General features: G+C 72.4%; 50 protein-coding genes, 1 tRNA gene and 1 pseudogene (1 of these 52 running past the window's edge). 13 read left to right on the top strand and 39 right to left on the bottom strand.

What is annotated here, in order from left to right; all coding sequences use genetic code 11:
- Positions 1 to 2,996 carry the 3' portion of an SCO7613 C-terminal domain-containing membrane protein gene (locus LADH09A_RS07855; RefSeq protein ID WP_238644208.1) on the top strand. It extends 1,906 nt beyond the left edge of the window, so only the last 2,996 of its 4,902 coding nucleotides appear in the window; its start codon lies off the left edge, out of view; the stop codon is at positions 2,994 to 2,996.
- A gap of 73 nt (positions 2,997 to 3,069) precedes the next feature.
- Here LADH09A_RS07855 and purE read toward each other — a convergent pair whose 3' ends face one another.
- From purE to mca, 7 genes are all read right to left on the bottom strand, one after another.
- Entirely contained in the window at positions 3,070 to 3,561 is a 492-nt protein-coding gene (gene purE / locus LADH09A_RS07850; protein ID WP_238644207.1) for a 5-(carboxyamino)imidazole ribonucleotide mutase, read from the bottom strand.
- 26 nt (positions 3,562 to 3,587) lie between these two features.
- Positions 3,588 to 4,763, bottom strand: coding sequence for a 5-(carboxyamino)imidazole ribonucleotide synthase (locus tag LADH09A_RS07845; RefSeq protein ID WP_238644206.1), 1,176 nt, complete (start codon positions 4,761 to 4,763; stop codon positions 3,588 to 3,590).
- 122 nt (positions 4,764 to 4,885) lie between these two features.
- Positions 4,886 to 6,922, bottom strand: a complete 2,037-nt coding sequence (locus LADH09A_RS07840; protein ID WP_238644205.1) for a thioredoxin domain-containing protein — start codon at positions 6,920 to 6,922, stop codon at positions 4,886 to 4,888.
- 106 nt (positions 6,923 to 7,028) lie between these two features.
- Entirely contained in the window at positions 7,029 to 7,916 is an 888-nt protein-coding gene (locus tag LADH09A_RS07835) for a hypothetical protein (RefSeq protein ID WP_238644204.1), read from the bottom strand.
- 99 nt (positions 7,917 to 8,015) lie between these two features.
- Complete coding sequence (locus tag LADH09A_RS07830; protein ID WP_238644203.1) at positions 8,016 to 10,547, bottom strand: putative bifunctional diguanylate cyclase/phosphodiesterase; 2,532 nt, start codon at positions 10,545 to 10,547, stop codon at positions 8,016 to 8,018.
- Between the two features lie 179 nt (positions 10,548 to 10,726).
- Complete coding sequence (locus tag LADH09A_RS07825) at positions 10,727 to 11,020, bottom strand: hypothetical protein (RefSeq protein WP_238644202.1); 294 nt, start codon at positions 11,018 to 11,020, stop codon at positions 10,727 to 10,729.
- A gap of 48 nt (positions 11,021 to 11,068) precedes the next feature.
- On the bottom strand, positions 11,069 to 11,950 hold the full coding sequence (gene mca / locus LADH09A_RS07820) for a mycothiol conjugate amidase Mca (protein WP_238644201.1): 882 nt from the start codon (positions 11,948 to 11,950) through the stop codon (positions 11,069 to 11,071).
- Positions 11,951 to 12,153: 203 nt separating this feature from the next.
- Here mca and LADH09A_RS07815 point away from each other — a divergent pair, with 203 nt between their 5' ends.
- Together LADH09A_RS07815 and greA are read left to right on the top strand one after the other, a co-directional pair.
- Positions 12,154 to 12,594, top strand: coding sequence for a DUF4307 domain-containing protein (locus tag LADH09A_RS07815; RefSeq protein ID WP_238644200.1), 441 nt, complete (start codon positions 12,154 to 12,156; stop codon positions 12,592 to 12,594).
- Between the two features lie 156 nt (positions 12,595 to 12,750).
- Positions 12,751 to 13,248 (top strand): transcription elongation factor GreA, encoded by a 498-nt coding sequence (greA, locus tag LADH09A_RS07810; protein WP_238644199.1) that lies wholly within the window; start codon positions 12,751 to 12,753, stop codon positions 13,246 to 13,248.
- A gap of 61 nt (positions 13,249 to 13,309) precedes the next feature.
- On the opposite strand, the gene ilvA is transcribed toward greA, so the two are convergent.
- The 5 genes from ilvA to LADH09A_RS07785 form a co-directional block, all read right to left on the bottom strand.
- Positions 13,310 to 14,530 carry a threonine ammonia-lyase gene (ilvA, locus tag LADH09A_RS07805; protein WP_238644198.1) on the bottom strand — a complete coding sequence of 407 codons (1,221 nt, stop codon included), beginning with the start codon at positions 14,528 to 14,530 and terminating at the stop codon, positions 13,310 to 13,312.
- A 133-nt stretch (positions 14,531 to 14,663) separates the two neighbouring features.
- A complete protein-coding gene (locus LADH09A_RS07800; RefSeq protein WP_238644197.1) occupies positions 14,664 to 15,794 on the bottom strand; it encodes a DUF4328 domain-containing protein in 1,131 nt (376 codons plus the stop codon).
- 45 nt (positions 15,795 to 15,839) lie between these two features.
- On the bottom strand, positions 15,840 to 17,249 hold the full coding sequence (locus LADH09A_RS07795) for an amidase (protein WP_238644196.1): 1,410 nt from the start codon (positions 17,247 to 17,249) through the stop codon (positions 15,840 to 15,842).
- A gap of 12 nt (positions 17,250 to 17,261) precedes the next feature.
- Positions 17,262 to 18,404: a cystathionine gamma-synthase gene (locus LADH09A_RS07790; protein ID WP_099850618.1), complete on the bottom strand. Its 1,143-nt coding sequence runs from the start codon at positions 18,402 to 18,404 to the stop codon at positions 17,262 to 17,264.
- A gap of 98 nt (positions 18,405 to 18,502) precedes the next feature.
- On the bottom strand, positions 18,503 to 19,540 hold the full coding sequence (locus tag LADH09A_RS07785; protein ID WP_238644195.1) for a YncE family protein: 1,038 nt from the start codon (positions 19,538 to 19,540) through the stop codon (positions 18,503 to 18,505).
- A gap of 120 nt (positions 19,541 to 19,660) precedes the next feature.
- Between LADH09A_RS07785 and LADH09A_RS07780 the strand changes: the two genes are divergently transcribed.
- The 4 genes from LADH09A_RS07780 (at position 19,661) to LADH09A_RS07765 (ending at position 22,623) form a co-directional block, all read left to right on the top strand.
- Complete coding sequence (locus LADH09A_RS07780; RefSeq protein ID WP_238644194.1) at positions 19,661 to 20,083, top strand: HIT family protein; 423 nt, start codon at positions 19,661 to 19,663, stop codon at positions 20,081 to 20,083.
- Between the two features lie 75 nt (positions 20,084 to 20,158).
- Positions 20,159 to 20,821, top strand: coding sequence for a peptide-methionine (S)-S-oxide reductase MsrA (gene msrA / locus LADH09A_RS07775; RefSeq protein WP_238644193.1), 663 nt, complete (start codon positions 20,159 to 20,161; stop codon positions 20,819 to 20,821).
- Between the two features lie 366 nt (positions 20,822 to 21,187).
- Entirely contained in the window at positions 21,188 to 22,117 is a 930-nt protein-coding gene (locus LADH09A_RS07770; RefSeq protein ID WP_238644192.1) for a ribonuclease Z, read from the top strand.
- Positions 22,114 to 22,623, top strand: coding sequence for a GNAT family N-acetyltransferase (locus tag LADH09A_RS07765; protein ID WP_238644191.1), 510 nt, complete (start codon positions 22,114 to 22,116; stop codon positions 22,621 to 22,623). Before LADH09A_RS07770 ends, LADH09A_RS07765 begins: the two co-directional genes overlap by 4 nt.
- A 149-nt stretch (positions 22,624 to 22,772) precedes the next feature.
- Here the strand turns inward: LADH09A_RS07765 and LADH09A_RS07760 are convergent, their stop codons facing one another.
- The gene (locus LADH09A_RS07760; protein WP_238644190.1) at positions 22,773 to 24,143 is read right to left on the bottom strand and encodes a cystathionine beta-synthase; all 1,371 of its coding nucleotides are present in this window, start codon (positions 24,141 to 24,143) and stop codon (positions 22,773 to 22,775) included.
- A 71-nt stretch (positions 24,144 to 24,214) separates the two neighbouring features.
- Positions 24,215 to 24,571, bottom strand: a complete 357-nt coding sequence (locus LADH09A_RS07755) for a YkvA family protein (protein ID WP_088946255.1) — start codon at positions 24,569 to 24,571, stop codon at positions 24,215 to 24,217.
- 150 nt (positions 24,572 to 24,721) lie between these two features.
- On the opposite strand from LADH09A_RS07755, the pseudogene LADH09A_RS07750 reads away from it, so the two are divergent.
- The 3 genes and pseudogenes from LADH09A_RS07750 to LADH09A_RS07740 all read left to right on the top strand — a co-directional run.
- Positions 24,722 to 25,803: pseudogene (locus LADH09A_RS07750) on the top strand (SGNH/GDSL hydrolase family protein); the annotation flags it as partial.
- Entirely contained in the window at positions 25,795 to 26,583 is a 789-nt protein-coding gene (locus LADH09A_RS07745; protein WP_238644324.1) for an SGNH/GDSL hydrolase family protein, read from the top strand. The pseudogene LADH09A_RS07750 and the gene LADH09A_RS07745, both read left to right, overlap by 9 nt.
- Positions 26,584 to 26,661: 78 nt before the next feature.
- Positions 26,662 to 27,924: an acetyl-CoA C-acetyltransferase gene (locus tag LADH09A_RS07740; protein ID WP_238644189.1), complete on the top strand. Its 1,263-nt coding sequence runs from the start codon at positions 26,662 to 26,664 to the stop codon at positions 27,922 to 27,924.
- Between the two features lie 2 nt (positions 27,925 to 27,926).
- On the opposite strand, the gene LADH09A_RS07735 is transcribed toward LADH09A_RS07740, so the two are convergent.
- The 4 genes from LADH09A_RS07735 to LADH09A_RS07720 form a co-directional block, all read right to left on the bottom strand.
- The gene (locus tag LADH09A_RS07735) at positions 27,927 to 28,247 is read right to left on the bottom strand and encodes a hypothetical protein (RefSeq protein ID WP_238644188.1); all 321 of its coding nucleotides are present in this window, start codon (positions 28,245 to 28,247) and stop codon (positions 27,927 to 27,929) included.
- 36 nt (positions 28,248 to 28,283) lie between these two features.
- Positions 28,284 to 29,042, bottom strand: a complete 759-nt coding sequence (locus LADH09A_RS07730) for a Bax inhibitor-1/YccA family protein (protein ID WP_238644187.1) — start codon at positions 29,040 to 29,042, stop codon at positions 28,284 to 28,286.
- Positions 29,043 to 29,201: 159 nt separating this feature from the next.
- On the bottom strand, positions 29,202 to 30,017 hold the full coding sequence (locus LADH09A_RS07725; protein ID WP_238644186.1) for a Bax inhibitor-1/YccA family protein: 816 nt from the start codon (positions 30,015 to 30,017) through the stop codon (positions 29,202 to 29,204).
- Between the two features lie 108 nt (positions 30,018 to 30,125).
- Positions 30,126 to 30,206 (bottom strand) — tRNA-Leu (locus tag LADH09A_RS07720).
- Between the two features lie 101 nt (positions 30,207 to 30,307).
- Here LADH09A_RS07720 and LADH09A_RS07715 point away from each other — a divergent pair.
- On the top strand, positions 30,308 to 32,167 hold the full coding sequence (locus tag LADH09A_RS07715; protein ID WP_238644185.1) for a hypothetical protein: 1,860 nt from the start codon (positions 30,308 to 30,310) through the stop codon (positions 32,165 to 32,167).
- A 163-nt stretch (positions 32,168 to 32,330) separates the two neighbouring features.
- Here LADH09A_RS07715 and LADH09A_RS07710 read toward each other — a convergent pair whose 3' ends face one another.
- The 13 genes from LADH09A_RS07710 to LADH09A_RS07650 all read right to left on the bottom strand — a co-directional run bounded on the left by LADH09A_RS07710 (position 32,331) and on the right by LADH09A_RS07650 (position 44,306).
- Positions 32,331 to 33,662 (bottom strand): NAD(P)/FAD-dependent oxidoreductase, encoded by a 1,332-nt coding sequence (locus tag LADH09A_RS07710; protein WP_238644184.1) that lies wholly within the window; start codon positions 33,660 to 33,662, stop codon positions 32,331 to 32,333.
- Positions 33,663 to 33,764: 102 nt separating this feature from the next.
- Positions 33,765 to 34,325 (bottom strand): hypothetical protein, encoded by a 561-nt coding sequence (locus tag LADH09A_RS07705; protein ID WP_372492248.1) that lies wholly within the window; start codon positions 34,323 to 34,325, stop codon positions 33,765 to 33,767.
- A gap of 111 nt (positions 34,326 to 34,436) precedes the next feature.
- Complete coding sequence (locus LADH09A_RS07700; protein ID WP_238644182.1) at positions 34,437 to 35,879, bottom strand: DUF58 domain-containing protein; 1,443 nt, start codon at positions 35,877 to 35,879, stop codon at positions 34,437 to 34,439.
- Positions 35,879 to 36,886: an AAA family ATPase gene (locus LADH09A_RS07695; RefSeq protein WP_238644181.1), complete on the bottom strand. Its 1,008-nt coding sequence runs from the start codon at positions 36,884 to 36,886 to the stop codon at positions 35,879 to 35,881. The genes LADH09A_RS07700 and LADH09A_RS07695 overlap by 1 nt, the downstream gene beginning before the upstream one ends.
- Positions 36,886 to 37,470, bottom strand: coding sequence for a hypothetical protein (locus LADH09A_RS07690; protein WP_238644180.1), 585 nt, complete (start codon positions 37,468 to 37,470; stop codon positions 36,886 to 36,888). The genes LADH09A_RS07695 and LADH09A_RS07690 overlap by 1 nt, the downstream gene beginning before the upstream one ends.
- A gap of 57 nt (positions 37,471 to 37,527) precedes the next feature.
- Complete coding sequence (locus LADH09A_RS07685) at positions 37,528 to 38,313, bottom strand: DUF4129 domain-containing protein (RefSeq protein WP_238644179.1); 786 nt, start codon at positions 38,311 to 38,313, stop codon at positions 37,528 to 37,530.
- Positions 38,314 to 38,334: 21 nt separating this feature from the next.
- Positions 38,335 to 39,075 (bottom strand): uracil-DNA glycosylase, encoded by a 741-nt coding sequence (locus tag LADH09A_RS07680; protein ID WP_274529166.1) that lies wholly within the window; start codon positions 39,073 to 39,075, stop codon positions 38,335 to 38,337.
- The gene (locus LADH09A_RS07675) at positions 39,068 to 39,754 is read right to left on the bottom strand and encodes a dienelactone hydrolase family protein (RefSeq protein WP_238644178.1); all 687 of its coding nucleotides are present in this window, start codon (positions 39,752 to 39,754) and stop codon (positions 39,068 to 39,070) included. The genes LADH09A_RS07680 and LADH09A_RS07675 overlap by 8 nt, the downstream gene beginning before the upstream one ends.
- A 199-nt stretch (positions 39,755 to 39,953) precedes the next feature.
- Positions 39,954 to 40,622, bottom strand: coding sequence for an LppU/SCO3897 family protein (locus LADH09A_RS07670; RefSeq protein WP_238644177.1), 669 nt, complete (start codon positions 40,620 to 40,622; stop codon positions 39,954 to 39,956).
- 130 nt (positions 40,623 to 40,752) lie between these two features.
- A complete protein-coding gene (locus LADH09A_RS07665) occupies positions 40,753 to 41,781 on the bottom strand; it encodes an HAAS signaling domain-containing protein (RefSeq protein ID WP_238644176.1) in 1,029 nt (342 codons plus the stop codon).
- Positions 41,778 to 42,110: a PadR family transcriptional regulator gene (locus LADH09A_RS07660; protein ID WP_109820301.1), complete on the bottom strand. Its 333-nt coding sequence runs from the start codon at positions 42,108 to 42,110 to the stop codon at positions 41,778 to 41,780. Before LADH09A_RS07660 ends, LADH09A_RS07665 begins: the two co-directional genes overlap by 4 nt.
- A 191-nt stretch (positions 42,111 to 42,301) precedes the next feature.
- Positions 42,302 to 43,243, bottom strand: a complete 942-nt coding sequence (locus LADH09A_RS07655) for a Ppx/GppA phosphatase family protein (RefSeq protein ID WP_238644322.1) — start codon at positions 43,241 to 43,243, stop codon at positions 42,302 to 42,304.
- 22 nt (positions 43,244 to 43,265) lie between these two features.
- A complete protein-coding gene (locus LADH09A_RS07650; RefSeq protein WP_238644175.1) occupies positions 43,266 to 44,306 on the bottom strand; it encodes an ArsR/SmtB family transcription factor in 1,041 nt (346 codons plus the stop codon).
- 109 nt (positions 44,307 to 44,415) lie between these two features.
- Here LADH09A_RS07650 and LADH09A_RS07645 point away from each other — a divergent pair, with 109 nt between their 5' ends.
- Positions 44,416 to 45,294 (top strand): CE1 family esterase, encoded by an 879-nt coding sequence (locus LADH09A_RS07645; protein WP_238644174.1) that lies wholly within the window; start codon positions 44,416 to 44,418, stop codon positions 45,292 to 45,294.
- A 1-nt stretch (position 45,295) separates the two neighbouring features.
- Here LADH09A_RS07645 and LADH09A_RS07640 read toward each other — a convergent pair whose 3' ends face one another.
- The 4 genes from LADH09A_RS07640 to eno are packed head-to-tail and all read right to left on the bottom strand — an operon-like array spanning position 45,296 to position 48,369.
- Complete coding sequence (locus tag LADH09A_RS07640) at positions 45,296 to 45,793, bottom strand: amino-acid N-acetyltransferase (protein WP_372492247.1); 498 nt, start codon at positions 45,791 to 45,793, stop codon at positions 45,296 to 45,298.
- Between the two features lie 35 nt (positions 45,794 to 45,828).
- Positions 45,829 to 46,386: a DUF501 domain-containing protein gene (locus LADH09A_RS07635; protein WP_238644172.1), complete on the bottom strand. Its 558-nt coding sequence runs from the start codon at positions 46,384 to 46,386 to the stop codon at positions 45,829 to 45,831.
- A 28-nt stretch (positions 46,387 to 46,414) separates the two neighbouring features.
- Positions 46,415 to 47,053, bottom strand: a complete 639-nt coding sequence (locus LADH09A_RS07630; protein ID WP_238644171.1) for an FtsB family cell division protein — start codon at positions 47,051 to 47,053, stop codon at positions 46,415 to 46,417.
- 32 nt (positions 47,054 to 47,085) lie between these two features.
- The gene (gene eno / locus LADH09A_RS07625; RefSeq protein WP_088946234.1) at positions 47,086 to 48,369 is read right to left on the bottom strand and encodes a phosphopyruvate hydratase; all 1,284 of its coding nucleotides are present in this window, start codon (positions 48,367 to 48,369) and stop codon (positions 47,086 to 47,088) included.
- Between the two features lie 213 nt (positions 48,370 to 48,582).
- Here eno and LADH09A_RS07620 point away from each other — a divergent pair, with 213 nt between their 5' ends.
- Entirely contained in the window at positions 48,583 to 49,275 is a 693-nt protein-coding gene (locus LADH09A_RS07620) for a hypothetical protein (protein WP_238644170.1), read from the top strand.
- A gap of 153 nt (positions 49,276 to 49,428) precedes the next feature.
- On the opposite strand, the gene LADH09A_RS07615 is transcribed toward LADH09A_RS07620, so the two are convergent.
- The 4 genes from LADH09A_RS07615 to mfd form a co-directional block, all read right to left on the bottom strand.
- Complete coding sequence (locus LADH09A_RS07615) at positions 49,429 to 51,048, bottom strand: DUF885 domain-containing protein (RefSeq protein ID WP_238644169.1); 1,620 nt, start codon at positions 51,046 to 51,048, stop codon at positions 49,429 to 49,431.
- 99 nt (positions 51,049 to 51,147) lie between these two features.
- Complete coding sequence (locus LADH09A_RS07610) at positions 51,148 to 52,134, bottom strand: nucleoside triphosphate pyrophosphohydrolase (RefSeq protein WP_238644168.1); 987 nt, start codon at positions 52,132 to 52,134, stop codon at positions 51,148 to 51,150.
- Between the two features lie 2 nt (positions 52,135 to 52,136).
- The gene (locus tag LADH09A_RS07605; RefSeq protein ID WP_238644167.1) at positions 52,137 to 52,964 is read right to left on the bottom strand and encodes a hypothetical protein; all 828 of its coding nucleotides are present in this window, start codon (positions 52,962 to 52,964) and stop codon (positions 52,137 to 52,139) included.
- Between the two features lie 47 nt (positions 52,965 to 53,011).
- On the bottom strand, positions 53,012 to 56,656 hold the full coding sequence (mfd, locus tag LADH09A_RS07600) for a transcription-repair coupling factor (protein WP_238644166.1): 3,645 nt from the start codon (positions 56,654 to 56,656) through the stop codon (positions 53,012 to 53,014).
- Between the last annotated feature and the right edge of the window lie 1,015 nt (positions 56,657 to 57,671).

The following is a 57,671-nucleotide window of genomic DNA, read 5'->3' as shown; positions in this document are numbered from 1 at the left end:
CCCTGTTCGTGGCCGGCACGCTGGTCACGCTGGCTCCCCGGGTCCGGATCGCCTCGGCCGCCTCCGACACGGTCACCGCCTGGGCGGCCGGAGGTGCCGCGTTCGCGCTGCCCGGGGCGGTGGCCGCGTTCGTGGCCGCCACCATGCCGACCGACCCGACCCCCACCCCGGCCAGCCTCCGGGAGGTGACCGTCCCGGTCCTGGCCGCCAGCTTCCTGGCGGTCTGCGTGACCCTCGGCTACGCCGCCGTCGTGCAGGTCTCCCAGCGCCGCATCCCCGCTCCGCTGTCGGTCGGCACCGGGCTGGGCGCCCTGGTGGTCACCGCCGCCGCGTTCGGCGCACCCGGCGCGACCGTCGCCGACGCCTGGGTCGGCGCACTGCTGCTGGTCGCGGCGGTGTTGCTCTTCCTGGCCCCGTCCATCGACGCCGGTCGGCGCGCCGACCTCACCCTGGACGGCTCGGACCTGGCCGCCGCCGCGGTCACCACCGCCCTGATCGCCACCCTGGTGCGGATCGGGGCGGTGCTCGCCCCGGGTGGGCAGTTGGCGGTGGCCGCCGCGCTGGTCCTGGTGGTTGCCGTGGGTGCACGCACCATGCCGGAGGAGTGGCGACGCGGGCCGATCCTCGGCCTCGCCGTCGGCGGTGCCCTCATCGGCGTACTCGCCGGCTGGTCCGCGGTGCGCGGTGGTGTCGGCGTGCTCGCCACACCCGGCCCGATCTGGAGAGGCGACCTGAGCGACTGGCCCGCCGCGCCCGTCGGCGGCTCCACCTGGCAGGCACCGGTCGCGCTGGCGCTGTTGGCCCTCGCCGCCGGCATCCTGCTCCCGCGGCCCTGGCGGTGGGACGTGTCCGGCGTGGCGGCGGTGCTCGCCACGATCGGCGCGCCAGCCGCGTTCGACCTGGCCTGGTGGTCGCCGGTCCTCATCGGCGGGATGGTCGCCACCGTGTACGGCATCGCCTCGGTGGCCACCGAGGAGGCCCGCGCCAGCCTGTCCCGGGCAACGGTGGCCGGGGTGGTCGCGTTGCACGCCGCCGGGGCCGGCCTGGTCCGGCCCTGGACCACGGCGCTGGCCCTGGGCAGCATCGCGCTGATCGGCGTGGTGGTGGCCACGCTGGCCCGCGTGCTGGCCGGCCCGCAGGTGAGCGACATCGACACCGAGGGGATGCCCCCGCACCTGGCGCAGATCGGCGGGGCGGCGATCGGCGCCGCGTTGCTGGCCCTTCCCGGCTCGGTGGCGGCGCTGGCCGCCGAATTCGGCCACTCGGCGCAGGTGGTGCTGACCGCCGCGCTGGCCGCGTCCAGCCTCGGCCTGGCCGCCGTGGCCGCGGTCCGCCGGCAGGTGCCGCAATATCTGCCCTGGGTCAGCGCGGCGGTGGTCGGCGGGGCCAGCATCAGCGCCCTCGCCGCCATCCCCACCGGCCTCGCCGCGGGCGTCTACGCGGCCGCCGCCGCCCTGCTCGGCGTGCTGGCCGAGCTGATCCGCGCGGCCACCGTGCCACCCACCGGCGCCGCCCAGCCGGTCCGGCGCTGGGCGGTACGGCTCGACGGCGCGCTACGTCGACTGCCGGACGACCCGGAGCGACGGCGGTGGCGATTCAACCCGGCCGCGGGCGCGTTGGCCGCGGCGGCCGTCCCGACCGCCCTGGCGCTCGCCTCGATCGCGCCCGCACTGGTCACCGCCCTGGTCGAGCCGCACCGCACACTGACCCGGATCTGGCAGGGCCCACCACCGGAGCTGCTCACCCCACCACCGGACGTGGTCAACCCGACCCACGTGCTGACGGCCCTGCTGCTCACCGCGACCGCGGCGCTGGCCGCCACCGGGTTCAGCGGTGGGCGTCGTTCCCGGGCCGTGCCGGTGGTGCTGCCCGGCGCAGCCGTCACCCTGCTGATCGCACCCCTCGCGCTGGGTCAGGGCTGGCCCGCCAGCACCGTGGCCGCGCTCTCCGTCTTCACGATCGCGATGCTCGGTCTCGCGCTGACCCCACCGCCGCCACTGGCCGAGCGGGCCCGCTCGCTGCGGCTGGCCCGGGTGCTGGTGTTCGCCATGGGTCTGGCCGGCGGCAGCGCCGGGCTCGCCGGCAGCCTGGCCGACCGGCAGATGACCCTGTTCACGCTCGGCAGCGCCGTCGCGGTGGGCGCGGTGGGGGCGCTGTTCGGCACCACCCAGCGGGCGCGCATCCTCGGCTGGCTCTTCGCCTCACTCATGGCGCAGCTCTTCGTGCTCACCGCCGGTCTGGTCGCCGGGCTCGCCGCCGTCTGGTCCGCGTTCGGGGTGCTCGCCGTCGGAGCGGTCCTCCAGGTGCTCGCCGCGACCCTGCCCCGGCTACGCCGTCCCGAGGCGCAGCGGGAGGCCTCCACGGTGGAGTGGAGCGGCTACGCCGCCGCGCTGATCGCCCTGGCCCTCGCCTTCGACTCGCCCCGACACATCGCCGCCCTGCTGGCGGCCTGGGGTGCGGTCCTCGGGGTGGCGGCGACCCGACCCGGTCGCCGGCCGGTGGAACGCCGCATCCTGTTCTGGGCCGTGGTGGTCTGCGAGATCACCGCGTGGTGGATCCTGATGCGGGTCGCCGACGTGGCGCTGCCCGAGGCGTACACGCTGCCGTTCGCCGCTCTGGCGCTGCTCGTCGGCGTGTTGGAGCTGCGCCACCGACCGGACATGAGCAGCTGGGTGGCGTACGGGCCCGCGCTGGTCGCCGCCTTCGTGCCGACGCTCGCCATCGTGCTGGCCACCGAGTCCAGCACGCTGCGGCAGATGCTCCTGCTGCTCGGCGCGGTCGCGGTGCTGATCTTCGGCTCGTCCACCCGGCAGCAGGCGCCGGTGATCGTCGGCGCGTCGGTGACCGCGATCGCCGCGATCCACGCCCTGTTCAGCCTCGGCCCGTGGCTCGCGCTCATCCCGGTCGGCATCCTGCTGCTCGTGCTCGGTGCCAGCAACGAGCGCCGCCGCCGCGCCCAGGACCGCCTACAGACGGCGCTACGCGGCATGAGGTAAATCGGGGGGTCACGGCGGGCTGGGTGAGTGGGCTCGGTGAGTGGTCCGGGTGCGCGGGTCGGGTTGGCGGGGGCTACCGGAGGGTTGCCTGAAGGGCGGCTTCCTTGCTGGCGACCAGCTTCTCCAGGTCCTGCTGGTAGGTCGTCATCTTCGCGCGCAGATCCTGGTCGTTGGCGCCGAGGATCCGTACGGCGAGCAGGCCGGCGTTGCGGGCGTTGCCGATCGACACGGTTGCCACCGGGATCCCGGCCGGCATCTGCACGATGGACAGCAGTGAGTCCATGCCGTCCAGGTGCTTGAGCGGCACCGGCACGCCGATCACCGGCAGTGGTGTCACCGAGGCGACCATGCCCGGGAGCGCGGCGGCACCGCCAGCCCCAGCGATGATCACCTTCAGGCCCCGGTCAGCCGCGTCCCGGCCGTACTCGATCATCGCCACCGGAGTGCGGTGCGCCGAGATCACCCGCACCTCGTACGCCACGCCGAAGTCGTCCAGCACCTCGGCCGCGGCCCGCATGGTCGGCCAGTCCGAGTCGCTGCCCATGATCAGCCCGACCGTGGTCACTGGGGTCTCCTTCTCGCCCGAGGGGCTCACTCGTGCCCCTCACGCAGCCACCGCGCGGCGCGTGCGGCGCGTGCCCGTACGTCGTCCAAATCGTCGCCGAGCACCGTGACGTGACCGACCTTCCGGCCTGGTCGCACCTGCTTGCCGTACAGGTGCACCTTGGCACCCGGCTCGGCGGCGAACAGGTGGTGCAGCCGCTCGTCGATCGACATCCCGCCCGGCTCTCCGCCGAGCACGTTCGCCATCACCACCACCGGCGCGGTCAGCGCGGTGTCGCCCATCGGGTAGTCCAGCACCGCCCGCAGGTGCTGCTCGAACTGTGAGGTCCGGGAACCCTCGATGGTCCAGTGCCCGGAGTTGTGCGGGCGCATCGCCAGCTCGTTGACCACGATGGCGGGGCGGCCGGCCTCGTCGCGCACCTCGAACAGCTCCACGGCCAGCAGGCCGATGACGCCGAGCGCGGTGGCCAGGTCGATGGCGAGCTGCTGGGCGGAGACCGCCAGTTCCTCGTCCAGGCCGGGCGCCGGGGCCAGCACCTCCACGTTGATGCCGTCCCGCTGCACCGTCTCGACCACCGGGTACGCGGCCACCTGACCGAACGGCGACCGGGCGACCTGCACGGCCAGCTCCCGGCGCAACGGCACCCGCTCCTCGACGATCAGCCGGGTGCCGCCGGCCAGCAGCGTGGCTGCCAGCTCGGTGGCCTGGGCGGCGTCGTCGACCATCCAGACACCGCGACCGTCGTAGCCGCCGCGCGCCGCCTTGAGCACCACCGGCCAGCCGACCTGCTGGCCGAACCCGACCAGGTCGTCGGGCTCGCCGACCGGCCGCCACAGCGGGTTGGGGGCACCCAGCTCGGTCAGGCGTTCCCGCATGACCTGCTTGTCCTGGGCGTGCAGCAGCGCGTCCGCCGGCGGGTACAGGGTCACCCCTTCCGCCGCCAGCGTCCGGATGTGCTCCGAGGGCACGTGCTCGTGGTCGAAGGTGACGACGTCGCAGCCCTTGGCGAAGGTGCGCAGGGCGGCCAGATCGGTGTGGTCGCCGTACTGGACGTCGGCGGCGACCAGCGCCGCGCCGTCGTCGGGGGCGGTCGCGAGCACACGCAGTGACTGGCCGAGGGCGATCGCGGCCTGGTGGGTCATCCGGGCCAACTGGCCGCCACCCACCATGCCGACAACAGGCAGACCGGTACGGGAATCCATAGCGCGGCCAGCCTATCCGGGCCATCGGCGTGACCACCCGCAGGGCCGGCACCCGCGCCGCCGACCCGTCCGGGAGACGTCCGGGGCCGGCGGCGCGGGCACTACAGGGCGTGGCGGTGGGCTCAGCGCAGCTCGGCGACCAGGTCCTCGACGGAGGTGACCGGCCGCTGGCAGACGAACCCCCGGCAGACGTACGCGGCGGACCGCCCGTCGACCAGCGGACGGTCGGCCAGCAGCGGCACACCGGGCTGGTCCGGTTGCCCGGCGACGACCACCGCCCCGGGAGGGGCGTGCCGTCGGGCCGCGGCCACCAGGGGATCGCCCGCCGGGTCGTCGGTCACCACGGCGATCTCGTACGGCCCGGAGAGCAACGCCTCACCGACCATGGCCGCGTAGCCGGTGAACCGGGGGTGCTTCCCGACGATCGGCGCGACCGTGGCGAGCGCCGCCTCGGCGGCCTCCCGGTAGCGCGTCTCCCCGGTCAGCGCCGAGTACGCGACCAGTCCGGCGATCAACGCCGACCGGCCGGACGGGGTGGCGTTGTCGGTCGGGTCGGCGGGCCGGGCCACCAGCCGTTCCGCGTCGTCGGCGGTGTCGTAGAAGGCGCCACCGGGCGCGGCGAAGCGCGCCAACGCGGTGTCCAGCAGCTCGCCGGCCAGGGTGAGCCAGCGGCCCTCGCCGGTGAGCTGGTGCAGCGCACAGAAGGCCTCGGCCACGCAGCCGTAGTCCTCCAGGACGCCGGCCGGCTCGCCGACCCTGCCGTCCCGGGAGACCCGGCGCAGCCGACCGTCGACCAGGTGCACGGTGGCCAGGTGCTCGGCCGCGTCACGCATCGCGCCGTCCGCGACGATCGTCACGCCGTCCATCAGGTTGGCGTCCTCGTCCTGCGGGGACGCGGACAACGCGGCCACCTGGAGGAACTCCACGATGGCGGTGATCGCCAGGCCGTTCCAGGCGGCCACCACCTTGTCGTCGCGGGCCGGCTGTGGCCGGGTGTCCCGGGCACCGAGCAGTCGCCCGACCACCTGCTGCCAGCGGGCCCGCACCTCGGGCGCGGCGTCGTCGACGTCCCGCGCGAGCCTGAGCACGCTCATGCCGTGTTCGAAGGTGCCCTCCTCGGTCACCGCGAAGAGGTCGGCGGCCCAACGGCCGTCCTCCTCACCCAGCGCCTCGGTGAGCTGAGCGGGCGTCCAGGCGTAGGTGAGCCCCTCGACGCCCTCGGTGTCGGCGTCCAGCGCGGACGCGAAACCCTCGCCCGGCCGGTGCAGCTCGTCGGCGAGGAAGCGGGCAGTGTCCCGCGCCACCCGACGGGCCAGCGGGTCACCGGTGAGCCGCCACAGCTGGCTGTAGAGCCGCAGCAGCAACGCGTTGTCGTAGAGCATCTTCTCGAAGTGCGGCACCGTCCAGTGCGCGTCCACCGAGTATCGGGCGAAGCCGCTGGCGAGCTGGTCGTAGATGCCGCCACGGGCCATCGCCTCGGCGGTGTGCCGGGTGATCTCCAGGCTGCGTGGGTCGCCGGTGCGCTGGTGGTGGCGCAGCAGGAAGAGCAGGTTCATGTGCGGCGGGAACTTCGGGGCGCCACCGAAGCCACCGTTCGTGGCGTCGTACTCGCTGGCCAACCTGCCGGCCGCGGCGTCGAGCAGCGGCGCGTCCAGCGGGGCGGTGGGGCCGCCCACGGCCTGCGCGCCGCCGATCGCCTCGACCACCGCGGCGCCCTGGCGCACCACCGCCTCGCGCTGCTCCCGCCAGGCGGTGGTGACCGACTGGAGCAACTGGACGAAGTTGGGCCGCGGAAAGTAGGTGCCGCAGAAGAACGGGGTGCCGTCCGGGGTGGCGAAGACGGTCATCGGCCAGCCACCCTGGCCGGTCATCGCCTGGGTCGCGGTCATGTAGACCGCGTCCACGTCCGGGCGCTCCTCACGATCCACCTTGATCGACACGAAGTTGTCGTTCATCAGGGCGCCAACCTGCTCGTTCTCGAACGACTCGTGCGCCATCACGTGACACCAGTGGCAGGCCGCGTAGCCGACCGAGATGAGCACCGGGACGTCGCGCCGTTTCGCCTCGGCGAACGCCTCGTCCGACCAGGGCCACCAGTCGACCGGGTTGTCGGCGTGCTGGAGCAGGTACGGGCTGGTGGCGTCGACGAGTCGGTTCACGCACACGACCATAACCAGCCCCGGCGGGGACCGCGCGGGCTCCACCCGGACGGTCCACTGCCCGGTGGAGCCCGCGACGGGGACAGCAGGTCGGGGCGGTTGCCCGTCAGCCCTTCTTCAGCCGGACCACAGCGGTGTCGGCGTCGCCGACGAAGACGTCGTACGTCGTGTCGTAGGAGGTGGCGTTGGCCGACACCGTCACGGCACCCCGCCGGAACGGGACCGAGGTGAACGAGGGCGTGCTGGACGTCCAGGCGACCGGCGCGCCCGGGGTGCACGCCGCCTCCGCCCGGACGATGCCCTCGGCGCGCTGACCGTGCCACGTCTGGGTGACGCCACCCTCCACGTACACGGTGGCCGGTGCGGTGCAGGTGACCGTGCCGTGCACCGTCACCTCGTCGGTCCCGGTGTCGATCGTGCCCGAGGTGGCCACCTCGACCCCGACCGCGAGCACCGGCGGCGGCGGCGGGTTCGCGACGTGCACCTCCCCGCGCGCCGAGCCTGTGCTGTAGTTGCAGCGCTGCTCGAAGGTGGCGTCGAAGCGCTCCAGGTAGCCGTGCGGGCCCCAGGAGATGTCGGTGACGGTGAACGAACCGGTCTGCCCGAACGAGCAGATCTGGTCGTTACCGGTCAGGGCGATGCCGGGTAGTGGGCTCTCGTAGGTGTTCTCGGTGGCGCCGGTGTAGGTGCCCACGGCCAGCGGCTGACCAACGGGCGCGCTCAGCTCGATCGTCCAGGGACCGGCGGGTGGGTCGAAGACCTGGACGGTGAGGTGGTTCGTCGTGCCCCAGACGTTGAAGCCGTCGCCGGAGGCGGTGGAGAACTCCGCGCTCTGACCCTGGGTGATCGGGTCGTCGGGGTCGCCGCTGACCGCCAGCGAGGCGGACTGCGGCGCCTTGGCCGACGCGGGTGCGGCGACGGCCAGCGTGCCGAACGCCGCGACGGCCAGCGCGAGCGCCGGGGCGAGGATGGAGCGTTTCCCGGAGAGTCGCATGATGTCCCTTCGAGAGAGGGCGCAGAGTATCGATACATCTGCGCAGCTCGATCGACTGTAGAGGGTCGGCGCGCGGTTGGCCGCCCCGTCCGGGAACGGTCAGGAGGCGCCGTCGGCGCGCAGCCGGAACACGTTCGACTCCGCCGAGTCGCGCAGCGACCCGAGCACCGCGCCGATCTTGTCGGCCGGCATCGGCTTGAAGAAGTGGTAGCCCTGCGCGGAGGTGCAACCCAGCTCGGCCAGGGCCATCCGCTGCTCGGCGGTCTCCACCCCCTCGGCGACCACCCGCAGCCCCAGCTCGTGGGCGAGCCCCACGGTCGTCCGGACGATCGCCGCGGCCTCCGGCGAATCCGCCATCCGGATCACGAACGAGCGGTCCACCTTCAACTCGTCCACGGCGATCCGGGTGAGGAAGGTCAGCGACGAGAAGCCGGTGCCGAAGTCGTCAACCGCGAGCTGTACGCCCATCGACCGGAGCGTGGCCAGCACCTCGTCGATGACCTCCAGCTCGCTCATCACCACCGTCTCGGTGATCTCCAGTACGAGCCGGTGCGGCGGCACCTGGTGGCGGCGCAGCGCGTCGGCGATCTCCGCCGGCAACCGGGGGTCGAGCAGGCTGCGGGCCGAGAGGTTGACCGAGATCGGGACGTCCAGCCCCTCACGTGCCCAACTGGCGGCCACGCTGAGCGCCTTGTCCAGCACGTAGCGGGTGAAGGTGCCGAGCTGCTCGCTGTTTTCCACCGGCCGGATGAAGTCGGCCGGGCTCAGCCACCCACGCCGGGGATGCTGCCAGCGGATCAGCGCCTCCACACCGGTGGGCGCACCCGTGGTCAGGTCGACCGCCGGTTGCAACGCCAACACCAGCTGGTCGTCGACCAGGAGCGCCTCGCGCAGCTCGGCCAGCAGGGCGAGCTGGTCGGTGCTGGCCGCGTCCCGGGTGCCGTCGTACGCGGCGACGTTGCCGCCGCCCTCCTTGGCCTGGTACATCGCGATGTCGGCCCGGCGCAGCAGCTCGGTCAGGTCGGCGGTGCCGGCGTCGGCCACCACCACCCCGACGGAAACCTCGATCGACATCCGTACGCCGGCCACCTCGGTCGGCGCCGCCAGCCGCTCGGCGATCTCGCGGGCCTGACGCAGCGCGTGGGCCATCGGCGCGGCCCGGTCACCGAGCACCGGCACCGCCGTGAGCAGCAGGGCGAACTCGTCGCCACCGAGTCGGCCGAGCAGGTCACCGGGGCGGACCAGCGCGTCGAGCCGGTTCGCGGTCAGCCGCAGCAACTGGTCGCCCGCTGCGTGACCGAGGGTGTCGTTGACTTCCTTGAACTGGTTGATGTCCAGCAGGAGCAGCGCCACCGGGTGATCGTGCGCGAGCTGCCGCAGCGACTGGTCGCCCTTGCCGAGCATCGCCGCCCGGTTGGCCAGCCCGGTGAGCGGGTCGTGCACCGCCTCGTACGACGAGCGGGCGGTCACCAGCCGCAGCTCGCGGTGGGTTGCGGCGTCGTGCAGCGCGGCGGCGAGCGCGTCACCGAACGCGGCCACCGCGTCGCGCTCGCGCGCGCTGGGCGGGGCCGAGCGGGGGAACCGCACCCGCAGCCGACCGACCGGTGCGGCGCCGACCGACAGTGCCCGGCTCAGCTCGTGCTCGTCCGGCTCCGACTGGTCCGGTGGGCCCGTCTCGCGGTCGACCAGCTGACCGCCGGCATCGCCCCGGTAGCGGTGCCACCGCCCGTCGGCACGCGCCACGTCGACGTCCACCAGCTCGGCGCTGAACAGCGTCAGCGCTCCGGTGACCGCCGCGGTGGCCACGCCGCGCTCGTCGAGCTGGTTGAGCGCCGCCGTGGCCTCGGCGAATGCTCGCCAGGTGCGGCGCTCCTGATCGGAGCGCAGCCGGTAACGGTAGGTCTGTTGCAGCAGCCAGAGCAGCGGCGGCAGCAACAGCAACCAGCGTGGGTCGAGTTCCAGGAGGGCGACCACCACGAGGCCGACCGCCACGTTGCCGACGAACATCAGCAGCTTGCCGCGCAGCGCGGCGAGCAGCGGCGGCCCGATGGGCAGCCCGTGCCGCAGGCCCAGAGTCACCCCGCCCAGCCAGGCGGTCACCAGGAGATAGGTCACCGACCCGGCGATCACGGCCAGCGCGAGCTTGGGGGTGGGCGGGGCGAGCAGCGGTCGCCCGAGCGCGGTGGTCACGGAGACGGCCAGTGCCGACGCGGCGGCCAGCGACGCGGCGATCCGGACGATCTCCAGGACCGGACGGCGGTCGTTGTGCAGCGAGAGCATCGTCCAGGCCAGCCCGGTGCCGAGCAGCGTGGCGCACGGGAGCCAGCCGGCGGGAGTCAGGTAGAGACACACGATCAACGCGGCCTCGCCCCAGGTGATGCTGACCATGCCCGCGGCCGAGCGGAACCGCAGCCGGGCGAGCTGGGCGAGAGCGAGGACGCCGACAGCGATGCCGAAGCGGGCCGGGCCGCCGAGGGGGTCGTCGGCCGGCAGCCTGGCCGGCAGGGTCAACCCGACGGTGGCGGCGACCACGGCGGTCAACGCGACGGCGGCGGTGAGCACGAGCAACCGGACCGGTGTGCCCCGCACCCCGAGCCGGTCGAACGACTCACCGGCTGGACCGGAGGTCATCGACCGCCCCCGTCAGCCGACCGACCGAGGTTACGGCGGGCGGCCGGTGCTGTGCTGGTCATCGGCGCCCCCTCCCGCACACGGCTCGGAGACTTTTGGTCCCCCCGGCGGAAGGCTAAGCCAAACCGGGTGGCCGCAACAGGGGGCGACCAACCGGTTCGGCGTGATTCATGCGCGGACTACCCGTTCCGCTGCTGCTGGTGCCCATTGGGAGCGGGCGTGGATGAATCACGCCCCGCGGTCCCGTCTGTCGGATCGGCGACTGCCGCATCGGCCCTGGTCGGGTCGGTCGGACCCGACTGCTGCGGAAACCGGTCGGGCAGGCGGCGCAGCCGAGCGTTCATGTTGCGGATCAGCAGGATGGTCGCGGTGGCCAGCAACAGGATGAGGAACAGGCCCATCGGCCCGGCCAGACCACCCGTGCGGGTGTCCCCGAAGTTGTTCTCCGCGAGCACCTGGGCAGCGGTCAGCATGGCGTTCCTCCGATGTGCGGTTGGTAACCAGGGTAGACCCGCCGGAAATCAGCGTGCGTGGGCCGTCTCCCGCACCCCGGCGAAGAGGTCTGACTCGGGCAGCGGGCTGTCGACCACCGAGCGGGCCAGCTCGTAGTCCTCGGTCGGCCAGGCGCGCTGCTGCAGCTCCATCGGCACGTGGAACCAGAAGCCGTCCGGGTCGACCTGGGTCGCGTGGGCGCGCAGCGCGTCGTCGCGAACCGTGAAGTAGTCGGCGCACTCCACCCGCGTGGTGATCCGGGGGCCCTTGTCGGGCCGGTCCTCCCAGCGCTTGAGCCACTCCTCGTAGGGCGACTCCAGACCCGCGGCCAGCATGCCCTCGTGCAGGGCCATGATCTTGCCCTTGGAGAAGCCGATGTCGTAGTAGAGCTTCAACGGCTGCCAGGGCGCGCCCAGCTCCGGGTAGCGCTCCGGGTCGCCGGCTGCCTCGAACGCGGCCACGCTCACCTTGTGGCACATGATGTGGTCCGGGTGCGGGTAGCCGCCCTCTTCGTCGTACGTCGTCACCACGTGCGGACGGAACTCGCGCATCAGCCGCACCAGCGGCCCGGCGGCCACCTCGACGTCCTGCAGGGCGAAACAACCCTCGGGCAGCGGCGGCAGCGGGTCACCCTCGGGCAGGCCGGAGTCGACGAAGCCGAGCCACGCCTGGTCGACGCCGAGGATCGCCCGAGCGGCGTCCATCTCGGCACGCCGGATCTCGGCGATGTTGGCCCACACGTCGGGCCGGTCGAGCTTGGGGTTGAGCACGCTCCCGCGCTCGCCGCCCGTGCACGTCACGACCAGGACGTCCACCCCCTGTGCGACATATTTCGCCGTCGTCGCCGCGCCCTTGCTCGACTCGTCGTCCGGGTGCGCGTGCACGGCCATGAGACGCAGTTGCTCTGCCAACTTCGGCGCTCCTCGTCTGTGCCGGACGGTGGACCCGACCGGGCTCGACCGGCTGACCTGCCGGGATCTTTCCTCACCGCACCCCGACCGCCGGTCAGCAGCGCGGGCATGACCTGCCATTCCTGCCGCTGGACCGGGTGGGAGGATGGGACTCTGTCATTCTTGCTGATGCCGCCGACAACAACGCCAGGAGATACCCGCCGGTGACCGAGACGCACGCCACAATTTCACCAGGCGCTCCGGTTTTTCCGGCCGGGCGCTACGGCCGCCGCCGGGCACCGGGCGGGCGGCGGCAGCGCACGTTGCTGGCGGCGGTGGTGCTGCTGGCGCTCGTGGCCACCCTGACCGTGATCTCCGTCCGGCTCTACCGCCAGTACGGCGACCCGGTCTACGACGCCCAAGTGATCACGTACACCGACATCACGGACAATCAGGTGCTGGTCGACTTCCGGGTGACCGTGCCGTCGGGCGGATCGGCGGTCTGCCTGCTGCGTGCCCGGGACCGGGCGGGCGCCGAGGTGGCCCGTGAACAGGTCACGGTGACCGCCGAGCCCGGCAACCGGCACGTGCGGACCCAGCACCGCCTGATCACCACCGCACGGCCGTTCATCGGCGAGGTCATGCGCTGCCGAGCGGTGTCCTGACCTGCCAGAACAGCCCCGACCAGGAGGGCCGGGAAGCATCTACGCGCGGTGTCGGATCCGGGCACCGGCGGTGATGGCCGACACCCTGTGTCGTACTGCACTGGTAACTTGGTAGTTCACCTGTCAGCCAGCCACGCACAACTGAGGAGAACGCCTGTGTCCACTGGCAACGAGGCGCCCGCCACCTGGCTGTCGCAGGACGCGCACGACCGCCTCCAGGCCGAGCTCGACGAGCACATCGCCAACCGCCCGGCCATCGCAGCCGAGATCAACGCTCGGCGCGAGGAGGGCGACCTGCGGGAGAACGGCGGCTACCACGCCGCCCGCGAGGAGCAGGGCAAGGCGGAAGGTCGGATCCGCTACCTCCAGGAGCTGCTGCGCACCGCGAAGGTCGGCGAGGCGCCCTCGGCGGACATGGTCTCCCCCGGCATGGTCGTGACGATCTACTTCGACGACGACGCCGACGACACCGAGACCTTCCTGCTCGGTTCGCGGGAGATCGCGGCCACCACCGACCTGACCGTCTACAGCCCCGAGTCGGCACTCGGCAAGGCGATCCTGGGCGGTCGGCCCGGGCAGACCTGCACCTACACGGCGCCGAGCGGCGCCGACATCAAGGTGACCGTGGTCAGCTTCGAGCCGTTCTCCGGCTGACCGCCGGCAGCCGCACGACCCGCTCCCCAGCATCACGTCCGAGGCGTGGCACCCACCGGTGTCACGCCTCGGCGGCGAAAACCACCTGATAGCCGCTGGCCCGCAGGGCGCTGATCAGGGTGTCCGAGTGCTCCACGCCCCGGGTCTCGACCGACAGCGCCACCTCCACCTCACCGAGGCCGAGGTGCGGGTTGGCCCGCTGGTGCTCCACGTCCACGACGTTGGCCCGGTGCTCGGCGATCTGGCTGAGCAGCGACGCGAGTTGCCCCGGCCGGTCCGAGCAGCGCACGGTCACCCGCAGGTAGCGACCCGCGGCGGCCAGCCCGTGCTCGATCACCCGTAGCATCAGCAACGGGTCGATGTTGCCGCCGGACAGCACCGCGACCACCGGCGTCTCCACCTCGACCACGCCCGCCAGCAACGCGGCGACGCCGACCGCCCCGGCCGGCTCGACAACCTGCTTACCGCGTTCCAGCAGCATCAACAGGGCCCGGGAGATGTCCTCCTCGGAGACCGTGACGATCTCATCGACCAGTTTGCGCACGTGGTTGAAGGTGATCTCCCCCGGCCGGCCGACCGCGATGCCGTCGGCGATGGTGGAGAAGACGGGCAGCCGGACGGGCTCCCCGGCCACCAGCGAGGGCGGGAATGCCGCAGCACCGGCGGCCTGGACACCGATGATCCGGACGTCCGGTCGCAACGCCTTCGCCGCCACCGCCATGCCCGAGATCAGCCCACCACCACCCACCCCGGTGATGATCGTCTTCACCTCCGGGCACTGTTCGAGGATCTCCAGCGCCACCGTCCCCTGGCCGGCGATCACGTCGGCGTGGTCGAACGGGTGGATCAGCACCGCTCCGGTGAGCTCGGCGTAGCTGTGCGCGGCGACCAGCGCCTCGTCGACGGTGTTGCCGGCCAACTCGACCTGCGCGCCGTACCCCTTGGTGGCCGCCACCTTCGGCAGCGGCGCGTTGACCGGCATGAAGACGGTGGCATGCGTGCCGACCAGGCCCGCGGCGAGGGCCACGCCCTGCGCGTGGTTGCCCGCGCTCGCCGCGACCACGCCCCGCTCCCGCTCCTCGGCCGACAGCCGGGAGATCCGCACGTACGCGCCCCGCACCTTGTACGAGCCGGCACGCTGCACGTTCTCGCACTTGAGCCAGGTCGGCCCACCCAGTGCCGCGCTGAGCGGACGGGAGGGCTCCAGCGGAGTGGTCCGGATGACGCCGGCAAGCAACTCCCGTGCGGCCCGCACGTCGTCGAGACTGACCAGTTCCGTCATGCCCCGATCGTGCCACCCGCCTCCGGAGCCCTGTGCGGCGACACCGGCGTGGGCGACGTTGATCCACTCGCCATCCCTGATATCGCGGTATCAACCACGCCATGATGCCGCGATATTCAGAAATCCGAGTCGATCATGGCCGGGGCTGGGCCTCCGGCTCCGACGGCGTCGCGGGGACCGGCCCGCCCGGAACCGAGGCGGGCGGAACGAGAGCCGCCGGCACGGAAGCGGCCGGCACAGAAGCGGCCGGCACAGAAGCGGCCGGCACAGAAGCGGCCGGCACAGAAGCGGCCGGCACAGAGGCCGCCGGCACAGAGGCCGCCGGCACGGAAGCGGCCGGCACAGAGGCGGCCGGCACAGAAGCGGCCGGCACAGAAGCGGCCGGCACAGAGGCCGCCGGGACCGGCCCCGGGCCGAACCCCGCCGGGACCGGCGCAGCCGGCCAGACCGCGCCGTTGGGCCAGACCGGAGCGGTCGGCCAGACCGGAGCGGTCGGCCACGCTGGCACCGCGCGGGCGATCCGGGCCTCCTGAGCTGCGGAGATCCGCTGGATCAGCAGGTACAGGGCCACCGCGGCGATCACGCAGGCCACCGCGGGCACGGCGTTGCGCAGGAGTGAGTCGCGGTAGTAGTCGCCGTACGCCTGATAGTCGCCGCTGGTGGATGGTGTCGCCGGCAGCTTCTCGTACGCCCGGCTGTCGAGGCGGCTGACCACCCGCTCGCCGATGCTGAAGACCAGCCAGCCACTCCACCAGACGGTCACCAGGGTCGGGGTGAACCGCCGCCAGAGGCTATCCCGCGCCACGTTGGCGATCACCCGGGCCGGCACCACGAGGTTCGCGAAGGGCACCAGCCAACCGGCGATCGCCCAGCCTGCACCGAGCGTCGTCAGCGCACCGGGAAACGCCTCGATGTTCTTCCGCGCCCGCCAGGTCCAGATGATCACGAGGACGGCCGCGGTGAGGTACGCGGCCACCATGGGCAGCGACAGCACCACCTGCACGATCACCGCGGCGAGCAGCGGCTCGTGCTCGTTGTCGACCCGGGCCTGCCTAGCCAGGGCCATCCCCACCAGCGGGGAGAGCGCCGCCACCAGGAACAGCACGGTGGTCGCGCCGACCGCGATGCGGGCGGCCAACCCGATCCCGCGTACCCGGTAGGTCGGCAGCCCGGGAGTGACGGGGGGCTGGCCCAGCGGCGTGTAGCACCGCTGGCACTCGTTGTGCTCAGGGGACGTGGCGCCCCCGCAGGTCTGGCAGTGCATGAGAGCCCCCGTGTCCGCGCGATGATGCGCGCACACCGTAGACGATCATGCGGTGGCCGGCGACCCCGTTCCGACGCGGGGGTAGCCGGGGGCGTGGCGCGCCCACGGGGCGGCCATCTCGAACTGGCCGGCCACACCGAGCAGCAGCAGCTCCGAGCCGGGCGGACCGACCAGTTGCACGGCGACCGGCAGGCCGTCCGGTCGCCGGCCCACCGGCACCACGACCGCCGGCAGGCCGGCGATGTTCCACGGCGCGGCGTACGGGGCGTACCGGATGTTCGCTGTCATGTTCGCCCGCCAGGACCGCTCCGACCAGCGGGCCGCCTCGGGCGGCGCGCTGGCCAGCGCCGGGGTGAGCAGCAGGTCGACCGAGTGGTCGGTGAAGAAGTCGACCGACCGTTGCCGCCACGCGGCCCGGTCGGCCTCCCGCACGTAGCCGCGGCGCTGCGCCCACTCGCCCAGGGCGACGTGCCGCCGGGTACGCCGTTGCAGGCCACGCCGGTCCAGCCCGGAGGCCCGGACGTCGGTGGCGGCGGCGGCGAACCAGGTGGCGATGCCCTGGAGGCCGAGTGCGGTGGGGTAGACCGGGTCGGCGGGGATCGTGTCGTGCCCGGCGGCGGCGAGAAGCCGACCGGCGGCGGCAACCGCGTCCCGGTTCGGGGCGTCGGGCGCGACACCGCGCACCGGGGAGCGCAGCGAGACGCCCACCCGCAGCCGCTGCGGCGGAACCAGCTTCTCGGGACGCCGGCCGGCGAGCACCGAGAAACCGACCGCCGCGTCGGCGACGGTGCTGGTCAACATGCCGTGCTCGGTGAGACCGAACCAGTCGTCCGCGCCGAGCTGGCAGGGGACCACGCCGCGACCCGGCTTGAGCCCGACCAGGCCGCAACAGGCGGCGGGAATCCGGATCGAACCGAGGCCGTCGTTGGCGTGGGCGATCGGCACCAGCCCGGCGGCCACCGCGGCGGCCGCGCCACCGGAGGACCCGCCGGGGGTACGCGTGTTGTCCCACGGGTTGCGGGTCACCGCGCTGTCGTCGTCGGTGAGTGCCCACAGCCCCAGCTCCGGCATGCGGGTCACGCCGAGGATGACCGCGCCGGCCCCGCGCAGCCGGCGCACCACCTCGTGGTCGGCCTCCGCGACGTCGCTGCGGGCGGCCGCCGACCCGTTCCAGGTGGGCAGGCCGGCGACCGGAGTGTTCTCCTTGACCGCCACCGGCACCCCGGCCAACGGCAGGTTGGCCAGGTCCTCCTGCTCGTCGACCTTCTCCGCCTCGGTGATCGCCTCGCCGCCGCGAACGGCGCGGAACGCGGCCAGTTCGCGGTCGGCTCGGGAGATGTACTCGAGGTGGTCGGCGACGACCTGGGTGGCCGAGACGTCACCCCGGCGTACGCCCCGGGCGATCTGCTTGGCGGTCGCCCCGACCCAGGTCGCCATGATGTCCTGCACGGCCATCCTCCCCAGCGGTCAGCCCAGCGCCTGCTCCAGATCGGCGAGCAGGTCGTCGACCGTCTCGATGCCGACAGACAGTCGCACGAGATCGCCGGGAACTTCAAGCGGCGAGCCGGCAGCACTTGCGTGTGTCATCCGACCCGGGTGCTCGATCAGGGACTCCACGCCGCCCAGCGACTCGGCGAGCACGAAGAGCTTGGTGCGGTTGCAGATCTCGACGGCGTGGTCCTCACCACCGGCGGCGCGGAACGAGATCATGCCGCCGAAGCGGCGCATCTGCTTCGCGGCCACCTCGTGACCGGGGTGCGAGGGCAGCCCCGGGTAGATCACCTGGGCCACCTTGGCGTGCCCGTCGAGGTACGCGGCCAGCCGCTCGGCGTTGTCGCAGTGCCGGTCCATCCGTACCCCGAGGGTCTTGATGCCGCGCAGCGTGAGCCAGGCGTCGAACGGGCCGTTGATCGCGCCCATCGCGTTCTGGTGGTAGCGCAGTTCCTCGCCGAGGGCGGCGTCGGCCACGACGAGCGCGCCGCCGACGACGTCGGAGTGCCCGCCGATGTACTTGGTGGTGGAGTGCACCACCACGTCCGCGCCGTGCGCGATCGGCTGCTGGAGGTACGGCGAGGCGAAGGTGTTGTCGACCACCAGCAGCGCGCCCGCGTCGTGCGCGACACCGGCCAGGGCGGCGATGTCGGCGATGCCGAGCAGCGGGTTGGTCGGCGTCTCCAACCAGACGATCTTCGTACGGCCGGGCTGCACCGCCGCCCGGATCGCATCCGGGTCGGAGACCTTGGCCGGGGTGAACTCCAGGCCCCAGCGCTGGGCGACCCGGGCGAAGAGCCGGTACGTGCCGCCGTACGCGTCGTCCGGGATCACCACGTGGTCGCCCGGCTGGCACACGGCCCGCAGCAGGGTGTCCTCCGCCGCCAGTCCGCTGGCGAAGGCGAGGCCGACGGGCCCGCCCTCCAGCGCCGCCAGGCACTCCTGGAGCGCGTCGCGGGTCGGGTTGCCCGAGCGGCTGTACTCGTAGCCGAGCCGGGGCGCGCCGACGGCGTCCTGGGCGTACGTGCTGGTCTGGTAGATCGGGGGGATCACCGCGCCGGTACGGGCCTCAGGGTCCTGGCCGGCGTGGATGGCGAGCGTCTCGAAGCCGTGGTTCATTCTGGTGAGGCTAATGCCCCGTCCCGAGGGCTGGAACGGAACCCGCGCTCCGGGGCGGGGCCGGACCGTTCGGCCGGCCCCGCGCTCCGGTGGACCCGTCAGCCTGCCGGGACCGGCAGGACGTGCATGGTGGCCTGGTTCCGTGCACTCCAGTCGTAGGAGAGCGCATAGACCCGGGCACCGTTCGGCGACCAGGCCAGCCCGCCTGCGCTCAACTCGCCGCCACCCAGCACGAAGCGAGTCAGCTCGCTGCCGTCGGGGCGGAAGATGAACAGGTACGAGGTGGTCGCCCCGGCAGCGATCCTGGTGCCGTCGCGAGAAGGCTCGACAGCGGCGGGGTACGGGCCGGTGGGGAACGTCGCGGACGGGGTGGTGATGTCGGCGAAGGGGAACGCCTGCGCCTCGTACGGTGCGCCGGCGGCGGTGTACAGGGTGGTGGCGGTCGGGTCGAGCGCGATGTCCTGCAGGTTGCTGCCGATCACCGTCCAGTCGTTGGTCCGCAGCAGGTTCAGTGCTCCCGCGCTGCCGATCCCGTACGCGTAGACCGACGCCGGGCTCAGCGACGTCTGCCCGGCGAGCAGCACCGCCCGGTTCTGGCTGGCCGCGGCCAGCAACGGCGCCCCGTAGAAGTCCTGGTTGGCCACGCCGGTGCTCAGCCGGGCCGGCTGGCGGCCGAGGTCGATCCGCCCGATGTTGCCGCCCCACTGGTCACAGCCGTAGCCGAACCACAGGTATCGCCCGGTCAGCGCGAGAGACGACGGGCACTCGCCCGCGCCGGTGTCGTAGCGGGCCGACTCGATCAGCGAGCCGGTGTCGAAGGCGGCGATGGCGTTGGCGGTGGGCAGCGCCACGTAGAGGGTCCGCCGGTCGGCGCTGAGCAGCAGGTCGGTGGGGCCGGGCAGGCTCGGCAGGGTGCCGACCACCGTGCCCGTCGCGCTCGTGACCACGACGTCGGTCGAGGTGCTGCCACCGCTGACGAAGACCCGGTCACCGGCCGACACCACGTCGGCCACCGTGGTCAGCGGCAGCAGAGTGGCGGTCTGCGTGGCCGCCTGGGCCTGCCCGGGGAAAACGGCGGTGAGCAGCCCGGCGGTGAGGACCGCCAGGGCCAGGGTGCCGCCTTTTCTGATCTGCAAGGTTCGTCCTTTCGGAGCACACGTCATTTTCGGCACTGATCCATTTCGATAGATGAGTACCACAGCTCGCGCGGGCGCGGGGGGCGCGTGTCCCGTCGGGCCGCCGCCTAACCTGGGCGGATGAGCGGGTGCGTGTTCTGCGGGATCGTGGCGGGTGAGGTGCCGGCGTTCCGGGTCGCCGACACCCCGGACGGGGTGGCGTTCCTGGACACCCGACCGGTGTTCAAGGGGCACGTCCTGGTGGTGCCCCGGGTTCACCTGGTGACCCTGGCCGAGCTGCCGCCCGACCTGCTGCCCGGCTACTTCGCGCTGGTCCAGCGCCTGGCGGTGGCCGTGGAGACCGGTCTGGGGGCCGGCGGGACGTTCGTGGCGATGAACAACAAGGTGTCCCAGTCCGTCCCGCACCTGCACACCCACGTGGTTCCACGGACCAAGGGCGACGGGCTGCGGGGCTTCTTCTGGCCGCGTACCCGCTACGAGGACGACGCCGAGGCCCTGGCCCACGCGGAACGGGTCGCGGCCGCACTCCCGGGCGGGGCCTGACTCACACCGGCGCGGGTAAGGAAGGTGGACCCACCGGTGTTACACGCTGGGAGAGGTACGAGAGGAGATCCCCACGTGTTTTTGCGCCGTATGAACGCCGAGATGGTTTCGCCCGACCAGGCCCTGCCGGGCCGTCCGATCGCCATGCCGGTCGCCGACCGCCACGAGGTGCTGGGCACCCCGCTGAAGGGCCCGTTCCCGGAGGGCCTGCAGGTCGCGGTCTTCGGTATGGGCTGTTTCTGGGGCGCCGAGCGGCTGTTCTGGACGCTGCCCGGCGTCTACACCACCTCCGCCGGCTACGCGGGTGGCGTCACCAAGAACCCGACGTACGAGGAGACGTGTTCCGGCCGGACCGGGCACGCCGAGGTCGTCCAGGTGGTGTACGACCCCAGCAAGATCAACTATGAGGATCTGCTGAAGGTCTTCTGGGAGAACCACGACCCGACCCAGGGCATGCGTCAGGGCAACGACGTGGGCACCCAGTACCGCTCGGCGATCTACACGACCACCGACGAGCAGCGGGCCACCGCGGAGTCGTCCCGGGACGCGTTCCAGCCGATCGTGACGCGGGCCGGCAAGGGTGAGATCACCACCGAGATCGCCCCGCTCGGCAGCTACTACTTCGCTGAGGACTACCACCAGCAGTACCTGGCGCCGACCAAGAACCCGAACGGGTACTGCAACCACGGCCCGAACGGGCTGAGCTGCCCGGTCGGCGTCGCCCGAGTCGGCGGCTGACCACCGCCACCTGCACCAGCGTGATGCCCGGCCGTCGACGAGGCGGCCGGGCATTCCCATCTGACCGTGTGATCGAAATCCGTTGCAGAGCCCGGCGAGAACTCGATAACGTGGCCGTACACGTGAAGGGAGGTGGTCCAGACTTGTATAGCAATCGGACTCGTGAGGTGGCTGTCAGCTAGCCGCTGTCCTCGACAGTGATCGGCCCGCCGCAAGGTGGGCAACAGCACCATCGTCGAGACCGTGTGGCAGCGGTGCGGCGAATCCACGACAGCCACCCGACCCCCGGGGTGCCGGCCAAGTCCAGCCGGCCCGCGCACATGCGCGGAGCGCCCCGGGGGTCGCTCCATATCCGGAGGACCGGCGATGTCCATGCGCGAGCTGGTGGTGCTCGGGACGGCCAGCCAGGCGCCGACCCGTCAGCGCAACCACAACGGGTACGTGTTGCGCTGGGACGACGAGGTGATCCTCTTCGACCCGGGTGAGGGCAGCCAGCGTCAGCTCCTGCACACCACTGTCACCGCCACCGACCTCACCCGGATCTGCGTCACCCACTTCCACGGCGACCACTGCCTCGGCCTGCCCGGCACCATCCAGCGACTCTCCCTGGACCGCGTGCCGCACCCGGTAGCCGTGCACTTCCCGGCCGGCGGCGCCGAATACTTCGCCCGGCTCCGGCACGCGACCTCCTTCTACGAGACCGCCGAGCTCCAGGTCACCCCGATCGAGACGGACGGACAACGGATCGCGTTGAGCTGCGGCACGCTGGAGGCACGCCGGCTGCGACACCCCATCGAGACGTACGGCTACCGGCTCATCGAGCCGGACGGCCACCGGATGCTGCCGGAGAAGCTGTCCGCGTACGGCATCGCTGGGCCGGCCGTCGGCGAGCTGATCCGCGTCGGGCACTTGGACCTCGACGGGCGTCGCGTCACCCGCGACGAGGTGAGCGAGCCCCGGCCGGGGCAGCGGTTCGCGTTCGTGATGGACACCGGCCTCTGCGACGGGGTGTACGCCCTCGCCGAGCACGCCGACCTGCTGGTCATCGAGTCGACCTTCCTGGAGTCGGAGGCCGCGCTCGCCGCCGAGGTCGGCCACCTGACCGCGGCGCAGGCCGCCCGCGTGGCGACCGAGTCCGGGGTACGCCGGCTCGTGCTCACCCACTTCTCCCAGCGCTACTCCGATTCGCGCCGGTTCCACGACGAGGCGCGCGAGCACTTCGACGGTGATCTGATCATCGCGGAGGACCTGACCGTGGTGCAGCTTCCACCCCGCCGGGTAGCCTCGGCCGGATGACCGTCACGCTCCGCCCAGCAACCGGTGACGACCTGATGGCGGTGGGCGCCCTGCACCAACGCTCCCGCGTCGCCACGTACTCCTCGTTCCTGTCGGCCGAGGCGCTGGCCGACCCGACACCGGAGGCGATGGGGCACTACTGGGCCGAGCGGTGGCACTGGGAGCGGGCCACCCACCGGATGATCGTGGCCGAGCGGGCCGGGGCGTTGGTCGGGTTCAGCCACCTCGGCCCGGACGACGAGGACGACCCGGTCACCGGGTTGCTCAACGCGATCCATCTCGACCCGGGCGAGCAGGGCCGGGGCACCGGCCGCGCGCTCATGGTGGACGCCCTGGACGCCATGCGGGCCCGTGGTTGGCGTCGCGCGGCACTCTGGGTGCTGGCCGACAACGCGAACGCCCGCGCCTTCTACGAGCGCGGTGGCTGGACCCCGACCGGCGACGAGCGGGACGAGGCGATCGGATCAGCACAAACCCGCCAGCTCCGCTACACCCGCCCCCTCTAACAACCCCCACCCCCACCCCCGTCGATCCCCCACCCGGACCCCGTCGATCATGGAGTTGTGGTGGGCGCTTTGGGCACGGGTACCCGAATGCGCACCACCACAACTCTTGATCGACCAGGCGTGGGGCGGGGCGGGGGTGGGGGCGCGGGTTAGTGGGCGCCCAGGTGGGCCAGGAGGTCCTGGCGGGTGAGGACTCCCTTGGGCTTGCCGTCGACCAGGACCAGCGCGGCGTCGGACTTCTCCAACAGGCCGACGGCCTCGCTGACCGGCTGACCGCCACCGATCATCGGCAGCGGGTCGCCCATGTGCCGCTCGATGGTGTCGTGCAGGTGGGCCTGGCCGGTGAAGAGCGCGTCGAGCAGATCCCGCTCGGCGATCGAGCCGGCGACCTCACCGGTCACCACCGGCGGCTCGGCCTTGAGCACCGGCAGCTGCGAGACCCCGTACTCGCGCATGTAGTCGATCGCGTCGCGGACCGTCTCGGTCGGGTGCACGTGCACCAGCTCGGGCAGCCCGCCCGGCTTGCTGGCCAGCGCGTCGGCCACGGTCGGCTCGGCACCGGAGTTGTCGAGGAAGCCGTACCGGGCCATCCACGAGTCGTTGAAGATCTTCGAGAGGTAGCCCCGGCCGCCGTCCGGCAGCAGCACCACCACCACGTCGTCCGGGCCGGCCTTGCGGGCGACCTCCAGCGCGGCGACCACCGCCATCCCGCAGGAGCCACCGACCAGCAGCCCCTCCTCGCGGGCCAGGCGCCGGGTCATCTCGAAGGACGCCTTGTCGGACACCTCGACGATCTCGTCGGCGACACCCTGGTCGTACGTCTCCGGCCAGAAGTCCTCGCCGACGCCCTCCACCAGGTACGGACGGCCGGTGCCCCCGGAGTAGACCGAACCCTCCGGATCGGCGCCGATGATGCGCACCCGGCCCTCGGACGCCTCCTTGAGGTAGCGCCCGATGCCGGAGATCGTGCCGCCGGTGCCCACCCCGGTCACGAAGTGGGTGAGCCCGCCCTCGGTCTGCTTCCACAGCTCCGGACCGGTGGTCTCGTAGTGCGAGCGCGGGTTGGCCGGGTTGCTGTACTGGTTGGGCTTCCAGGCGCCGGGGATCTCGCGGGTCAGCCGGTCGGAGACGTTGTAGTACGAGCGGGGGTCCTCCGGAGCGACAGCGGTCGGGCAGACCACCACCTCGGCGCCGTACGCCCGGAGCACGTCCTGCTTGTCCTGGCTGACCTTGTCAGGGCAGACGAAGACGCACTTGTAGCCCTTGAGCTGGGCCACCAGGGCCAGCCCGACGCCGGTGTTGCCACTCGTCGGCTCGACGATGGTGCCGCCGGGCCGGAGCAGGCCGGCGGCCTCGGCGTCCTCCACCATCCGCAGCGCGATCCGGTCCTTCACCGAGCCGCCCGGGTTGACGTACTCCACCTTGGCGAGCACGGTGGCCTGGATGCCCTCGGTGACGTTACGCAGACGTACCAGCGGGGTGTTGCCGATCATGTCGACGACGTTGTCGTAGTACTGCACGGTGTGCCCTTCGTTGCGGCGCCGGCGACGGCGGCCGGGCAGACGTTTCCTCGCGCCCAGCGTACGTGCCGTCAGGGCACCAGCCCCCCGGGGATGACCGAGCTGCGGCGCGCTTCCCACTCGAGGAAGCGATCGGTCTCGGCGAGCACGCTGCCCGCCAACCACGTGATCATGACTGCGTCGTCGGCGAGCCCGAAGATCGCCAGCGGGATCTCCGGCAGCAGGTCGATCGGCGAGACGATGTACGCCGTCGCCGCGGTCATCAGGGCCAGCCGAAGGCCGCCGTCGTACTCCCCCTTGGTGGTGGCCCGGATCATCCGGGGCAACGCGGCCAACCGCGTGCCCAACGACGGCCCACCACGGGCCCCAGCCGCCAGTGCCCGCGCGAGGGCCGTGAACGCCGCGCTGCGCTTCAGTGTCTTCCCCATCGTCGCGCTCCTCTCCGCCGGATCAGCGTGGCGGGTCGGCGCAAGTCGGCCGGCCTCTCCTGCACAGATACCCCGCCGCGTCGGTTTCCAGGCACCCGAGTGCCGTCGCGACGACAGCGGCGTGTCGGGCCGGCGCGATAATGTCGCGGTATGGGGGTGGCTGATTCCGTCGTACCCGGCGGTGAGCACTGGCGGCAGGCCCGGCGGTTCGCCCGCCTGGCGGCCATCGGGACGGGCGCCACCGCGGCGGCCGCGATGGCGACCGGCGGGGTGCTGCTCGGCCAGGCCCGGCAGGCCCGGCGCACCATCCCGATGGCCGAGGCGCCACCGCCGCGCTGCGACGGGATGTACGGCGCGAAGTTCCCCGGCCCCGCGCTCACGATGGTCGTGCTCGGTGACTCCTCAGCGGCCGGCTACGGGGTGCACCGCCGCCGGGAGACTCCCGGCGCGCTGCTCGCCACCGGCCTGTCCCGTCGGCTGCACCGACCGGTGCGACTGCACCGCTTCGCGGTGGTCGGTGCCATCTCCTCGGCGCTGCGGCACCAGGTGGAGGCCGCGCTCGAGTGCCGACCCGACATCGCGGTGATCCTCATCGGCGGCAACGACATCACCAACCGCACCCCACGTGGGCTGGCGGTGCGCTACCTGGTCGAGGCGGTGCACACGCTGCGCGACGCCGGCTGCGAGGTGGTCGTCGGCACCTGCCCCGACCTGGGTGCGATCCGCCCGATCCAACCTCCGCTGCGCTGGCTGGCACACCGGTGGAGCCGCCAACTCGCCGCGGCCCAGACGGTCGCGGTGGTGGAGGCGGGCGGTTGGACGGTCTCCCTCGGAGATCTGCTCGGCCCCCGGTTCACCGCCGAGCCGACCCGGATGTTCGCCTGGGACCGGTTCCACCCCTCCGCCGAGGGTTACGCGATGGCCGCCGCGGCGCTCCTGCCGACGGTGCTCTCCGCGCTCGGCACGGGGCAGGAACGACGGGTTACACCGACCCGGGGCGAGGGCGTACGGTCGCTGCCGGAGGCCGCGCAACAGGCGGCCCGGCACGCCGGCACGGAGGTCAGCGGCACCCAGGTCCGGGGTCGCGACCGAGGGCCGGCGGGCCGGTGGGCGCAGTTGCGCCGGCGGGCGTTCTTCGGTGTCGGTGCGGTGCCTCAGCACGGGCCCGCCTCGGACACCTCGACAGTGGAGGGACTGGCATGAACGAGCGCAGCGAGCGGGGCGTGATCTCCGGCGTCGCCGGCCGACTGGGTCGGGCGGCGGCGTTCTCGCTGCTCGCCGGCACCGTGGGCGGTGCTGCCGTCCTGGCCGGCGAGGCGTTCGTGGCCCGCCACCGGCGGTACGCCGAACCGGAGCTGGGGCTGGCCCTGCGGGCCACGGTCGGCCGGGCTGGCGCCCCGCCGTTGCGGCTGGTGCTGCTCGGTGACTCGTCGGCGTTGGGCGTGGGTGTCGACCGCCTGGAGGACACCATCGGCGGGCAGTTGGCCAACCTGCTCGCCGAGGGCCCGACCGGCCGGCGGGTGCACCTGTCCAGTGTCGGCGTCTCCGGTTCCCGCTCGACGGACCTGGCCACGCAGGTGGCCCGGGCCCTGCTCGGTGAGCGGCCCGACGTGGCGCTGATCCTGATCGGTGCGAACGACGCCACCGGGCTGCGCCGGCCCGCCGACTCGGCGGCCTATCTCGCCGCCGCGGTGCACCGACTGCGGGAGGCGCGGGTCGAGGTGGTGGTGGGCACGTGCCCCGATCTCGGGGCGGTGCGTGCCATCGCGCCTCCGCTGCGTCAGGTGGTCGGCTGGGCCGGTCGGCGGATGGCCCGCGCGCAGACCACGGCCGTGCTGGACGCTGGCGGCTCGGTGGTCGACCTGGCCACGGAGACCGGGCCGGTGTTCCGGGCCGACGCGGGGACGCTCTGCCACGACGGCTTCCACCCCTCCGCGGACGGTTACCGGGTGTGGGCGCACGCGCTGCTGCCCGCCGTCGCCGCCGCCGCGACGGTCGCCACCCGCCGCTAGATCGTTCCCGGCCAGGGTGACATTTCCCGCCGCGCCGGCTTCTTCCGCGCCATGTTACCGGCGGGTTAACGTTGGTCCATGCCGATTGAGTCGTCCCGCGACGCCGTCATCGTCGCCACCGCCCGCTCCCCCATCGGCCGGGCGCACAAGGGGTCCCTGCGCGACGTCCGCTCCGACGACCTCGCCGCGACCATCGTCCAGGCAGCCCTGGACAAGATCCCCCAACTCGACCCGACCACGATCGACGACCTCTACCTCGGGTGTGGCCTGCCCGGTGGCGAGCAGGGCTTCAACATGGCGCGGGTGGTGTCCACACTGCTCGGTCTGGACACTGTGCCCGGCGCCACGCTGACCCGCTACTGCGCCTCGTCGTTGCAGACCACCCGGATGGCGATGCACGCGATCCGGGCCGGCGAGGGTGACGTGTTCGTCTCCGCCGGCGTGGAGATGGTCTCCCGCTACGCCCGGGGCAGCTCCGACGGGTTGCCTCCCGAGGCGCAGGCCCTCGTCGGCGGCGGCTGGGAGAACCCGCGCTTCGGTGCGGCCGCCGAACGCTCGAAGCGCCGCGCGCAGGGCGGCGCCGAGGTCTGGGCCGACCCGCGTGAGGCCGGTGAGCTGCCCGACATCTACCTGACCATGGGGCAGACCGCGGAAAACCTGGCCCAGGTTCACGACGTGAGCCGCGCCGACATGGACGAGTTCGGCGTACGCAGCCAGAACCTCGCCGAGAAGGCCATCGCCGACGGCTTCTGGGCCCGGGAGATCACCCCGGTCACCACGCCGAACGGCACCGTGGTGAGCACCGACGACGGTCCCCGTGCCGGCGTCACCCTCGACGCGGTCTCCGGTCTCAAGCCGGTGTTCCGCCCGGACGGCCGGATCACCGCGGGTAACTGCTGCCCGCTCAACGACGGCGCGGCCGCCGTGGTGGTGATGAGCGCCCAGCGGGCCGAGGAGTTGGGGCTCACCCCGCTGGCCCGGATCGTCTCCACCGGTGTGACCGCCCTGTCGCCGGAGATCATGGGTCTCGGGCCGGTCGAGGCGTCCCGGCAGGCTTTGGAACGGGCCGGCATGACCATCGACGACGTCGACCTCGTCGAGATCAACGAGGCGTTCGCCGCGCAGGTCATCCCCTCCTACCGCCAGTTGGGCATCCCGGAGGAGAAGCTGAACGTGATGGGCGGCGCGATCGCCGTCGGCCACCCGTTCGGTATGACCGGCGCCCGGATCACCGGCACCCTGCTCAACGCCCTGGAGTGGCACGACAAGACCATCGGTCTGGAGACGATGTGCGTCGGCGGCGGCCAGGGCATGGCCATGGTCCTCGAACGGCTGAACTGACGTCAGAGCGCGTTGCGGGTCGCCGTCACCTCGGCGGCGGCCCGGGCCAGCGCCTCGGCCCCCGCGTCGGCGGCCAGCAGGTCCGCGGTCACCACCCGCAGTTGGTCGGGCAGGGCCAGGTCGTTGTCGAGCCGGGGCACGACCCGACGCGGCTCCCCCTCGGCGTCCGCGGCCAGGTTGGCGATCTCCTGCACCAGGCGGTGCACCAGGTCGGCGCGGGACACGTTGCCGGTCGTCGCGATGGCCGACCAGCGTGGTTGCTGCCAGTGCACGATCTGACGGACCAGCAACCGCATGACCTGATCCAACTCCGCTGCGCTCATCGCCGCCGAGTCTACGGCCGGCACCGAGCGCGCCGGTCAACGGCGCAGGTAGCTGAGCAGCCGCAGCAACTGCCAGTAGAGGAAGACCAACCCGGTGAGCAGGCCGAACGCGCTCAGCCACGCGTACCGGCGGGGTCGACCGTCGCGCACCGAACGCTCGACGAGGTCGAAGTCGAGGATGAAGCTGAACGCCCCGGCGATGATGGCCACCACCGAGAAGGCGTACGGCAGCCAGCCGACCTCCCCGCTGACGCTGTAGACCTCCAGCCCCGGTCGTCCGGAGATCAGGTACGACACCAAATTGACGACACTGAGCACGGCGATGCCGAGCAACGTGCCGATCACCAGACGGGCCAGCCGGGGCGTCGCCCGGATCACCCGGGCCCGATAGAGCGCCGCCATACCGAGGAAGACGCCGAAGGTGCCAGCCACCGCCTGCACCACGATGCCGGGGTAGACCTGCTCGAACGTGCGGCTCGCCACCCCCAGCAGCAGGCCCTGGAGCAGGGCGTAGCCGACGATCGGCACCGGGTTGGTGATCCCCCGCAGGGAGATGACCAGGACCAGCGCGATCGAGGCGAGGGCGCTGCCGGCCAGTGCGGCACCCAGCCAGGCCACGTCGGGGATCACCGCCCAGGACACCGCCGCGGTCGCGCCGGTGACGACCAGCAGTCCGACGGTACGGACAACCACGTCGTCGACCGTCATCGGCTCGACGTCACGGGAGCCGAGCACCCGGGCCTCCACCCGACCGGTCTCGTCCAGCCGGTTGAGCACCGGGTTGTTGCTGCGCACCGCCGCCTCCTTCGCCCGCGTACCCCCAGGGCCTGTGTCCTTGACGTCACTCTGCCCCGGGCGGCCCGGCGCTGGCGGCGAAACGGCGGGCCCGGGGCGAACGACGGCGCCCGCCCCCGCCAGAGCGGGAGCGGGCGCCGGTCGGCAGCGCGGACGAGGTCAGTCGTCGCCCTGGAAGAAGCTCAGCAGGCGCAGGATCTCGATGTAGAGCCAGACCAGGCTGACCAGGATGCCGAACGCGGCCACCCAGGAGTAGCGCTGCGGCAGGCCCATGCGGACGCCGTCCTCGATCTCCTTGAAGCTGAGCACGAAGCTCAGCGAGGCGACCACGATGCAGACCAGGCTGAACCCGATCGCCAGCGGGCTGCCGTCACGCAGGCCCGTGTTGACGCCGAACATGGCCAGCACGAAGTTGATCAGCATGACGGCGAAGAGGCCGGTGATGACCGCGATCATGCCCTTGACGAAGGCCGGGGTGGCCCGGATGACCTTCGCCTTGTAGAGCATCGCCATCAGGAAGAAGATGCCGAAGCTCGCCGCGGCGGCCTGGAGCACGATGCCGTCGTAGCGGTTCTCGAACGCCTTGCTGACCATGCCGACGAAGACGCCCTCGACGAGCGCGTACGCGATGACCAGCGCCGGGTTGGCCATCCGGGAGAACGAGATGATCAGGCCGAGGACCAGGCCGACCACCGCCGCGCCGATCCAGGCGGTGCCGACCAGCGCGTCGGGCACGAGCACCCAGGCGGCTGCGGCGGTGATGCCGAGGATGCCGAGCAGAGCGACCGTCTTGACGACCACGTCGTCGACGGTCATGGGCGCCACGGTGGGCGGCGCAGCCGGGTAACCGGCCTGGGACGGGTACTGCTGGGGAATGCCGGGCTGTCCGTACGGCCCGGCCGGGGCGTACCCGGCGGAGCGCTCCCGCTCGGCCGCCTGGCCGAGCCGGGCGAGCACCGGGTTCGAGGTCTTCACTGTCTGGCCTCCCTCAGGGGGTCGTGTGCACGTGAACGTGCCCTCCAAGAGTAAACGGCGCAGCCAAGTCCTGGTGATCACGAATGAGAATGCGTGCGAGCCGACCGGTGCCCGGGGCGGGGGTCGAACCCGCACGCCTTTCGGCAGCCGCTTTTAAGGCGGCCGTGTCTGCCTTTCCACCACCCGGGCGGGTGGCACCGGCGCGCCGACACGCACGGTGCAATGTCACCGTAGCGGGTCTACGGCGACCCGACGTACCCCGTGGGGCCGGTCACATTAGGGTCGATGCCGTGAGCAGCGCAGCCCCCACGGCCCCCGACGCCGCCCCTGATCAGGCCTTCCGCCTCGCCGATCAGGTCAACCGCCGGCCCCGGGCCGTTCGGCTCCTGGCCGCCGTCCGTCGGCACCGGGTGGATCTGCTGGCCGCTCTGGTCTGCGCGGTGCTGGCCGGCTGGGTCACCCATGGGCTGTGGCCCGACCCGGCCGGCCGCACGATGGCCCTCAACCCGGAGGACCAGGCCCTCTACGAGTGGTTCCTGGCGGTCGACGCCCGCGCGCTGCTCGGGGACTTCGGCCTGCTCACCGACCGGCTCAACGCCCCCGACGGCGTCAACCTGATGGCCAACACCACGGTGATCGCGCTGGGCATCGTCTTCGCGCCGGTCACCCTGCTGCTCGGCGCGCCGGTCACCTTCGCGTTGATCGCCGCCGCCAACCTCGCCGGCACCGCCTTCGCCTGGTACCTGCTGTTCCACCGGGCGCTGCGCGCCCGCCGGCTCGCCGCCGCGCTCGGCGGAGGGCTCTGCGGGTTCGGCCCAGGCATGATCTCCCAGACCAACAGTCACCTGCACATGACCGCCCAGTGGCTGGTGCCGGTGATCGTCTGGCTGGTGGTCCGACTGCTGCGGGCGTCCGACCCGGGGCCGACGACACGCGACGCGGCCGGTCGCGACCGGTCCCCCGGGCCGGATCGCCGGCGGATGCTCACCTCCGCGGCGGGGCTGGCCGCCGCGGTCACCGCACAGGTGTTCATCGGTGAGGAGGTGCTCTTCCTCGCCGCCGTCACGTTGCTGGTGATGGCGGTCAGCTACGCCGTGGCGGACCGGGAGCTGGCCCGCCGGGCGCTGCCCGGCTTCGCCGCCGGGCTGGCGGTCGCCGCCGGGCTCGCCCTGCTGGTGCTCGGCTATCCGCTGTGGTTCCAGTTCGCCGGCCCGCAGGGGGTCGCCGACGGGATGTTCGCCCCGGCCTACTTCTCCGCCGACCTGAGCAGCTGGTGGACGGTCTCCCCCCTGTCGGTGGCCGGCAGCGACCAGTCCGCCCGGCTGACCACCGGCCCGGCCGAGTACAACACCTTCCTCGGCTGGCCCCTGCTGCTGGTCGCCGCGGTCTGCGCGATCTGGGCCGGGCGACGCCGGCTGGTCTTCGCCTGCGTCGTGGCGGGCCTCGTGATGGGTGCGTTGTCGCTCGGCCCGGAGGTGGTGCTCGGCGGCACCAAGACCGCACTGCCCGGCCCGTACCGACTGATCGGCGGGCTGCCGGTGGTGGACGGCGCGTTGCCGATGCGATTCGCGCTGGCGTTGCTGCCGATCATCGCGACGCTGCTGGTGCTGGCGGTCGACCGGGCTCTGCGCAGCACCGGACGGACACGACGGCTCGTGCCCCTGGCCGTCGGTGCGGCACTGCTACCGATCTTCCCGACCCCGCTGCCGACCGCCGACCGACCCGCCGTGCCGGAATTCGTCACCGGCGGCCACTGGCGGCAGTGCGTACGCCCCGGCGGGGTGCTGGTCCCGGTGCCGCTTCCGACGCCCAAGGAGCCCTGGCCGATGCGCTGGGCAACCGCCGCCGACGCCGCCTTCGGCCTGCCGGAGGGGTTCTTCATCGGCCCGTACGGGCGGCGCGGGAAAGCGGCGATGGGCACCTTCAAGCAGCCCACCTCGGCCCTGCTGGCGGACGTCGCCCGGCGCGGCGACCAACCGGCCATCGGCGACGAGCAGCGCCGTCAGGCCGCACGGGACGCCGACTTCTGGAACGCCTCCTGCGTCGCGTTGACCGACGACGCCCCGCACGCCGAGAGTCTGCGCGCGACCCTGGAACAGCTCTACGGCCCCGCCACCCGGATAGCCGACGCCTGGATCTGGCGAGTCTGACCCCACCCCACCCCGCCCCCGCCCGGGTCGATCATCGAGTTGTGGTGGGTGACAAAGCGCCCGCTGTGGAACCAAACCGGCACCACAACTCCTTGATCGACGGGGGCTGTCGGCACGAAAGGGCCCCTCCTGGTCAGGAGGGGCCCTTTCGTACACCCGAGGGTCAGACGCGCGGCGCGCCGACCGGCTGGGACGCCTCGACGAACTCCTCGCGCGGGTCGTGCAGCTGCCCGAGGGCGACCACCTCACGCTTGAGGAAGAAGGCCAACGACCAGTCCACGACCACCCGGACCTTGCGGTTGAACGACGGGATCCGGCTCATGTGGTACGTCCGGTGCATGACCCACGCCGGCCAGCCGGTCATCTTGATCCCGTACACCTGGGCGACGCCCTTGTGCAGGCCGAGGCTCGCGACGCTGCCGACGTGCTTGTGCTTGTAGTTGACCGGCTCACGGCCCCGGATCACGGCCGTGATGTTGTCGGCCATCCGGGCGGCCTGGCGCACCGCGTGCTGGGCGCTCGGCGAGCAGAAGTTGCCCGGCTCCTTGGTGAGGTCCGGAACGGCGGCGCAGTCGCCGGCGCTCCACGCGCCCTCGACCACCTGGTCGCCGTCGACCACCTGGAGAGTGGGCAGGCAGGTGATCCGCCGACGGTCGTCGCGCGGGAAGTCGGTCGAGTCCAGCATCGGCGACGGCTTCACGCCGGCCGTCCACACGATCGTGTCGGACCGGAAGCTGTCACCGTCGGAGAGCTTGACCACCCCGTCGACGCAGGACTCGAGCCGGGTGTCCAGCCGGATGTCCATGTTGCGCTTCATCAACTGCTGGACGGTGTAGGCACCCATGTCCCGGTCGACCTCGGGCAGCACCCGCTGGGTCGCCTCGACCAGCACCCAGCGCACCTCGTCCTGCTTGAGCTCCGGGTAGTAACGCAGGGCGTCGCGAGCCATGTCCTCCATCTCGGCGAGCGCCTCGATGCCGGCGTACCCACCGCCCACGAAGGTGAAGGTCAGCGCCGCACGACGGACATCCGGATCCGGCGTGGCCGCAGCCACGTCGAGCCGGTCCAGTACGTGGTTGCGCAGGTAGATCGCCTCGCCGATGGTCTTGAACCCGATGCCCTGCTCGTGCAGGCCGGGGATCGGCAGAGTGCGGGAGACCGAACCCGGCGCCACGATCACGTGGTCGTAGGTGATCTCCCGTGGCGGGCCGCTGATCGGCTGCACGGTGGCCACCTTGCGGTCGTGCTCGATCCGCGTGACCGTGCCGGCCACCATCTTGCACCGACGCAACTCCCGCCGCAGGGGCACCACGGAGTGCCGCGGGGAGATGTTGCCCGCCGCCGCCTCGGGCAGGAACGGCTGGTAGGTCATGTGCGGCTGGGGATCCACCACCATGACCTCAGCCTCACGGGAGCTGAGCTTCTTCGACAGGCGCAGCGCCGCGTACAGACCAACGTGCCCGGCACCCACCACAAGGATCCGCTTCGGATTCACGTTGTCTATCTTTCCCCGGCCGGCTCAGGTAATCCCGCTCGCGGCCCCCATCTGTGACGGAGCACAACCCATGTGACCTGCGTAACCCTCAGGTCGCAGCGGTCACCGTCGTCGCAGCAGCCAGCCCAGCAACGCTGCCGTACCCACCGCCAGCAGCAGCCCCAGCACGGTGACCCACTGGTATCCGGCCTCCCCACCCGTGCCCGCGGCCTGCAACAACAGCACCCCCAGCACGGCGGTGCCCAGCAGGACGGCCGCCGACCGCAACAACCATCGGGTGATCAGCTCGGGGTCCACCACGGCGTCGTAGGGCAACAGCGCGGCCAGCGCGCAGAGGGTGTGCGCCAGGTAGAGAAGGGCGGCGAGGGCGAGGAGACGCCAGAGGGCGACCGGACGGCCGTACCCGTCAGTGGCCAGCAGCCAGCCGCCAACCGTGACCAATGCCGTGAAGGTCGCCCACACCCGGCGCGGGCCGAACGCCGGCAACAGGGCGGCAACCGTCAGGAAAAGGATCGGTCGGCCGGCGAGCACCTCCGAGGGGAAGGCGAGGACGAACCCGGCGAGCACGGTGGCGAAGATCCCGGCCCGCACCAGCAGCGGAGCGGCGCTGATCCGGGTCACCGCATTCTGGAACGCCCGGACCCGCCCGCTGACAGCGTCGATCATCTGCGCCTCCGGACGTTCGCGACTGCGGGGCTCGCAAGCTCACTCCTCGCGCTCACCGCGCTCGCCTTTCGTTCGCGACTGCGGGGCTCGCAAGCTCACTCCTCGCGCTCACCGGCCACCCACCCTTGGGGCCGTCGCCAGCCGGGCCACGTCCCGCAGCACCTGGTCCAGGCTGCCGGCGCCGGCCCAGCGCACCACGGGGACGCCGTGCTCCCGGAGCTGCCCGATCATGATCTCTCGGTCCAGACGCCACAGCCGGTATGCCACCTCGGCCCAGCCCCGGTCCTTCGGCGACGACAGGTCGGTCGGCAACGTGTCGACCGCCACCACGAACCGGCCGGCCCGGGCCAGCCGGGCGAGCATCTGCGCCGACCGTTCGTCCAGCAGCGGGGTGAGCACCACCACCAACGCGTCCGAGGAGAGCAGTTGCGGGCCGAACACCTGGTCGTACGGCTCGTGCGAGGACGACGTCACGCGTACGTCGAGCAGCCACTCCAGGACCGTCAGGTACTGCCGTCGCCCGGCCGCCGGGCGCAGCCGACGGGCCGACGGGCCGTACTCCAGCAGGGAGACCCGGTCGCCACGGTGCAGGTAGTGCTCGGCGATCGCGGCGGTGGCCCGGACGGTGGTGTCCAGCACCGAGGCGGCGCCGCCCACCCCACCGGAACGGCCGGCCTCGGCCAGCACGTCGAGCAGCACCACCACCTCCGCGTCCCGGTCGGAGAGCGTGGCCGCCACGTGCAACTGCCGGGCCCGCAGCGACACCCGCCAGTCGATGCGGCGCAACCGGTCCCCGGGAGCGAAGATCCGTACGCCGGCCAGTTCGCCGCCCTCACCGGGCCGCCGCGAGTGGTGCGCCCCGACCAGACCGGCGGCGCGGGGCATCGCCTCCACCGCCTCGAACGGCTCGGTACGCGGGTACACCCGCACGCGGACCGGCTCGATGATCACCGCGCGGGAGACCAGCAGGCCGCCAGCCGTCGCGACCCGCGCACCGGCCGGGCCGACCGCGTGCCGACCCCACCGCAGGGCACGGCCGACCAGTTCCAGGTCCACCGCCGACCCGGTGGGAACCGACGTCACGAACGGCCGGTCGGCGGCCGAACGGCTCGTGCCGCTGGCCGGATCCTGGCCGGTCGGCGTCGCGGCCGAAGGTGGCACGTCGTCACCGGCGGCACCGTCCCGGGCGAACCCGGCCCGGAAGATCCGCAGCCACGGCGACACGCGGGTACGCAGCACCACCAGGTCGTAGTCGACCGTGTCCGGGTTGCCGACGCTCACCGCCGCCGTCACGTCGCCGCCCTCGACCAGCGGCCCGTCGTCGCCCGGAGTGATCCACACCTGGGGCAACGCCGTGGGGCGTCGGCGCAGCGCGTACGCGGTGCCCAGCGCGAACGGGGCGGCCAGCACGATCAGGTCGACGCGCCCCAGCAGCACCCCCGCCACCAGCAGCAGGCCGGCCAGCAGCACCGCCCGACCGAGCGCCGGGGTGGGTGCCCAGCCGGCAGCCGGCTCCGGTTCGGTGGATCTCGACACGGTCGGTCCGGTCATCAGTGCCGGGGCCCGCCGGCGGCGTAGCTGGGCAGGGCGCCACTGGCCGGGGCGGGGGTCGCTTCCAGCACCTCGCCGACCACGAACGCCGGGTCGACCCGACGCAACCACATCTCCGGGCGCAGGGTGATCCGGTGGGCCAGGGCGGGCGCGGCGACCTCCTTGACGTCCTCCGGCACCACGTAGTCGCGCCCGCCGAACACGGCGCGCACCCGGGCCAGCAGCAGCAGTGCCAGCGATCCGCGAGGCGAGGCTCCGACCAGCACCGACGGGTGCTCCCGGGTCGCCGCCGTGAGGGACACGATGTAGCGGCCGATGGAGTCCTCCACCACCACGTCCTCCAGGGCGGCCTGCATGGCGCGCAGTGTGGCCGCGTCGACCACCGCCTTGATGTCCGCCTCCTCGCGGCGACGGCTCATCCGACGGCGCAGCACCTCCCACTCCTCCTCGTGCTGCGGGTAACCGAAGGAGACCCGCAGGAGGAACCGGTCGAGCTGGGCCTCGGGCAGCGGATACGTGCCCTCGTACTCGATCGGGTTGGCCGTGGCCAGCACGTGGAACGGCTCGTCCAGCTTGTAGGTCACACCCTCCACCGAGACCTGCTTCTCCTGCATCGCCTCCAGCAGCGCGGACTGCGTCTTCGGCGGCGTCCGGTTGATCTCGTCGGCGAGGAGCAGGTTGGTGAAGACCGGGCCGGCCCGGAAGGTGAAGTCGCCGTTGCGCTGGTCGTACAGGAACGAGCCGGTGACGTCGGCGGGCAGCAGGTCGGGGGTGAACTGCAACCGACGGAAGTCCAACCCGAGCGCCTGGGCGAACGAGCGTGCGGTCAGCGTCTTGCCCAATCCGGGCAGGTCTTCCAGGAGAACGTGCCCGCCCGCGAGGATGCCGGCGAGGACCAGCTCCAACGCGTCCCGCTTACCGACCACGACGGTGCCGACCGCGTCCAGGACCGCCCGAGCCAGGTGGCCGACCTCGGCGGGGGCAATGCTCCGGTCCACGTCGTTCATCAGATCTTCTCCAGTTCGGCGACGATCACCGCGAGGTCGCGCGGCGACGGGGTGCGGCGAGGCGGGGTCTCCAGGAACGTCCACAGCCGGTCACCCAGCAGGACGCGGGCGCGGGCCGGATCCGACTCGCGGGTGACGCCGTGCTTCAGGCGCATCCGCTCGTCGGCCAGTTCACCGATGCGGGGCAGGACCACCCCGCTGAAACGTTCGGGCCGGGTGTTGGACCAGTCCAGGGGCCATTCCCAGCGATTGATCGCGCTGTTCAGCGCGTCCCGGGCAGCCCAGTTGTAACTGCCGTCCTCCTCACCCGACCCGGTACGGGAACCGGCCGGCGGCGGGGGTGGCGGCGCGAGCAGGGCGGTGACCCGGCGAACCGCCAGCACGGCGAGGACACCGGCGATCAGCACGGGCAGCGAGACCTGGAGACCGACCGCGCGCAGGCCCACGAGCAGCACCGCGACCACCGCGGCGGCCCACGCGAGCGAGCGCAGCACCGGGCGCCACCGGGAGGCGCGCGGCCGCGGGCCGGTCGGCGCGGCCTCCTCCTCGAACGCGAGCAGGTCGTCGATGCTGGTGCTACTCATGCCCTACACCTCTGGTTCGCGACTGCGGGGCTCGCAGACCCGGCTCACTCCTCGCGCTCACGGGGTCACCACCGCGGTGAGTTCGCCGCGCAGCCGGCGCAGCGCGGCGCGCGCCTGGTCGCGGGTGCGTTCGCCGACCGGGCGGGTCGCGTACCGGGCCTCCCGGTAGACGTGCGCGAACTCGTTCAGCACGTCGGTGCTGACGATCGCCGGCACGCCGGCCTCCGGGTCGCCCCGCAGCAGCCGGCTGACCAGGTCGGTGGGGGTGTCCCCGGCGAGGCGTGGCACGCCGGCCGTGGCGGCGGCCTCCTCCAGGCGCACCCAGCAGGCGATCACTGCCACCCGGGGGTCGGTGTCGGTGTCGTCGAGTTCCACCAGGCCGGCGTCGAGGGCGGCGACCACGTCCCGGGCGGTGCCCTCGGCGCTACGCCGGGCCCGCTGCGTCGGCAACGTCCGGGTGGTGCGGCGCAGCGCACCCCGGATCAGGATCCAGGTCAGGTAACCGAGGGCCGCGAGGATGGCCAGCCCGAGCAGGACCATCGCCACGGTGGCGATCCACTGCGGTATGTGCGCCTGGGTGGCCTCACCGGCGTCGCGCGGCTCGACCGGGATCGACGGTGACGGCTCGACGGTCGGGTACTCGGGCACCCAGGGGACGTTCTCCGCGGCCGGCGGGATCCGGCTGGCCCCGATCGACGAGTGGGCGGACGCCAGTGCCGCACCGGCGAGCAACGCGGCGACCGCGCCGACCGGCCACCACCGGCGGAGCAGGCCGAGCGCCGGGCGCAACACCCCCTGCTCGACGGCAGGGGACGGCGTGGGCGGGCGTGTTCCGTCTGTCATCGCCACCGCCCCACGCGTGTCTCAGTCCACCCCGGCCAGCTGTTTAGCCTGGCCGAAGACGTCGTCCAGCATCTCTGGTGTCAGCCGCCCGGTGAAGGTGTTCTGCTGGCTGACGTGGTAGCAGCCCAACAGGTCCGGAGCGGCCGTGCCGGACCAGTGTGCCCCATGACCGAACGCCGGTCGCGGGCTGGGCGGGCGCAGCCCGTACACCTGACGGAGCACCGGCCACCACGCGGCCCAGGCGAACGCGCCGAGCGCGACCACGACGCGCAGCGTGGGCCGGATCAGCGTGACCTCCCGGTGCAGCCAGGGTGCGCAGGTGTCGCGCTCCTGCGGCGTCGGCTTGTTGTCCGGCGGAGCACATCGGACGGCCGAGAAGATCCGGATGTCCCGCAGGGTGAGCCCGTCGTCGGCGGCGACGCTGGTCGGCTGGTTGGCCAGCCCGGCCCGGTGCAGCGCGGCGAACAGCACGTCGCCGGACCGGTCACCGGTGAAGATCCGACCGGTGCGGTTGCCGCCGTGCGCGGCGGGCGCCAGCCCGAGGATGGCGATCCGCGCGTCGGCGGTGCCGAAACCCGGCACCGGCCGGCCCCAGTATTCCTGGTCGCGGAAGGCGGCCCGGCGGGTGCGTGCCACCTCCTCCCGCCACTGGACCAGCCGGGGGCAGGCAAAACAGTCGCTGACACCCGCGTCGAGGTCGGCCAGGTCGGTCGCCCGCGCTGCGCGGGCGACCACCTGCTCGGGGGTACGCGACTCAGCCAAGCTTCGCCCGGAAGAGTTCCAGGGTGCGGGCAAAGGCGCTGGCTGCGGCACGCTGGTCGAACGCCTCCGGCCGGTCGTCGTTGAAGAAGGCGTGCGAGGTGCCCGGGTAGTCGTAGAGGTGGCAGTCACCGCCGGCCTCCTCGATGGCCCGGCGGGCGGTCTGTACGCCCTCGGCGGTCGAGGTGCCGTCCTCTTCGGAGCAGTGGATGACCGCGGCCTTGCCGGCGTAGTCGGCCCAGTCGGGGCGCATCGACTCCCACGGCAGCACGGGATAGAAACCGGCGGTCGCGACGATCCGCTCGGAGATGGTGGCTGACCACAGGGCGAGGCTGCCACCGGCGCAGAAGCCCACGGCACCGACCTTACCGGTCACCTCCGGACGCCCCGCGAGATAGTCGGCCGCGCCGGCGATGTCCTTCGCCGCCTCGTCCATCCGCATCGCCATCAGGAGCCGCTGCGCCTCGTCCGGCTCGCTGGTCGTCTCACCGTGGTAGAAGTCCGGGGCGAGGGCGACGAAACCAGCCTCGGCGAACCGGTCCGCCACCGACCGGATGTGCGGGACGAGGCCCCACCACTCCTGGATGACGATGACGGCAGGGCTGGCCATGCCGCTGGCGGGTATCGCGAGATACCCCTCGCTCATGCCCCCGTTGCTGCGGTAGCTCACCATTTCGCCCATGGGCCGTCCTCCTAGCGGTCAGTCATCGTTGGCTGGTCGCCCAGTGGTCCTACGTGCCGGTAGCCTGCCACGCCACGCGGCCCTCGGGAAGACGCCGGAACAGTGGCATTCACCTCCTGTTCGCCGGCCGGTGACTGCGGGTACGCCGACGGCGGCGGGATCTGCTCCCGCCGCCGTCGATGCCGGCCTGGCCCGTCGGTCAGGCCTTCTTGGTCAGACAGAGCACGTAGCCCGATTTGCCCGGCTCGATGCTGGAGAAGATGTAGCCCTCCTGGTCGTTCTGGAAGAACTGGTCGCAGGAGGTGCCGGCCTTGGCCTGGGCCTCGCTCTGGTCGTTCACCCGACCGACCACGGTGTACGCCGCGTCGGTCGAGGTGCACTCGACGACCTTGGCACCGTCGACCTTCTCCTGCGCGGTCCCCGTGATCTCCGGCAGCTCGGCGATGCAGTCGCCGGCCTTGGCGTCGGCGGTCTCGTCCTTGTTGAAGAAGCCGCCGATCGCCGAGGCGAGGCCGAACTTCAGGCCGGCGACGACCACGATCGCGAGGATCGCGCCGACGATGCCCAGAGCCTTCATCCCACCGGACTTCTTCGCCTCCGGCTCAGCCGTCGCCGTGGCGGTCGCGGGCGGCACGGCCGCACCCGACGTGCTGGCCTGCGGGTCCGCCGCATCCGGCTTGGCCGCCTGCGGGTCGGCCGCATCCGGCTTGGCCGCCTGCGGGTCCGCCGCACCCGACGTGGTGGCCTGCGGGTCGGCCGCATCCGGCTTCGCCGCCTGCGGTTGGGCCGGCGTCGGTTGCGGCGTCTCGACGGCCGGCTGGGGTGCTGCGGCGTCGGGCGCGGAGGGCGGTGCGACCTGGTCTGACACGGAGGGTCCTTCCGAGGGGTTGATGAGCAGACGACACCGTAACGATCATTGATTTACGGTGCCGTCCCGCTCGCCTCGTCCGTTCAGGTATTTCCCAGCTTCAACGACATGATCCAGTTCACACCGCGACTCAGCTCGTCGGAGTCGGAGTCGGTGCGTCGCTCGGCGTCACGGTTCCGCTGGCCGTGGGCTGGCCGGTGGGCGTCCCGGTCGGCGTCGGCGTCCCGGTCGGGCCGGGCGTGCTGCTCGGGTCCGGTGAGGTGCTCGGGTCCGGCGTGGTGGTGGGCGCGACGGGTGCGCCTGGTGCCCGGGGCCCGAACGGCGCCTGCTCCGGGCAGTACGGGTACGGCCGCAGCAGTGGATTGTTGCCGTACTCGTCGATGCTGCCACCGCAGTCCGGGTAGCCCAGCCGGATGGGATGGCCGTTCTGGTCGAAGAGCCGGGCGTTCTCCACCAGCCGGCCCTCACTGTCGTAGACGAAGACGTCCCGGATCTGGCCGTACTGACTGTCGACCGAGGTCTGGTCGTAGTAGTAGTCGTTGTCGCGCCAACTCTCGGCGTCGACCAGCCCGGCGAGCGCGAAGACCACCAGCACCGCGCCGCCCACCTGCACCGCCGATCGTGGCCAGCGGGTCAGCCGGGCGGACCTACGGCCGATCCAGATGGAGGCGAGCACGAAGCCGACCAGCATGATCAGACCGGCCAGCAACTCGCCACCGACCCTCGGCAGCAGCCCGGAGTTGCCGCCGCTGGTGACCACGGTGACCAGCATCGCCGCCAGGTAGCCGCGCAGCACCCACCAGCCCGGCCGCAACAACCGGAGGAAGTCGCTGGCCGTCTCGTACCCCAGGGGTGGGCCCAGCCGGGTGTCGATCACTTGCAGCCGGCTGCGGACCCGGGTCAGCGCGGCGGCGACCCGCTGGTCGAGATTCCGCCCACCGCCCCCGGCGGCGGCGCCGGCCGCGGCGCGCAGCTCGGCAGCGTACGTCTCGGGCTCGCCCAGTCGCTCGACGAGAGTGCCCTCGGCCTCGGCGGCGACCTCGGTGAGGTGGTCGGCGAGATCCTCGGTCAGCTCGTCGCGTTGGGTGGGTGGCAGGTCGGCCAGAGCGGCCCGAACCCGCGCCACGTAGTCGGTGATCTCCTGCTCCGTGACGGTCATGCCGCCAGCCCCCGATCGTCGAGCAGACTGTCCATGGTGGTGGCGAACGAGCGCCAGAGCTTGCCGGAGCGGGTCAACTGGTCACGCCCCGCGGCGTTGAGTGAGTAGTACTTGCGGTGCGGCCCGGATTCGCTCGGCACGACGTACGTGGTGAGCAGGCCGGCGGCGAAGAGGCGGCGCAGCGTCCCGTAGACCGAGGCGTCGCCGACCTCCTCCAGGCCGGCTTCGCGCAACCGGCGCAGGATGTCGTAACCGTAGCCGTCCTCCTCCCGGAGCACGGCCAGGACGGCCAGATCGAGCACGCCCTTCAGCAACTGTGTGGTGTCCACGCATTGCAGACTAGTGTGCAATGCGCAGTAGCGTCAACGAAATCGCTCCAACACGCCAAACGAAGCGCGGGCCGCAGGGCGCTTGGACGCTTGATCGTGCTCAATCAAGGATGTAGTGGCCTCAGCGTCGGAGGATGCCACTATTTCCATGATCGAGCGCGATCTAGGCGTGCGGCGAGATCAACGACGGCTCAGCGCATGGCTGACTGGAGGCTCCAGGCGATGCCGTCGAGGATGTCGTGCTCGGAGGCGACCACCGACGGCATCCCGGCCCGCTCCATGATCACGCGAAGTACCAGCGCGCCCGCGCCGATCACGTCGGCCCGGCCCGGGTGCATCACCGGGTTCGCCAACCGCTGCTCACGGGTCTGACCGAGCAGGTCCGCGGTCACCTGGGCGACCGCCTCGTACGACACCCGGGCGTGGTGGATGCGCTCCGGGTCGTACTCCCGCAGGCCCTGTGCGAGCGCGACGACGGTGGTGACCGACCCGGCGAGACCGACCAGGGTGGCCGCCTCGCGGCCGGGCACCACGTCGAGCGCCCGGTCGACGGCGGCCTCGATGTCGGCCTGCGCGGCAGCGACCTGCTCGGGCGTCGGCGGGTCACCGGGCAGGTGCCGTTCGGTCATCCGGACGCAGCCGATGTCCACCGAGATCGCCGCGCGTACGCCGGCGGCCCGGTCACCGACCACGAACTCGGTGGAACCTCCGCCGATGTCGACGACCAGGAACGGCGCCTTCGCGTCGGCCGGGAGCCCGCGCACCGCACCGGTGAACGACAGCCGGGCCTCCTCGTCGCCGGTGACCACCTCGGGCGCTACGCCGAGGGTGCGCTGCACCATCTCTTCGAAGTCGGCGGCGTTGGCGGCGTCGCGGGAGGCCGAGGTGGCACACATGCGGACCCGCTCGGCGCCCAGTTTCTCGATGTCGGCGGCGTACGACGCCAGCGCCACCCTGGTCCGTTCGATCGCCTCCGGTGCCAGCCGGCCGGTGCGGTCCACACCCTGGCCGAGTCGGACGATCTCCATCCGGCGGGTCAGGTCGACCAGCGGCGCCTGCGAACCGGCCGACTCCCCGGGCAGGTCGGCGACCAGCAGTCGGATCGAGTTGGTCCCGCAGTCGATGGCCGCCACACGCGTCGTCACGGCAGCAACCTTACGGCAGGGCGGGCGGCCACCCGGCGGCCTGGCCGGGCGGCGGACCCGCCTCGCAGGAGGCACCCGGCGCGCCCCGCAGCAGATTCGCGCCGAGCGCCGTCAGGTGATGTCGTACGGCCCCGCCCTCCCGCTCGCTGGCCACCAGGCCGGTGGCCCGCAGCGCGGTGGCGTGCTCCGAGGCCGAGGAGAGGCTGATCCCGACGGCCCGGGACAGCTCCGTGGTGCTCATCGCGCCGTCGGCCGCGAGTTGGCGCAGGACCAGCGCCCGGGTGGCGCCGAGCAACCGGCCGAGGGGATCACCTTCAGCCGTGCCCGCGCGCGGAGGCATCGGCGCCGGGTAGACGAGCAGGATCGGGCGACCCGGCTCGACCAGCACCCGGGGCCGGGGTCCGGCCAGCGGGGAGGGCAGCAGGATGAGCCCGTGACCGGTGCCGGGCAGATCCCCGTCCCACCACGTCCGCACCTCCAGCACCGGCTCCCGCCACCGGATCGCCGGGTGCAGGCCCGCGAAGAGGCTGGCCAGGCCGTGCTGCACCAGCCGCTGGCTGGCACAGGTCACCTGCTGGCGGTACCCGGACACCAGATCGGGCCAGTGCGGCGCGAGGACGGCGTCGTACCAGGTGCGGACGGCCCCGCCGAACAGGTTCAGCATCTCCGGGTCGGCCGCGGCGAACCGTCGCCGCAGTGGGGTGGCCGTCACGTCCGCGTACGCCGCGACGACCTCGGCGCGTACCCGTCGTGCCGGGGTGGCCCGAATCGCCTCCAGACCGGCGGCGACCGATTCCACCCCGGCGAAGGGGGTGACGAAATCCGGCAGGCGCCCCCGTGCCGGCAACAGGTGCCGCAGGATCGCGGTGGCAGCCTGGGCGACGCCCGTGCTCTCCACCGCTGCCGCCCGCTCGGCCAGCGCCGGCGCCATGGCCGCCACCGTTGGATCCCGCAGCCACTGACTGGCCAGCAGTGCGGTCCCGACCGGGTGCAGCCGGTCACCGAACCGCACCCGGCAGAGATCCGCCGGCCCGAGTTGGAGGCGAAGCATGGAAACAGCCTGCCCTCCTTCGCCCAGGACCGAAAGGGTTGATCCACAAGCCGACGGCCCCAAGGGTGGATGGCGGGGTCGACGGGGGGTGGCTGACGTGCGGCGGACGATGGCAGTGTTGACGGGGCTCTGTCTCCTCGTCGTGGCGGCGGCTTGTGGTGAGCGGGGGCAGCCCTCGTCGACCCCGCCGGCCGCACCCTCCGCGTCGACCGAGCGCCCGGCGGCGGGCGACCACGAGCTCACCCTGACGCACAACGGCGCCGAGCGCACCTATCTGCTGCACGCACCGCCCGGATACGACCCGGGCAGGCCGTCCGCGCTGGTCATCGCGCTGCACTTCTATCCCGGCAGCGCCTCCTCCATGCGGGAGCTGGCAGGCCTGGACGCCCTGGCCGACAAGGACAACGTGCTGGTCGCGTACCCCGACGGGGTGGGCGGAGGCTTCAACGCGCTGGTCTGCTGCGGCAGCCAGGACGACGTCGGCTTCCTCACCGCTCTCACCGGCCACCTGGTGCAGGCCTGGCGTGCGGACCCGAACCGGGTCTTCCTCACCGGCATCTCCAACGGCGGCGACATGAGCTTCCGGGCGGCGGTGGAGAGCACCGGCACGTACGCCGCGATCGGGGTGGTCAGCGGCGGTTACAGCGGCACGCTGACCACGGTCGACAGCTACGTGCCGAAGAGCCCGGTCTCCGTGATCACGTTCATCGGCGGCCAGGACCGGTACGCCTCGACCTTCCAGACCGGCATGCAGACCTGGCAGCAGCGGCTCACCTGCCGGCCGGGCCCGAAGGCGTCCGGGGTGCCGGGTGTGACGCACACGGTGGCGAGTTGCGCGGACGGCAGCGAGGTCAGCGTCTACACCCTGCCCGAGATGGGCCACAGTTGGCCGGGTGCCACGGCCGGTCAGCTCGCCGCGTCCTCCGCCGGGCTGTCGGCCACCGACCTGATGTGGGAGTTCTTCGCGGCGCACCCCCGCAAGGCCTGACCTACAGGCGCAGCATCATCCGGGTGTTGCCCAGCGTGTTCGGCTTCACCCGGTCCAGGTCCAGGAACTGCGCGACACCCTCGTCGTACGAGCGCAGCAACTGCTCGTACACCGGTTGCGGCACCGGTGCGCCGTCGATCTCCTCAAAGCCGAAAGCGCGGAAGAACCGCGTCTCGAAGGTGAGCACGAAGATCCGGGCCACGCCCAACTCCCGGGCGGCGTCGATCAGCTCGCCCACCAGCCGGTGCCCGATCCGCTGGCCCTGACAGGACGGGTCGACCGCGACCGTACGGATCTCGGCCAGGTCCTCCCACATCACGTGCAGCGCGCCACAGCCCACCACGACGCCGTCGTCGGCGCGGACCGCCACCCGGAACTCCTGCACGTCCTCGTAGAGGGTGACGGTGGCCTTGCTCAGCAGCCGGCGGTCGTCGGTGTAGGTGTCGACCAGCCGCCGGATGCCCCGTACGTCCCGGGTGCGGGCCCGCCGCACCAGGATCTGCGTCTCGGGCGCCGAGGACCCCGCCTGCGCGTTCACTCGCCCGCCGGCACGTCCACGCACGGACCGGCCGACCACCAGGGCTCGACCAGGCCCAACGTCTCGTCGCCGAACGGGTTGACCCCGGGGCCGGCACCCAGCGCGTGCCCCAGGTGCACGTGCAGGCACTTCACCCGGCCCGGCATCCCGCCGGCCGAGATGCCCGCGATCTCCGGCACCTCACCGACGGCCTCCCGGCGGGCAAGGTAGTCCTCGTGCGCGGCACGGTAGTGGGCGGCCAGCTCGGGATCCGTCGCCAGCCGGTCCGCCATCTCCTTCATCAGCCCCGCCGACTCCAGCCGGCTGCACGCCGCGGTGGCCCGGGGGCAGGTCAGGTAGAAGAGCGTCGGAAACGGGGTGCCGTCGGCGAGGCGGGGGGTCGTCTCCACCACGTCCGGCAGGCCGCACGGGCATCGGTGGGCGACCGCCCGGGTGCCCCGGGGCGTCCGGCCGAGCTGCGCCGCCACCGCGGCCAGGTCGGCCTCCGTGGCCGGCTCCCGCTGCGGCAGGGGTACGGAGTCCGCCGCCGGCTCCGACGGTGGTACGACAGTCACGGTCTCTCCTGGTGCGTCGATCGGTGGATCACTTGCCCGGCTGCTGGCTGTCGGCCGCCTGCACACTCGACCAGAGCGTGTCGTACCAGGTCGACGGCCCCGCCGGGGCGGCCGAACCGGCCGACTTCCCGGCGTCCCGGGCGGCGCCCTCCGGGTCGTGCAGCACCACCATCATCTTCTCGCCCGGCTCGCCCATGAAGAAGCGCTCCCGAGCCTGCGTCTTGATGTACTCGTCGTCTTTCCAGTTGGCGGCCTCGGCCTCCAGCTTGGCGATCTCCGCCTCCTGCACCGCCTGGGCCGCCTCCATCCGCTCGATGTCGGCCTGCTGGTCCAGGTAGACCCGGACCGGGTACGTGTAGGCCAGCGCGAGCGCGATCAGGACCGCGAACAGCACGGTGGCCCGGCCGGTGAGGCGACGGGGGTGGGGCGCGGCGAGCCGCTTGACGGCACCACCGGCGGCGGTACGCCGAGCGGCGGCCGGACGATTCGCCGAGCGGACGCCCTCGGCGCCCCGGGCCGCACCCGGCGCCCGGCCAGCGGCGCGGGGATCGGCGCGTACGCCGGTCTCCCGGACCGATCCCCGTGTGGCGCGGCCACCACCCGGCCGACCGGACTGACCCGGCCGGCGGGCGGGACGCTGACCACCCGGTGTGCGGCGCTGCTGCATCGTCACACCCCTCCCCCGAGGCTTCGCGCGTCTCAGGCCGAACGGTAGCGCGGGAACGCGCCGGCACCGGCGTAGCGCGCCGCGTCGGCCAGCTCCTCCTCGATCCGGAGCAGCTGGTTGTACTTCGCGACGCGGTCCGAGCGGGCCGGCGCGCCGGTCTTGATCTGGCCGCAGCCGGTGGCCACCGCCAGGTCGGCGATGGTGGTGTCCTCGGTCTCGCCGGAACGGTGGCTCATCATGCACTTGAAACCGGCCCGGTGGGCCAGGTCCACCGCGTCCAGGGTCTCGGTCAGCGAGCCGATCTGGTTGACCTTGACCAGGACCGCGTTCGCGGACTTCTCCGCGATGCCGCGGGCGATGCGCTGCGGGTTCGTCACGAACAGGTCGTCGCCGACGATCTGCACCCGGTCGCCGATCGAGGCGGTCAGCGTCTGCCAGCCGCTCCAGTCGTCCTCGGCCAGCGGGTCCTCGATCGACACGATCGGGTAGTCACCGGCCAGCTTGGTGTAGTAGTTGCTCATCTCCTCGGCGGACTTCGCGGAACCCTCGAAGGTGTAGGTGCCGTTGTCGAAGAACTCCGTGGCGGCCACGTCGAGCGCGAACACGATGTCGGTGCCGAGCCGGTAACCGGCCTTCTCGACCGCCTCGGCGATCAGGTCCAGGGCCGCCGCGTTGGTCGGCAGGTTCGGGGCGAAGCCACCCTCGTCGCCGAGCCCGGTGGACAGGCCCTTCTTCTTCAGCACCGACTTGAGGGCGTGGTAGACCTCCGCGCCCGAGCGCAGCGCCTCACGGAAGGTCGGCGCACCGATCGGGGCGACCATGAATTCCTGGATGTCGACGTTCGAGTCGGCGTGCGCGCCACCGTTGAGGATGTTCATCATCGGCACCGGCAGGAGGTGCGCGTTCGGGCCGCCCAGGTAGCGGAAGAGGCTCAGCTCGGCGCTGCCGGCAGCGGCCTTCGCCACCGCGAGGGAGACCCCGAGGATGGCGTTCGCGCCCAGCTCCGACTTGCTGTCGGTGCCGTCGATGTCGAGCATCTTCTGGTCGATGAGCCGCTGCTCGCTGGCCTCGTACCCGATGATCTGGTCGACGATCTTGTCCTCGACGTTGGAGACCGCCTTCTCCACGCCCTTGCCCTGGTAACGGTCGGCGTCACCGTCGCGCAGCTCGATCGCCTCGAAGGCGCCGGTGGAGGCGCCGGAGGGCACGGCCGCGCGGGCCACCGTGCCGTCGTCCAGGCCGACCTCGACCTCGACCGTCGGGTTGCCCCGCGAGTCGAGAATCTCCCGGGCGACGATTCCCTCGATGGTTGCCACTGAGTCGCTCCTCGTTGTTGTGATCCGGTCCGTGGGTGGGCCGCGACGGTGCGGCTGAGGCAGGTGTTGAACGCAGCGTATCGGGCGGCGCGAACGGGCACGGCGTCGCCCGCGCACCCGAGCCGCCCCGCACTGACGGACATTCCCGGATTTCCGGGCGTCAACCGGCAACGGGTTTGCGCTGCGCGGACCAGATCCACCAGGCTGGTCGCCATGCCCGCCGCCTCGACCACCCTCCGCATGCTCGCCGTGTCGGTCATCGCGTCGCTCACGGTCACCGGCTGTCAGACATTCGAGGACGCCGGAGTCGCCATGGGTCGCTCGGAACTCGTCAATGACCTCGCCGCGCGCCTCGACCGGGCGCTGGAGTTGACCTACTCGGCCGACTACCAGTTGCCCGGCGGCCAGAGCGCCGCGATCGTCCAGGCGCAGGACCCGGCCCGCTCCGCGTACACGTACCCCGGTGGGCGACTCACCGTCACCCCCGAGGCCGTCACCCGGTGTACGACGACCGGCTCCCGCCCGCAGTGCACGCTGGTCGCCCCGCCCACCCCGGGCAGCAAACCCACGGTGACCCTCTTCGGTGAGGCCAACCAGCAGGGCCTGGTCACACCGCCGGTGGTGATCGGGCTGCTGAGCGCCGCCGCGCTCGACCCGCAGGCGGTCATCAAGCAGAGCGACACCACCGTCGCGGGGCACCACGCCGCCTGCGTCGAGGTGCAGAGCTCGTCCGGCGACTTCACCGCCTGCGTGACGACCGAGGGCGTGCTGGGCAGCTTCGCCGGGCCGGTCGACGGCAAACCGATGGAGCTGGCGCTGAGCCGCTACTCCGCGAGCGTGGACAGGGGCGCGTTCGACCCACCGGCCGACGCCGACGTCGTGGACCGCCGCCCCGGCAGACCGTGACCGGTCCGACGGCCGGGCCCGTCTCTCAAGATCCGCACAAGTTCGGGGAAGTTGCTGCCTCCGGGGCGCTGGAGGCAGCAACATCGGAGAAGTTGCGCGGATCGTGAAGCGGGGCGCGGTCGGCGGGCGGCGGTGACCGGTGCGCGGCCTTGCTCAGACCCCGAGCAGGGTGCGCAGGTGGCGCGGGGGCGGGCAGTCGTGGGCGAGCATCGCGTCGTGCCAGTCGCGCACCGACACACCGTCCGGGCGGGCGGCGGCGATCTCGGCCATCTCGCTGTACCCGACGAAGTAGGTGGAGAGCTGGGTGGAGGTCAGCAGCGACCGCCGCCACTTGCCGGCCGCCTCGCCCTCCTCCTGGAAGCCGCGCCCGGTCATCAACGCCATCGCCTCCGCCTCGGGCAGGTCGTCGGCGTGCACCAACTGGTCGAGCAGGGCGTTGATGGTCATCCGAAGCTGCATCTTGAGCTGCTGCAAACGCACCGGCAGACCACCGAAGCCGAGGCCCGCCATCAGCTCCTCCGTGTAGACCGCCCAGCCCTCGATGAACGGGCCGGACTCGGCCAGCGCCCGGACCCGGGTGCCGCCGACGTAGCGGCGGGCGTGAGCGAGCTGGAGGAAGTGCCCCGGCATCGCCTCGTGCACGGTCAGGTTGCGGATCATGTGGTCGTTGTACTCGCGGTAGAACGACTCCACCCGCTGCGCCGGCCAGTCCGACGGGGTGGGCGCGATGCAGTAGAAGGTCGGCACCGCCGCGGTCTCCAGCGGGCCGGGCGAGTCGCAGTAGGCCACCGCGACGCCCCGGGCGAACTCCGGCATCTCCTGGATCACACACCGGTCGTCCACCAGGGTCACCAGGTCGTGCGCGCGGACGAAGTCGGTCGCCTCGTCCAGGGTCACCCCGGCCAGGTCGACGATCGTCGCGTCGTCCGGGTGCTCGGCGGCGAGCACGTCCAGCGCCCGGCGGACGGCCGCGTCGTCGGCGGGGCCGCCGACCAGCTCGACGGCCGCCTCGCGGATCTCCGCGGTGACCCGGTCCAGGTTGGCCCAGGCGCGGCGCTGGATCTCGGCGGCGCCCAGCTCGGTGTCGAGGGTGTGCCAGAGCCGGGCCTCCCAGCGGCGGCGGCCCAGCCGCGGGTCCCGCCCCGGGCCGGCGTCGGCGGCCAGGCCGGCCCGCAGCCACGCGACGAACTCCTCCAGCGCGGCGATCGCCGCCGTGGCCGCCGGCTCGACCCGGTCGAGGGCGCTCGGGGCCTGGGCGAGCAGCGGCGGCAGCTCGTCGCGGATCAGCGCCGCCGTGCCGGCGAACTGCCCGACCGCGGTCTCCGCGTGGATCCGCGGCATGTCCCGCAGCGTCGCGCGGGCGGTGGCGAGGGCGTCCGGTACGGCGGCGAGCCGGCCGGCCAGCTGGGTCAGCCGCACCTCCGCCGGGGCGTACGGGCGGGCCAGCAGCGGGTGCAGGAGCGCACCGGGGTTGTGGCGCAGCGGGTCCCACTCGTGCGACCGGATCTCGGTCAGCTCGAACAGCTCCCGGTCCACGAAGGAGGTGAGCAGCGCGTGGTCGACCTGCTCGTCCACGTCGAGCGAGTCCGGGTCGAGTTCGGACAGCGCGTTGGCCGCGTCGGAGAGCATCGCCCGGTCGGCGGCAAGCGCGTCGACGGACAGGTCGGGCAGCCGGTCGTCGAACCGGTGATCCCCGGCAGCGGTGGCAACCCCCGGCCGTGACTCCAGCAGCGCCTCGACAACCCGCTCAGCTAGTACCCCGAATGCCTCCACCCGGCCCACCCTACCGACCGCCCCACCCACTGCCACCTGTTACGTCGATCATGAAGTTATTGCCCCCGACCTCGGCGTGTCGTGGCAACAACCTCATGATCAGCGCGGGTCCGGGGGGTGGGTCTCGGCGGTGCGGATGGCCTCTGCGTAGGCCAGGGTGGCGCGGCGTAGGGCTGCTTCCGGGTCTATGCCCTCATTGCGGGCCGCCGCTACCGTGGCCAACAGGCTTGCGCCCAATCTCGCCTCGGCATCCACCTGTGAGTCGGCCAGCGGCGGTGGGACCTCGATGCCCCTGCGGGCGGCGCGGTGCAGGATCTGCGCGGCCAGGGCCAGGGCGGGCTGGCTCAGGGCCACGCCGGCCAGCACCGAGTCGCTTGCCTTCTCGGCACGCTTGATCCGCTCCCAGTTCTCGGTGATCTCCTCCAGAGTGCCCGCCTCGGCGCCGGCGAAGACGTGCGGATTGCGCCGGATCATCTTGTCGACCAGGCCACCGGCCACGTCGTCGATGGTCCACCGCTCGCCCTCGGGCAACTCCTCGGCAAGCCGCGCGTGCAGCACCACCTGCAACAGCACGTCGCCCAACTCCTCACGGAGCGCGTCGGTGTCGTCGGCACTGATCGCGTCGTACGCCTCGTAGCTCTCCTCCAGCAGATAACGGGCGAGGCTGCGGTGCGTCTGCGCGCGTTTCCACGGGTCGCCGCCCGGCGAGGCCAGCCGGTCCATCACGGCCACCGCGTCGAGCAGTCGGGCGCCCGGCGGGTCCCACGAGCCGTACATCAGCTCCATCTCGGCCAACCCCGGCTGCCGGGCCAGCCGCATACCCAACTCGCGGGCCAGCGCCTCGTCGCCCGCCGGGCCGGCCAACCACACCACCGTGCCGTGCGTCCCCACCGCATCCAGCAACGGCTGCGTCGCCGGGCCGTCCACAACGGTGACCTCGGCGCCCGCCTGGCGCACGGCCGTGACCAGCTCACTCTCCGCGCCGGTCAACACCGGGTGCTGGCGTACGACATCCCAGGCCGCGGAGGTCAGCAGGCCGGCGGGCAGCCGGGGCGAGGTGACCAGGAGGACGATCCGTGCCGACATGCTCAGCTGGCCGTGCCCTCGACGTTCGGGGGCGTGGCCTCGTCACTCGGGTTGGCGTCCGACGGAAGCGGCTCCGGGGTGGAGATGTCCGTGACGGTGCCTGCCTTCTCCAGGTAGGGAAGGCTGTACCTGCCGAAGCCGCCGTCCGGCACCTGGAGCAGGGCCGGAATCTCCAGCGAGGAGTAGCGCGGGTTGAGCGAGACGTCCTCCCGCTTCACCTCTGCCTCGAACGCCGCACTGAGGGCGACCACCGCCGCCACCTGCGGGGCGATCGCCGGTTGGGCGAACGCTGACCGCTGCTGCTCGGCCGTCCAGCCGGCCGGGGCCACCTCGCCCTCCACCATCTTGGCGTAGACGACGGACCGCATCTCGTCGGTCAGCTCGGCCGGCGGCAGACCCGCCTGGAGGGAGAGGAAGAGGTTGTACCAGTCAGCGGCGAGCTTCGCGTACTCGGAGCCAGGCGCTCCGAAGCTCTTGCCCAACTCCTCGGCGTTGAGCTTGTCCTGGACCGGGATGTTCTTCTCCGCGACGACCCGCTTGGCGAGGTCGATACCGACGAGCAGGTTGAGCACGTCCTGCGGGGTCGCGTCGATCCGGAGCAACTCCGGCGACGGGGACGCGGACGGCCCGTTCTGCTGCTGGAACGCCGCCCGGACGGTCGTCTCGTACTTCGCCTGGGCCTCGGCGTGGATCTCGTCCACGCGTTGCACCGAATAGGTGGTGTCACCGACGTACGCGGCGACTCCCGGTGCGGACTTACCGCAGGCAGCGAGGGAGAGGACACCCAGGGCCGCGACGCTGGCGGCGGCGATCACACGGCGAGCACGCATGCTCGTCACTCTCTCATGCCCTCTCCCGTGCTGTGACGGCCCCCACCTCACCCGGCCGCGACGGCGAGCGGGGCGGGGGCACCGAGCACATCGGAGAGCAACTGGGCGCACCACTGGAGCAGCGCCTGGTCACGCAGCGGCTCCCCGCCGATCCGGCGGGTACTCGGCCGAGGCACGCTGACCTGGTCGGTGGCCTGCTTGTAGACGGCGTCCGGGTGGTAGCGCTTGAGCCGCATCTGCTTCGAATCCGGCAACGGCAGCGGGCCGAACCGCACGTGCTTGCCCTGCATGGACACGTCGGTGAGGCCGTACCGGCGCGCCAGCAGGCGGAACCGGGCCACCTCCACCAGGTTCTGCACCGGTGCCGGCGGCTCGCCGTACCGGTCGGTCATCTCGGCGACCACCTCGCGCAGCCGCTCCTCGTCACGCGCCTCGGCGAGCTTGCGGTACATCTCCAGGCGCAGCCGCTCCACGCTCACGTAGTCGTGCGGCAGGTGCGCGTCGATCGGCAGGTCGATCTTGACGTCGGGCTCGTCCTCCGACCGCTCACCCTTGAACGCGGAGACCGCCTCGCCGACCATCCGCACGTACAGGTCGAACCCGACACCCTCGATGTGCCCGGACTGCTCACCGCCGAGCAGGTTGCCGGCGCCCCGGATCTCCAGGTCCTTCATCGCCACGTACATGCCGGCGCCCAGCTCGGTGTGCTGCGCGATGGTCGCCAGCCGCTCGTGGGCGTGCTCGGTGAGCGGCTTCTCCGGCGGGTAGAGGAAGTAGGCGTACGCCCGCTCCCGGCCCCGGCCGACGCGGCCACGAATCTGGTGCAGCTGGGCCAGGCCGAGCAGGTCGGCCCGCTCCACGATCAGCGTGTTGGCGTTGGGGATGTCGATGCCCGACTCCACGATCGTGGTGCAGACCAGGACATCGAACTCCTTCTCCCAGAAGCCGACCATGACCTTTTCCAGCGCGTCCTCACCCATCTGGCCGTGCGCCACCGCGACCCGCGCCTCGGGCACCAGCTCCCGCAGTCGCCGCGCCGCCCGGTCGATCGACTCGACCCGGTTGTGCAGGTAGAAGACCTGCCCGTCGCGGAGCAACTCACGGTGGATGGACGCCGCCACCTGCCGGTCGTCCTGCGCGCCGACGAAGGTGAGCACCGGGTGCCGCTCCTCCGGCGGGGTGGCGATGGTGGACATCTCCCGGATGCCGGTGATCGCCATCTCCAGGGTGCGCGGGATCGGGGTGGCCGACATGCTCAGCACGTCGACCGACGCGCGCAGCGTCTTCAGGTGCTCCTTGTGCTCGACGCCGAAGCGCTGCTCCTCGTCGACGACCACCAGACCGAGCTGCTTGAACCGGGTGGCGGTCTGCAACAGCCGGTGGGTGCCGATGACGATGTCGACGGTGCCGTCGGCGACCATCTCCAGCGTCCGCTCGGTCTCCTTCGGGGTCTGGAACCTCGACAGCTGCCGGATCTCCACCGGGAACTGGCTCATCCGCTCGGCGAACGTGTTGTAGTGCTGCTGCACCAGCAGCGTGGTCGGCACCAGCACCGCCACCTGCTTGCCGTCCTGCACGGCCTTGAACGCCGCCCGGACCGCGATCTCGGTCTTGCCGTAGCCGACGTCGCCGCAGATCAGCCGGTCCATCGGGACGGTCTGCTCCATGTCCCGCTTGACCTCGTCGATCGCGGCGAGCTGGTCGGGCGTCTCCTGCCAGGGGAAGGCGTCCTCCAACTCCCGCTGCCAGGGGGTGTCCGGGCCGAACGAGTGACCCTTGGACGCCTTGCGGGCGGCGTAGAGCTGGATGAGCTGCGCGGCGATCTCCCGCACCGCCTTGCGGGCCCGGGCCTTGGACTTCTGCCAGTCCGAGCCGCCCATCTTGTGCAGGGTCGGCTGCTCCCCGCCCACGTAGCGGGAGAGCTGGTCGAGCTGGTCGGTGGGGACGAACAGGCGGTCGCCGGGCTGACCGCGCTTGCTGGCCGCGTACTCGATCACCAGGTATTCCCGGCTGGCACCGTTGACGGTGCGCTGCACCAGCTCCACGTAGCGGCCGATGCCGTGCTGCTCGTGCACCACGTGGTCGCCGGCCCTGAGCTCCAGAGGGTCGATCGTGTTGCGCCGCCGGCTCGGCATCTTGCGCATGTCCCGCGTCGAGGTGCCCCGACCGCCGGTCACGTCGTTGCCGGTCAACAGCACGAAACGGGACGCCTCGTCGACGAAGCCGCTGCTCAGCGCGCCGCAGGTCACCACCAGCTCACCGGCGACCGGCGCGGTCGGCACCTCCTCGGTCAACCGGGCGCCCAGCCCGGCGTCGCGCAGCACCTCCACCGCCCGCTGGGCGGGGCCGTGCCCCTCGAAGACCAGCGCGATCGACCAGCCCTCGCCGGCCCAGCGCTTGAGGTCGTCCACCACCCGGCTGGTCTCGCCGTGGTAAAGCGGGGCCGGCTGGGCGGCGAGGGTCACCGCGATGGCGTCGTCCGGGGTGACGGCGGCCTGTTCCGGCGCGTCCTCCCAGGGCTGCCGCGTCTCGGTCGCCGTCTCCCCCTCGACCAGGCCGAACGGGGACAGCGTCCACCACGGCTGGCCGAGCGCGCCAGCGGTGGCGCGCACCTCGCCGAGAGTGCGGAAGGCGGCGGCGCCGACGTCCACCGGGGCCTGGCCGCCGACCGCGGCGGCGGCCCAGCTGGCCTGGAGAAACTCCTCCGAGGTACGCACCAGGTCGTGCGCTCGCGTGCGGATCCGCTCCGGGTCGCAGAGCAGCACGTGGGTGCCGGCAGGCATCGCGTCCAGCAGCAGCTCCAACGAGTCGGGGCCGACCAGCACCGGCGCCAGCGACTCCATCCCCTCCACCGGGATGCCCTCGGCCAGCTTGTCGAGGATCTCGGCCAACTCGGGGTGCTGCTCGGCCAGCGCGGCGGCCCGGTCACGGACCTCCGGGGTCAGCAGCAACTCCCGGCAGGGCGGCGCCCACAGCAGCGGAACCTGCTCGATGGTCCGCTGGTCGGCGACGGCGAAGGTGCGGATCTCCTCCACCTCGTCGCCCCAGAACTCGACCCGGGACGGGTGCTCGTCGGTGGGCGGGAAGACATCCAGGATGCCGCCGCGCACCGCGAACTCGCCGCGCTTGGTGACCAGGTCGACCCGGGCGTACGCCATGTCGATCAGCCGGCGGGCGACCTCCTCGAGGTCCGCCTCCTCGCCGGCGGCAAGCTGCACCGGCTCCAGATCACCGAGCCCCTTGAGCTGCGGTTGGAGCAGTGAACGGACCGGAGCCACGACCACCCGCAGCGGCCCGTTGCTCCCGTGCGCGTCGGCGGCCTCCGGGTGCGCCAACCGGCGCAACACGGCCAACCGTCGGCCCACCGTGTCCGAGCGTGGCGACAGTCGCTCGTGCGGCAGCGTCTCCCAGGAGGGGAAGACCACCACCTGCTGCGCCGGCAGCAACCCACCCAGCGCGGCGGCCAGGTCGTCGGCCTCCCGAGTGGTGGCGGTCACCGCCAGCACGGGTCGCCCGGCCCCACCCCCGGTGCCGTCGGGGTCGGCCGCGACCGCGGCGACCGCGAACGGGCGCAGCGCCGCAGGGGCGGTGATGTCGAGGCCGTCGACCTGGGCGGCACCGGAGCGCGCCAGGTCACGCGCCCGGGTCAGCCCGGGGTCGGCCAGGGCGGCGGAGAACAGACCGGTGAGCAAGGGATTCCTTCCCGGGGAGTCGACGCACACGACGGCGGCCCCTCGTCCAGCCGGACGGGGGGTGCACGACAACCAGCCTATCCCCGTCCACCGACACACACCCCCTTCCGCCCAGGTCCACGCCGCGCGGCGCTCGACACCCCACCGGCCCGTGCGCCGACCAAGATCCACACCACGCCCCCAGCCCGGGCGCACGCCTCTTCGCCCAGGTCAGGGCCCAACACTCCACACCCCGGGCCGCACCCTCAGCCCAAGCCCGCACGCGTCGACAGCCCACCCACCCTCGACCCCGGTCCGCGTGCACCCACATGCCCCCACCCCTCGAGCCGGGTCCACGCCGCGCGTCGCGCCATGCCCCCGCCACCCGATCCCGGTCCGCGCCACGCCGCGCCCACACGCCCTCACCCCATCGAACCGGTTCCGCGCGCGCCGCCCACGCCCCGCAGGCCCGCACCCCACTCAAGATCCACGCAACTTCCCGGAAGTTGCTGCCTCCGGGGCGCGGGAGGCAGCAGTTTCCCTGATGTTGTGCGGATCTTGTCGGTGGGAGCGCCGTCGACCGCGCCGGGGCGCGCGGACACCTGACTGCGCGGGACGTTCCGTCGTGCTGCTGCCTTGCCCCCGGAAACACCGATCAAGACCGGGCTCGATCCAGGATGTAGTGGTCTCGAAGCCGGCGGATCGCACTCTTTCCTGGATCGAGCACGATCTTGGCCAGTTAGAGGACGCGAACCAGGACAAAGGGTGGTCTGGCGAGCGCTGCCCGAGGCGACCCGAACGCCCCAGCCCGAGGCGGACCCGAACGCCCCAGCCCGAGGCGGACCCGAACGCCCCAGCCCGAGGCGGACCCGAACGCCCCAGCCCGAGGCGGACCCGAACGCCCCAGCCCGAGGCGGACCCGCATGCCCCAGCCCGAGGCGGACCGGACACGGGACATAGATCTTGACCGGTGGCGGCTGGCGGGCGCGGAGGGTCGGGGGGGGGAGCAGTGGGGGTGGAAGAGTGGCAGCTAGGG

Origin of the sequence: Micromonospora cabrerizensis (assembly GCF_022230955.1) — a bacterium.
In the GTDB taxonomy this organism is placed as follows: Bacteria; Actinomycetota; Actinomycetes; order Mycobacteriales; family Micromonosporaceae; genus Micromonospora; species Micromonospora cabrerizensis.
Note: the sequence above shows the minus strand (reverse complement) of the source record. Positions and strands in the feature narration are given on the sequence as shown.

Bases quoted from the DNA above. Each gene is read 5' to 3' on its own strand.
- LADH09A_RS07845 (WP_238644206.1), bottom strand. From the start codon at position 4,763: ATGGATTCCCGTACCGGTCTGCCTGTTGTCGGCATGGTGGGTGGCGGC.
- LADH09A_RS07835 (WP_238644204.1), bottom strand. From the start codon at position 7,916: ATGCGACTCTCCGGGAAACGCTCCATCCTCGCCCCGGCGCTCGCGCTG.
- LADH09A_RS07830 (WP_238644203.1), bottom strand. From the start codon at position 10,547: ATGACCTCCGGTCCAGCCGGTGAGTCGTTCGACCGGCTCGGGGTGCGG.
- LADH09A_RS07825 (WP_238644202.1), bottom strand. From the start codon at position 11,020: ATGCTGACCGCTGCCCAGGTGCTCGCGGAGAACAACTTCGGGGACACC.
- ilvA (WP_238644198.1), bottom strand. From the start codon at position 14,530: ATGACGGAACTGGTCAGTCTCGACGACGTGCGGGCCGCACGGGAGTTG.
- LADH09A_RS07800 (WP_238644197.1), bottom strand. From the start codon at position 15,794: ATGCACTGCCAGACCTGCGGGGGCGCCACGTCCCCTGAGCACAACGAG.
- LADH09A_RS07795 (WP_238644196.1), bottom strand. From the start codon at position 17,249: ATGGCCGTGCAGGACATCATGGCGACCTGGGTCGGGGCGACCGCCAAG.
- LADH09A_RS07790 (WP_099850618.1), bottom strand. From the start codon at position 18,404: ATGAACCACGGCTTCGAGACGCTCGCCATCCACGCCGGCCAGGACCCT.
- LADH09A_RS07780 (WP_238644194.1), top strand. From the start codon at position 19,661: ATGAGCGGGTGCGTGTTCTGCGGGATCGTGGCGGGTGAGGTGCCGGCG.
- LADH09A_RS07770 (WP_238644192.1), top strand. From the start codon at position 21,188: ATGTCCATGCGCGAGCTGGTGGTGCTCGGGACGGCCAGCCAGGCGCCG.
- LADH09A_RS07765 (WP_238644191.1), top strand. From the start codon at position 22,114: ATGACCGTCACGCTCCGCCCAGCAACCGGTGACGACCTGATGGCGGTG.
- LADH09A_RS07755 (WP_088946255.1), bottom strand. From the start codon at position 24,571: ATGGGGAAGACACTGAAGCGCAGCGCGGCGTTCACGGCCCTCGCGCGG.
- LADH09A_RS07740 (WP_238644189.1), top strand. From the start codon at position 26,662: ATGCCGATTGAGTCGTCCCGCGACGCCGTCATCGTCGCCACCGCCCGC.
- LADH09A_RS07735 (WP_238644188.1), bottom strand. From the start codon at position 28,247: ATGAGCGCAGCGGAGTTGGATCAGGTCATGCGGTTGCTGGTCCGTCAG.
- LADH09A_RS07700 (WP_238644182.1), bottom strand. From the start codon at position 35,879: ATGACCGGACCGACCGTGTCGAGATCCACCGAACCGGAGCCGGCTGCC.
- LADH09A_RS07695 (WP_238644181.1), bottom strand. From the start codon at position 36,886: ATGAACGACGTGGACCGGAGCATTGCCCCCGCCGAGGTCGGCCACCTG.
- LADH09A_RS07690 (WP_238644180.1), bottom strand. From the start codon at position 37,470: ATGAGTAGCACCAGCATCGACGACCTGCTCGCGTTCGAGGAGGAGGCC.
- LADH09A_RS07685 (WP_238644179.1), bottom strand. From the start codon at position 38,313: ATGACAGACGGAACACGCCCGCCCACGCCGTCCCCTGCCGTCGAGCAG.
- LADH09A_RS07675 (WP_238644178.1), bottom strand. From the start codon at position 39,754: ATGGGCGAAATGGTGAGCTACCGCAGCAACGGGGGCATGAGCGAGGGG.
- LADH09A_RS07665 (WP_238644176.1), bottom strand. From the start codon at position 41,781: ATGACCGTCACGGAGCAGGAGATCACCGACTACGTGGCGCGGGTTCGG.
- LADH09A_RS07650 (WP_238644175.1), bottom strand. From the start codon at position 44,306: ATGCTTCGCCTCCAACTCGGGCCGGCGGATCTCTGCCGGGTGCGGTTC.
- LADH09A_RS07645 (WP_238644174.1), top strand. From the start codon at position 44,416: ATGGCAGTGTTGACGGGGCTCTGTCTCCTCGTCGTGGCGGCGGCTTGT.
- LADH09A_RS07630 (WP_238644171.1), bottom strand. From the start codon at position 47,053: ATGCAGCAGCGCCGCACACCGGGTGGTCAGCGTCCCGCCCGCCGGCCG.
- LADH09A_RS07620 (WP_238644170.1), top strand. From the start codon at position 48,583: ATGCCCGCCGCCTCGACCACCCTCCGCATGCTCGCCGTGTCGGTCATC.
- LADH09A_RS07610 (WP_238644168.1), bottom strand. From the start codon at position 52,134: ATGTCGGCACGGATCGTCCTCCTGGTCACCTCGCCCCGGCTGCCCGCC.
- LADH09A_RS07605 (WP_238644167.1), bottom strand. From the start codon at position 52,964: ATGCGTGCTCGCCGTGTGATCGCCGCCGCCAGCGTCGCGGCCCTGGGT.